Annotated in this window: 34 protein-coding genes and 3 tRNA genes (1 of these 37 only partly in view); 16 read left to right on the forward strand and 21 right to left on the reverse strand. The window is 39.1% G+C overall.

All coding sequences use genetic code 11. From position 1 onward, the window contains the following. Nucleotides 1–70, reverse strand: the 5' portion of a protein-coding gene (locus J663_RS04295; protein ID WP_033847964.1) for an MBL fold metallo-hydrolase. 893 nt of this gene lie to the left of the window's left edge; only the first 70 of its 963 coding nucleotides appear in the window; it begins with the start codon at nucleotides 68–70; its stop codon lies beyond the left edge, outside the window. Nucleotides 71–176: 106 nt separating this feature from the next. Here J663_RS04295 and J663_RS04300 point away from each other — a divergent pair, with 106 nt between their 5' ends. After that, entirely contained in the window at nucleotides 177–551 is a 375-nt protein-coding gene (locus tag J663_RS04300; protein ID WP_002118962.1) for a diacylglycerol kinase, read from the forward strand. Between the two features lie 174 nt (nucleotides 552–725). Here the strand turns inward: J663_RS04300 and groL are convergent, their stop codons facing one another. From groL to J663_RS04320, 4 genes are all read right to left on the reverse strand, one after another. Then, entirely contained in the window at nucleotides 726–2,360 is a 1,635-nt protein-coding gene (gene groL / locus J663_RS04305) for a chaperonin GroEL (protein ID WP_033847965.1), read from the reverse strand. A gap of 58 nt (nucleotides 2,361–2,418) precedes the next feature. After that, nucleotides 2,419–2,709, reverse strand: coding sequence for a co-chaperone GroES (locus tag J663_RS04310; protein WP_002120604.1), 291 nt, complete (start codon nucleotides 2,707–2,709; stop codon nucleotides 2,419–2,421). 185 nt (nucleotides 2,710–2,894) lie between these two features. Continuing rightward, nucleotides 2,895–3,653 (reverse strand): metallophosphoesterase family protein, encoded by a 759-nt coding sequence (locus J663_RS04315; protein ID WP_033847967.1) that lies wholly within the window; start codon nucleotides 3,651–3,653, stop codon nucleotides 2,895–2,897. Beyond that, the gene (locus J663_RS04320) at nucleotides 3,634–4,572 is read right to left on the reverse strand and encodes a diacylglycerol/lipid kinase family protein (protein ID WP_002115559.1); all 939 of its coding nucleotides are present in this window, start codon (nucleotides 4,570–4,572) and stop codon (nucleotides 3,634–3,636) included. Before J663_RS04320 ends, J663_RS04315 begins: the two co-directional genes overlap by 20 nt. Nucleotides 4,573–4,963: 391 nt before the next feature. Here J663_RS04320 and J663_RS04325 point away from each other — a divergent pair, with 391 nt between their 5' ends. Then, complete coding sequence (locus J663_RS04325) at nucleotides 4,964–6,796, forward strand: phosphoenolpyruvate carboxykinase (GTP) (protein WP_033847969.1); 1,833 nt, start codon at nucleotides 4,964–4,966, stop codon at nucleotides 6,794–6,796. A 41-nt stretch (nucleotides 6,797–6,837) separates the two neighbouring features. Here J663_RS04325 and glpD read toward each other — a convergent pair whose 3' ends face one another. Both glpD and glpK read right to left on the reverse strand, forming a co-directional pair. Beyond that, nucleotides 6,838–8,355: a glycerol-3-phosphate dehydrogenase gene (glpD, locus tag J663_RS04330; protein WP_033847971.1), complete on the reverse strand. Its 1,518-nt coding sequence runs from the start codon at nucleotides 8,353–8,355 to the stop codon at nucleotides 6,838–6,840. A gap of 154 nt (nucleotides 8,356–8,509) precedes the next feature. Then, the gene (gene glpK / locus J663_RS04335; RefSeq protein WP_033847974.1) at nucleotides 8,510–10,018 is read right to left on the reverse strand and encodes a glycerol kinase GlpK; all 1,509 of its coding nucleotides are present in this window, start codon (nucleotides 10,016–10,018) and stop codon (nucleotides 8,510–8,512) included. A gap of 373 nt (nucleotides 10,019–10,391) precedes the next feature. On the opposite strand from glpK, the gene J663_RS04340 reads away from it, so the two are divergent. Together J663_RS04340 and J663_RS04345 are read left to right on the forward strand one after the other, a co-directional pair. Continuing rightward, nucleotides 10,392–11,723, forward strand: a complete 1,332-nt coding sequence (locus J663_RS04340) for an MFS transporter (protein ID WP_081404581.1) — start codon at nucleotides 10,392–10,394, stop codon at nucleotides 11,721–11,723. A gap of 116 nt (nucleotides 11,724–11,839) precedes the next feature. Beyond that, on the forward strand, nucleotides 11,840–12,262 hold the full coding sequence (locus J663_RS04345) for a hypothetical protein (RefSeq protein WP_033847978.1): 423 nt from the start codon (nucleotides 11,840–11,842) through the stop codon (nucleotides 12,260–12,262). A 22-nt stretch (nucleotides 12,263–12,284) separates the two neighbouring features. Here the strand turns inward: J663_RS04345 and J663_RS04350 are convergent, their stop codons facing one another. Together J663_RS04350 and folD are read right to left on the reverse strand one after the other, a co-directional pair. Next, the gene (locus tag J663_RS04350; protein ID WP_033847979.1) at nucleotides 12,285–12,953 is read right to left on the reverse strand and encodes a class I SAM-dependent methyltransferase; all 669 of its coding nucleotides are present in this window, start codon (nucleotides 12,951–12,953) and stop codon (nucleotides 12,285–12,287) included. A gap of 240 nt (nucleotides 12,954–13,193) precedes the next feature. Then, nucleotides 13,194–14,042 (reverse strand): bifunctional methylenetetrahydrofolate dehydrogenase/methenyltetrahydrofolate cyclohydrolase FolD, encoded by an 849-nt coding sequence (folD, locus tag J663_RS04355; protein ID WP_002115552.1) that lies wholly within the window; start codon nucleotides 14,040–14,042, stop codon nucleotides 13,194–13,196. Between the two features lie 152 nt (nucleotides 14,043–14,194). Between folD and J663_RS04360 the strand changes: the two genes are divergently transcribed. Together J663_RS04360 and J663_RS04365 are read left to right on the forward strand one after the other, a co-directional pair. After that, nucleotides 14,195–14,268 (forward strand) — tRNA-Cys (locus J663_RS04360). Nucleotides 14,269–14,279: 11 nt separating this feature from the next. Next, nucleotides 14,280–14,365: transfer RNA gene (locus tag J663_RS04365), tRNA-Leu, on the forward strand. Between the two features lie 103 nt (nucleotides 14,366–14,468). Here J663_RS04365 and J663_RS04370 read toward each other — a convergent pair. After that, complete coding sequence (locus tag J663_RS04370) at nucleotides 14,469–16,256, reverse strand: alkaline phosphatase D family protein (RefSeq protein ID WP_033847983.1); 1,788 nt, start codon at nucleotides 16,254–16,256, stop codon at nucleotides 14,469–14,471. A 196-nt stretch (nucleotides 16,257–16,452) separates the two neighbouring features. Between J663_RS04370 and J663_RS04375 the strand changes: the two genes are divergently transcribed. Further along, nucleotides 16,453–16,538: transfer RNA gene (locus tag J663_RS04375), tRNA-Leu, on the forward strand. A 417-nt stretch (nucleotides 16,539–16,955) separates the two neighbouring features. Here the strand turns inward: J663_RS04375 and J663_RS04380 are convergent. The 4 genes from J663_RS04380 to rlmE form a co-directional block, all read right to left on the reverse strand. Next, a complete protein-coding gene (locus tag J663_RS04380) occupies nucleotides 16,956–17,270 on the reverse strand; it encodes a DUF5713 family protein (RefSeq protein ID WP_016140183.1) in 315 nt (104 codons plus the stop codon). 134 nt (nucleotides 17,271–17,404) lie between these two features. Beyond that, nucleotides 17,405–18,256, reverse strand: coding sequence for a dihydropteroate synthase (gene folP / locus J663_RS04385; RefSeq protein ID WP_033847985.1), 852 nt, complete (start codon nucleotides 18,254–18,256; stop codon nucleotides 17,405–17,407). 133 nt (nucleotides 18,257–18,389) lie between these two features. Then, the gene (ftsH, locus tag J663_RS04390; protein ID WP_033848050.1) at nucleotides 18,390–20,285 is read right to left on the reverse strand and encodes an ATP-dependent zinc metalloprotease FtsH; all 1,896 of its coding nucleotides are present in this window, start codon (nucleotides 20,283–20,285) and stop codon (nucleotides 18,390–18,392) included. Between the two features lie 133 nt (nucleotides 20,286–20,418). After that, nucleotides 20,419–21,069 carry a 23S rRNA (uridine(2552)-2'-O)-methyltransferase RlmE gene (rlmE, locus tag J663_RS04395; protein ID WP_000235573.1) on the reverse strand — a complete coding sequence of 217 codons (651 nt, stop codon included), beginning with the start codon at nucleotides 21,067–21,069 and terminating at the stop codon, nucleotides 20,419–20,421. A gap of 199 nt (nucleotides 21,070–21,268) precedes the next feature. Here rlmE and yhbY point away from each other — a divergent pair, with 199 nt between their 5' ends. Beyond that, nucleotides 21,269–21,592, forward strand: a complete 324-nt coding sequence (gene yhbY / locus J663_RS04400; RefSeq protein ID WP_002115576.1) for a ribosome assembly RNA-binding protein YhbY — start codon at nucleotides 21,269–21,271, stop codon at nucleotides 21,590–21,592. Between the two features lie 16 nt (nucleotides 21,593–21,608). Next, nucleotides 21,609–22,145 (forward strand): DOMON-like domain-containing protein, encoded by a 537-nt coding sequence (locus J663_RS04405; protein WP_033847988.1) that lies wholly within the window; start codon nucleotides 21,609–21,611, stop codon nucleotides 22,143–22,145. Between the two features lie 59 nt (nucleotides 22,146–22,204). Here the strand turns inward: J663_RS04405 and J663_RS04410 are convergent, their stop codons facing one another. Continuing rightward, nucleotides 22,205–22,792 (reverse strand): hypothetical protein, encoded by a 588-nt coding sequence (locus tag J663_RS04410; RefSeq protein ID WP_033847991.1) that lies wholly within the window; start codon nucleotides 22,790–22,792, stop codon nucleotides 22,205–22,207. Nucleotides 22,793–22,821: 29 nt separating this feature from the next. Further along, nucleotides 22,822–22,980, reverse strand: coding sequence for a hypothetical protein (locus tag J663_RS18765; RefSeq protein WP_002115567.1), 159 nt, complete (start codon nucleotides 22,978–22,980; stop codon nucleotides 22,822–22,824). Nucleotides 22,981–23,104: 124 nt separating this feature from the next. On the opposite strand from J663_RS18765, the gene carA reads away from it, so the two are divergent. From carA to greA, 3 genes are all read left to right on the forward strand, one after another. Then, nucleotides 23,105–24,244 (forward strand): glutamine-hydrolyzing carbamoyl-phosphate synthase small subunit, encoded by a 1,140-nt coding sequence (gene carA, locus J663_RS04415; RefSeq protein WP_005067597.1) that lies wholly within the window; start codon nucleotides 23,105–23,107, stop codon nucleotides 24,242–24,244. A gap of 14 nt (nucleotides 24,245–24,258) precedes the next feature. Beyond that, entirely contained in the window at nucleotides 24,259–27,489 is a 3,231-nt protein-coding gene (gene carB, locus J663_RS04420) for a carbamoyl-phosphate synthase large subunit (RefSeq protein ID WP_005067595.1), read from the forward strand. A gap of 88 nt (nucleotides 27,490–27,577) precedes the next feature. Then, on the forward strand, nucleotides 27,578–28,054 hold the full coding sequence (greA, locus tag J663_RS04425) for a transcription elongation factor GreA (RefSeq protein WP_033847992.1): 477 nt from the start codon (nucleotides 27,578–27,580) through the stop codon (nucleotides 28,052–28,054). A 78-nt stretch (nucleotides 28,055–28,132) separates the two neighbouring features. Here the strand turns inward: greA and J663_RS04430 are convergent, their stop codons facing one another. After that, entirely contained in the window at nucleotides 28,133–28,723 is a 591-nt protein-coding gene (locus J663_RS04430) for a TetR/AcrR family transcriptional regulator (protein ID WP_033847994.1), read from the reverse strand. Between the two features lie 139 nt (nucleotides 28,724–28,862). Here J663_RS04430 and J663_RS04435 point away from each other — a divergent pair, with 139 nt between their 5' ends. The 3 genes from J663_RS04435 to J663_RS04445 all read left to right on the forward strand — a co-directional run bounded on the left by J663_RS04435 (nucleotide 28,863) and on the right by J663_RS04445 (nucleotide 30,552). Further along, on the forward strand, nucleotides 28,863–29,255 hold the full coding sequence (locus J663_RS04435) for a RidA family protein (RefSeq protein ID WP_081404582.1): 393 nt from the start codon (nucleotides 28,863–28,865) through the stop codon (nucleotides 29,253–29,255). Between the two features lie 105 nt (nucleotides 29,256–29,360). Next, nucleotides 29,361–29,993, forward strand: a complete 633-nt coding sequence (locus tag J663_RS04440) for a CatB-related O-acetyltransferase (RefSeq protein WP_033847997.1) — start codon at nucleotides 29,361–29,363, stop codon at nucleotides 29,991–29,993. A gap of 121 nt (nucleotides 29,994–30,114) precedes the next feature. Beyond that, complete coding sequence (locus J663_RS04445) at nucleotides 30,115–30,552, forward strand: universal stress protein (RefSeq protein ID WP_033847999.1); 438 nt, start codon at nucleotides 30,115–30,117, stop codon at nucleotides 30,550–30,552. Nucleotides 30,553–30,626: 74 nt separating this feature from the next. Here J663_RS04445 and J663_RS04450 read toward each other — a convergent pair whose 3' ends face one another. After that, on the reverse strand, nucleotides 30,627–30,956 hold the full coding sequence (locus tag J663_RS04450) for an MGMT family protein (RefSeq protein WP_081404622.1): 330 nt from the start codon (nucleotides 30,954–30,956) through the stop codon (nucleotides 30,627–30,629). Nucleotides 30,957–31,038: 82 nt separating this feature from the next. Here J663_RS04450 and J663_RS04455 point away from each other — a divergent pair, with 82 nt between their 5' ends. Continuing rightward, nucleotides 31,039–31,755 (forward strand): metalloprotease, encoded by a 717-nt coding sequence (locus J663_RS04455; protein WP_033848001.1) that lies wholly within the window; start codon nucleotides 31,039–31,041, stop codon nucleotides 31,753–31,755. Here J663_RS04455 and J663_RS04460 read toward each other — a convergent pair. The 3 genes from J663_RS04460 to J663_RS04470 all read right to left on the reverse strand — a co-directional run. After that, nucleotides 31,752–33,482, reverse strand: coding sequence for a CapA family protein (locus J663_RS04460; RefSeq protein ID WP_033848002.1), 1,731 nt, complete (start codon nucleotides 33,480–33,482; stop codon nucleotides 31,752–31,754). The genes J663_RS04455 and J663_RS04460 overlap by 4 nt on opposite strands. Then, nucleotides 33,479–35,134: a poly alpha-glucosyltransferase gene (locus J663_RS04465; RefSeq protein WP_033848003.1), complete on the reverse strand. Its 1,656-nt coding sequence runs from the start codon at nucleotides 35,132–35,134 to the stop codon at nucleotides 33,479–33,481. The genes J663_RS04460 and J663_RS04465 overlap by 4 nt, the downstream gene beginning before the upstream one ends. Nucleotides 35,135–35,278: 144 nt before the next feature. Next, nucleotides 35,279–40,426: BapA/Bap/LapF family large adhesin (locus J663_RS04470; RefSeq protein WP_155762403.1), on the reverse strand; the 5,148-nt coding region annotated here is incomplete at its 5' end.

Genomic DNA, 40,426 nt, shown 5'->3' on the forward strand with positions numbered 1-40,426 from the left:
CTGTTGGCTCAGCATAACTTGCATGGATGCTTCCAATTGCAAGGCCCAACGCTACACATAATTTTTTCATCTTTTCTTCTCTATTGAGTTATAAAGTCGAAATCTTTAAAAAAGATTTAATAATTTTTTAAGACCCAAATTATATAATGCATGAAAAGTGTCAGAAATATAAGTATATGAATAGCTATTCTCCCTATAAGGGTAAAAGCGGTCTTAAGCGCATATTAAATGCAACGGGCTACTCTATTTCAGGATTTAAAGCAGCTTATAAAAATGAGGCAGCTTTTCGCCAAATTGTTTTGATTAATATTATTTTGATTCCGGTTAGTTTTTTTCTTGATGTGAGCCGTAGTGAACATGTATTACTGATTATTGTATGTCTTTTTGCAATGATCGTTGAGCTATTCAACTCTGCTATTGAGGCTGTGGTTGACCGAGTTTCTCTTGAAAAACATCAGCTTTCTAAAAATGCAAAAGATATGGGAAGTGCTGCCCAATTTGTTGCACTCTCTATCATTGCTATTACATGGTTAATTATTTTATTAGGCTAAAAAAAACCATGCCTACAAGTAAATAAGCATGGTTGTAACAAAAGAGGAACTTCTAGCTGCTGTTCCTGTTTTTAATATAAATAATGGAACTTAATTATTTCTTAAAATTACGTGAAAAATAAAAAAATCCCTGCATAAGCAGGGATTTTTTTTGGTTAAAGCGTTGATGCGTTATTACATCATTCCGCCCATACCACCCATGCCGCCCATATCTGGAACAGCTGGTTTATCTTCAGGAATATCAGTAATCATACATTCTGTAGTTAACATTAAGCCAGCAACAGAAGCAGCATGCTCAAGTGCAGAACGAGTTACTTTAGCCGGGTCAAGAATACCCATTTCTAACATATCGCCATATTCACCAGTTGCAGCGTTGTAACCAAAGTTACCTTCACCACCTTTAACTGCATTGATCACTACAGATGGCTCATCACCAGCGTTTGCAACGATTTGACGAAGTGGAGCTTCGATCGCACGGCGTAAAATGTTGATACCTGCTGTTTGATCTTCATTAGCGCCTTTTAAGCCATCTAATACATTAACCGCACGTACTAGAGCAACACCACCACCAGCAACAACACCTTCTTCAACCGCAGCACGAGTTGCATGAAGCGCGTCGTCTACACGGTCTTTCTTCTCTTTCATTTCAACTTCAGTCGCTGCACCGATTTTAATTACAGCAACACCGCCTGCTAATTTAGCAACGCGTTCTTGTAATTTTTCACGGTCATATTCTGAAGTAGATTCTTCAATTTGAGCACGGATTTGTTGAACGCGCTCAGCAATACCAGCAGCATCACCAGCACCATCAACAATAACAGTGTTTTCTTTAGACACAGTGATCTTGTGCGCAGTACCTAAATCTTGAAGAGTTGCTTGCTCTAAAGACATACCAACTTCTTCAGAAATAACAGTTGCACCAGTCAAGATTGCGATGTCTTGAAGCATTGCTTTACGGCGGTCACCGAAACCAGGAGCTTTAACAGCACATACTTTGATAATACCGCGCATGTTGTTTACTACAAGTGTAGCAAGCGCTTCACCTTCAACATCTTCAGCGATGATAAGAAGTGGTTTACCAGTTTTTGCAACTGCTTCTAAAACAGAAATCAATTCACGAATGTTGCTGATTTTCTTGTCTACAAGAAGAATGAACGGGTTTTCAAGTTCAGCAGTTAAAGTATCTTGTTTGTTTGCAAAGTATGGAGAGATATAACCACGATCAAACTGCATACCTTCCACAACGTCTAACGCGTCTTCGAAGCCAGAACCTTCTTCTACAGTAATTACGCCTTCTTTACCTACTTTTTCCATCGCTTGAGCGATAAGTTTACCAACAGTAGTATCAGAGTTAGCAGAGATAGAACCTACTTGCTCGATCGCTTTGAAATCGTCAGCTGGTTTTGCATTTGAACGGATATTTTCAACTACAGTTTTTACTGCGATATCGATACCACGTTTTAAATCCATTGGGTTCATACCTGCAGTTACAGATTTGATCCCTTCATTTAAAATTGCTTGAGCAAGTACAGTTGCAGTTGTCGTACCGTCACCAGCGATATCGTTAGTTTTGCTAGAAACTTCACGAACAAGTTGAGCACCCATGTTTTCAAACTTGTCTTTTAATGAAATTTCTTTGGCAACAGTTACGCCGTCTTTAGTGATGTGCGGAGCACCGAAAGAACGATCGATAACAACGTTACGTCCTTTAGGGCCTAAAGTCACTTTAACCGCATCTGCAAGTACGTTTACACCTGCAATCATTTTTGAGCGAGCTGAATCACCAAATTTTACGTCTTTAGCTGACATATTAAACTCCGAATCTTTTTAAATACTGAATCTGATAATGAATTGAGTTATGGATTGATTAGCCTTCCAACACAGCTAAAATGTCTGACTCTTTCATGATTAAGAGTTCTTCACCACTTACTTTCACTGTTGTACCTGCATAAGTACCAAACAATACTTTGTCACCAACTTTAACATCCAAAGCACGTACGCCATTCTCAGTGATTTGACCATTACCTACTGCAATTACTTCACCTTGAGATGGTTTTTCAGCAGCAGAACCTGGAAGTAAAATACCACCAGCAGTTTTGGTTTCTTCTTCTACGCGACGAATTACAACGCGATCATGTAATGGACGAATGTTGCTCATAATTAACTCCATCAGACTAAGTCTTTTTGATTAATCGTTATTGCTTTAATCCAGAGCAATAACAAAATATTTAGATGTCACTTTTGTGGGGATGAAAAAAAAGGCTTCAAGGGGAAATAAGAAAAATTTTTCTATTTTTTGAATATTTTTTAAACAATCAAATATTTAAACTCATCTAAACCAAATCAATCAGAAGTGAATTCAGCCAACTGTGCATTAAACCAATAATGATTAATTTTTCCTTCATTTGAAATGACATTAAAACTATTTGGAACATGATAATGCAAACGGCTAGAAGTTGCTGTTCCTGCATGAATATCATAAATAGGATGATCTATCTTTAATTGATAAATTTGCGTTAAATCATATACAGCAGTTTTATGTAAATGCCCGTGTAACATTCCAAATAGCCCCGTTGTACTCCATTTTTCGAGTGCCATTTTTCCTAATACAGGACAATCTTTAATACCATGCTCATCATCAGGTGGAGTATAAAAAGGTTGATGGAAAACAACTAATTTGATTTTATCCGCTGGCGCTTGCTGTAATCGCTCATATGTAGTTTGAATTTGCTCAATCGAAATATGTCCACGAGTATGATAACGACGGCGAATACTATTCACCCCAACAATATAAAAATGTTCAGTTTCTATAGTTGGTTCAAGCTGGCCAAAAAAATATTGGTAGCGAGTAAATGGTGAGAAAAAACGGTTCCAGATATGGTACAACGGAATATCGTGATTACCAGGCACAACAAGATAAGGAATATTAAGGCTATCTAAAAACTGACGGCATTTATAAAACTGTTGATATCGGGCACGTTGAGTAATATCACCACTCACCACAATGACTTCAGGTTTATGTTGAGTGCAAAAAAGTCGGATTGCATCTAAACATGCCTCAACTTCTGTTCCAAAATGCAGATCAGACAGATGTAACAACATTTGGCACCATAATATTTAAAGCATTCTTTTCTACAGAGAAATTTAAAGGTGCTTTCATCTCTAATATTTCACCATCTAAAGCTACTGTAAGTTTTGATCTTTTTGCACAATCTACCACCACATGATCTGCACAAAAACTATAAACATCTTGTGTCTCTTCTACTTTACCTTGAATCCACTGCCACAACATGTTTAATAAACTAAGCCTATCACTTTTCGTAATGACCACTCCAGCGACCCGACCTTGTGCAGCACATTCGGCAATTCTTAGTTTCATATCACACAACTGCAACTGATTATTACCAAAGAAAATTAGAGGGGTTTTGACTGGATATTTCTTCCCATCAACTGTGACGGAAAGTTTCATGGATTTATTTTCTCTTAATAAAACATCCAGCGCTGAGGTATAGGCATGTAAAGGTAAGCGTCCTAAATATTTATTATAAAGCTCACGTTTCTTTATAAATAATGGATAAAGTCCTAAACTCGCATTATTTAAATAAACATGGTCATTAATTGTCGCAATATGTACAGAGCGTGGTGTACCTGTAGCGATGACTTCAGCAGCTTCTAACAAATCCAAAGGAATATCTAAAACTTTAGCGACATAATTAAAAGTTCCCAAAGGTAATATTCCCATTGGAATATGAGTATGTCTAAGTTTTGATGCTACCGCATTTAACGTTCCATCCCCACCCGCTGCAACAACAACACCTAAATTTGCATTTTGACTATGCCGATGTATCACTTGACTCATCAAATCATCAAAAGAAACATCTTCCGCTAATTCAAAAACTTGTATTTCAAAACCAAATTCGGTGAACACAGTCATTAACTGTTCATACATATCTTCATGTTTTGATGCATGAAAACCCGACTTTTGGTTATAAATGATAGAGAGAGGTTTTAAAGTCCGCATTTTTATTATCTTAGGGGATTCGTCCTGAATATTGTATATAAAAACGCCTAATAAAAGTCTCTTTATGTAAATTTTGAATGAAGATCATTTGTTTAATCAATAATAATTCTCAAGAAAAAAAACAAGAATCAAGATATTGATTTTTAAGGAAATAAATAATATAAATAACACACATACAACATAAAAATATTGAGAATAAGATATTGTAAAAAACTACAAGTTAATGATTTAAATGAGAAAAATATAAAAAAGTAAAATATCTATTTCTTAGTCTTTAGTCTTATTTTTTTTATGATTTTGTGCTTTAATACAGCCACTTTTTTATTTGATCTTTCATTGTACCTCTCAATGAATGACTTGTACGTTGTACATATTTTGAATAGGCCTCACCATGACCACAGTGAACGCACCAGAATTCGTTCGTCATCCTAAGCTTATCGCATGGGTTGAAGAAATTGCAAACTTAACCAAACCAGCAAAAATCGAATGGTGTGACGGAAGCGAAGAAGAGTATCAACGTCTAATCGACTTGATGATCGCTAACGGCACCATGCAGAAATTAAACCAAGAAAAACATCCTGGTTCTTATCTTGCAAATTCTGACCCATCTGACGTTGCACGTGTTGAAGACCGTACTTACATCTGCTCTCAAAATAAAGAAGATGCTGGTGCGACAAACAACTGGGAAAACCCAGCTGTTATGCGTGAAAAATTAAATGGTTTATTTGAAGGCTCAATGGAAGGCCGTACCATGTACGTTGTTCCTTTCTCAATGGGTCCTTTAGGTAGCCATATTGCTCATATCGGTATTGAGTTAACTGACTCTCCTTACGTTGCTGTTAGCATGCGTAAAATGGCACGTATGGGTAAAGCAGTTTATGACGTATTAGGTACAGACGGCGAGTTTGTTCCTTGCGTACATACAGTAGGTGCTCCACTTACTGAAGGTCAACAAGATGTTGCTTGGCCATGTAACCCTGAAAAATATATCGTTCATTACCCAGAAACTCGTGAAATCTGGTCTTTCGGTTCTGGTTACGGCGGTAACGCATTACTTGGCAAAAAATGTTTAGCTCTTCGTATCGCTTCTGTCATGGGACGCGAACAAGGTTGGTTAGCTGAACACATGCTTATTCTTGGTGTAACTAACCCTCAAGGTGAAAAACACTACATCGCTGCAGCATTCCCGTCTGCATGTGGTAAAACAAACTTTGCAATGTTAATTCCACCAGCAGGTTATGAAGGTTGGAAAATCGAAACTGTAGGTGACGATATTGCTTGGATCAAACCAGGTGAAGATGGTCGTTTATATGCGATTAACCCTGAAGCTGGTTTCTTCGGTGTAGCTCCTGGTACAAACACCAAGACTAACCCGAACTGTATGGCAACTCTTCATAAAGATGTTATCTATACAAACGTAGCAGTAACTGAAGACGGTCAAGTATGGTGGGAAGGTCTTTCTAAAGAAGTTCCAACAAACTTAACTAACTGGAAAGGTCAACCTCACGTAAATGGTGAAAAAGCAGCCCATCCAAATGCTCGCTTCACTGTTGCAGCTGGTCAATGCCCTTCTATCGATGCTGACTGGGAAAATCCAGCAGGTGTTCCAATTTCTGCATTTATCTTTGGCGGTCGCCGTGCAGATACAGTTCCTTTAGTTTCTGAAGCTTTCGACTGGGTTGACGGTGTATATAAAGCGGCAACTATGGGTTCTGAAACTACTGCTGCTGCTGTTGGTCAACAAGGTATCGTTCGTCGTGACCCATTCGCGATGCTTCCATTTGCTGGCTATAACATGGCTGACTACTTTGATCACTGGTTAAACCTTGGTCAACAAGTAAGCACAAAAGCTGAAGCAGCTGGTAATAAATTACCAAAAATCTTCAATGTAAACTGGTTCCGTCGTGATGCTGAAGGCAACTTCGTATGGCCTGGTTTCGGTCAAAACATGCGTGTTCTTGAGTGGATCATTGATCGTTGTGAAGGTCGTGCAAACGCTGTTGAAACACCAATTGGTCTTGTTCCAACATATGACGACTTGAACTGGGAAGGTACTGAATTCTCTAAAGAAGAATTTGACCTAATCACAGCTCAAGATAAAGATCAGTGGATTACTGAAATTGAAAGCCACACTGATTTATTTAATAAACTCGGTGATCGCTTACCGAAAGCATTAAAAGAACGTCAAGCAGCTTTACTTGAAGCTGTAAAAACTGGCTTCTAATTGCTATATATAAAAAAGGTCGCTATATGCGACCTTTTTTATTATGCGGCATCATCTTTTTGTCGACGCTCAGATAAATAAACTTCTAATACTTTTATTTGTTTTTCATCAAATGCCAGACCTAGTTTTGTTCTACGCCACAATATATCCTCAGCAGTAGTTGCCCATTCATATTCACATAAGTATTTGACTTCGCATTCAAATAAATCATGTCCAAAATTCTGGCCTAATTGCTCTATTGCATTTCTCTCTTGGAGCATATTCCAGACTCTTGTGCCATATGCATGTGCCCAACGGTTAGCAAGTGATTCAGACACTCCACTTACACGTGAATAAATCTGATGCGTTAAATCATCTAGTGTTGTCCAGTTTTCAGCGCCAGGTAATGGCTCATCTGCAGTCCACTCCTCTGCCATATTACTAAAAAACGGGGATAGATCTTCTAAAGCAGTCTCTGCCAGTTTCCGATAAGTCGTGATCTTGCCGCCAAATATAGATAACAAAGGTGCTTTTTTATGTTCAGCCTGTAATGCCAAGGTATAGTCACGTGTAATCGCTGAAGGATTATCAGATTCATCATCACATAAAGCACGTACACCCGAGTACTGGCTTACAATATCAGCTCGAGTTAACTGCTTTTTAAAATGTGAATTGGCCACTGTTAAGAGGTAATCAATTTCTACCTCTGTGATCTCTACCTCTTGTGGATCACCTATATATTCCTGATCTGTCGTACCAATCAGTGTATATTTTTCTAAATAAGGAATGGCAAACACGATGCGTCGATCTTCGTTTTGCATAATGAAGGCTTTATGACAGTCATATAATTTTGGCACAACAATATGACTTCCTTGGATCAGCCGAATTCGATAGGGCGATTTTAGCTTCAGATTTTCACTAATAATTTCTTCAACCCAAGGACCAGCTGCATTCACTAAAGCTCTTGCACGTACCTGATAAAACTCTGCTCCGCTTTGTAACTCCAGATGCCACAGCTCTTGTTCCCGATAAGCTTTAATACAACGCGTACGCGTTACGACTTTGGCACCTTTCTCTTTGGCCTGTAATGCATTTAACACTACAAGACGTGCATCATCTACAGTACAGTCAGAATATTCAAAACCACGCGTTATAGCCGGTTTTAAAGGACTATCTTCTTTGAAATAAATAAGATTTGAGCCTAATAATTTTTCTCGTTTTCCCAAATGATCATAAAAAAACAAGCCCGCCCGAATTAACCATGCAGGACGTAAATGTGGTCGATGAGGCATAATAAAGCGCATTGGTTTAATAATATGTGGAGCTTTAGCCAACAACACTTCACGCTCTGCTAAAGCTTCTCTAACCAGTCGAAATTCTTTATGCTCTAAATAGCGCAGACCACCATGGATTAATTTGCTGCTAGCAGATGAGGTGTGACTAGCTAAATCATCTTTTTCACATAAAAATACCGATAGTCCACGGCCTGCAGCATCATTAGCAATACCAACACCATTAATACCGCCACCGATCATGGCAATGTCATATATTTTTGAATAATCATTAGGCTGTATTTTCATTTCTCATTTTCTTTTTATTGTTGATCTTATAAAAATTAAAACACCAAATGGAAGAAACAACAATCAAAAAAGTAGAATAATCAATTTTAAATAACTAAGTGTTTAACCGTTAATTGATTACCCTACTATTGAATTCAAACAATTAAAGAACGAATTAATCCTCAGCCCAACTTTGACTACGCTTAACTGCCTTGAGCCACCCCTTATAAATAATTTCTGATTGTTCAGAAGACATTTTTGGCTCAAATACCTTTTCTATGGCAGATTTATTTCTTAACTCATGTAGATCTTGCCAGAAACCCGTCGCCAGTCCAGCAAGGAAAGCTGCACCCAAAGCTGTGGTTTCTTTCATTATTGGACGTTCTACTGGTGTTGCTAAAATATCGGCCTGAAATTGCATTAAGAAATTATTTTCCGTCACTCCCCCATCAACACGGAGTGTACGGAGCTTTTCTTCTGCATCTTGCTGCATTGCATCCAAAACATCTCGGGTTTGAAAAGCAATAGACTCTAAAGTTGCACGAATAATATGTTCAATACTGGCTCCACGTGTGAGACCAAAAATTGCTCCTCGAGCAGTTGGGTCCCAATACGGTGCACCTAACCCTGTAAAAGCAGGTACAACATATACACCGTTACTGTCTTTCACACGTGTTGCATAAAGTTCAGAATCTTTAGCATTCTTAATGACTTTTAATTCATCGCGTAACCACTGCACGCAAGAACCCCCATTAAACACGGCACCCTCTAAGGCATAGTTCACCTCACCACTCGCACCACATGCAATAGTAGTTAGTAACCCATGTTCTGAACGGACAATCTTTTTACCTGTGTTCATTAATAGAAAACAGCCTGTGCCATAGGTATTTTTTGCCTGGCCAGACTCAACACACATTTGACCGAACAGTGCGGCTTGTTGATCACCTGCGATTCCTGCAATGGGGATACCAACTTCTTGCCCACTAATGGTATGTGTATATCCATAAACCTCAGATGAGCTACGTACTTCGGGTAACATTGCTCGAGGAATACCTAAAACTTGTAAAAGTTTTTCATCCCATTCTAGCTTTTCGATATCAAACAGCATAGTTCGTGAAGCATTGGTAAAATCAGTGACATGGACTGTACCATTGGTTAGTTTCCAGATTAACCAAGTATCCACCGTACCGAACAACAACTCTCCTCGCTCAGCACGTTCACGGCTTCCTTCAACATGGTCTAAAATCCATTTAATTTTTGTGGCCGAAAAATAGGGATCAATCACCAAACCCGTTGTTTTACGTATGTATTCTTGCCATCCTGCTTTATGCAATTGATTGCATATCTCAGTCGTTTGTCGACTTTGCCAAACAATCGCATTGTAAATAGGCTTGCCTGTTTTTTTATCCCAAACAATTGTGGTTTCACGTTGATTTGTAATCCCAATTGCTGCAACTTGCTCACTCTTAATGCCTGCTTGAGCTAGAGCCTCTACCCACACAGCACTTTGCGTAGCCCAAATTTCCATAGGGTCATGCTCGACCCAGCCAGGCTGCGGATAAATCTGGGTAAATTCTTTCTGAGCAATACTTACAACGTTAGCATCATGGTCTAAAACAATTGCTCTTGAACTCGTTGTTCCCTGATCAAAAGCAACAATATATTTTTTCAGGCAATTTGACATCTGAATGTCCCTTTCATTATCCACACACATCTAGTCCACAATGCCAAAACATCATGCCTAACTGTATTTATTTAAAATTTTCTTTGGAATATATCATTATTTTTAAGGCATATAGGTTTTCTTCGCCCAAACTCTACTCATTCTTTATTAGTTTTTACTATTTGGAAAAAAATAATAGGCTAAATAACCGAATAAGATCATAAAAATGGACTAATCGGCTAATTTGAAATCATATAAATATTCAACTTATTCCTTTGCTTAAATAATAAACATTGTTTTACAGACATAAAAAAAATAAAGTGAAATACTCCTCTAGAAAATATGTAAAAACGGAATAAATCTTCTCTTTTTTAGCATTCAACCCAAGCGAAACATGGAGCGACTCATGGTTGATCAACCTTCTACCGCAACAACTCCACATTCTAATTTAGATACAAAAACTCGTCTAAAATCCATTTTGGGCGGTTCTGCCGGTAACCTTGTTGAATGGTATGACTGGTATGTATATGCAGCATTTACGCTCTATTTTGCTCATGCTTTTTTCCCGAAAGGTAGCCAGACAGCTCAGCTCCTTCAAGCGGCCGCAATTTTTGCTGTAGGCTTTTTAATGCGCCCAATCGGTGCATGGATTATGGGAATCTATTCAGACCGTAAAGGTCGTAAAGCGGGTCTGACCCTTTCCGTCACTTTAATGTGTATAGGTTCGCTGCTTATTGCCGTGACACCAAGTTATGAAAGTATTGGTGTATTTGCCCCTCTTCTTTTAGTTATCGCTCGTTTAATTCAAGGCTTAAGTGTAGGCGGTGAATATGGTGCTAGTGCTACCTATTTAAGTGAAATGGCTGAAAGAAATCGACGTGGTTTTTTCTCTAGTTTCCAATATGTCACCTTGATTGCTGGGCAGCTCACAGCTCTATGCGTTCTATTAATATTACAAATGGTATTAAGCGAAGAACAACTACATGATTGGGGATGGCGTATCCCATTCTTTATCGGGGCTTTACTTGCGATTGTAGTTTTCCGTATTCGACGTGGCCTACTAGAAACTCAATCTTTTAAAAATGCTCAGGCAGAGACAGACCAGCCAAAATCAGGCATGTTTGCTTTATTTAAACATTACCCTAAAGAAGCTTTCACAGTATTGTTTTTAACAGCTGGCGGGACTTTAGCTTTTTATACTTATACGACTTATCTGCAAAAATATTTAGTCAATACTTCTGGATTTACCAAACCTGAAGCCACTCAAATTACAACTTTAGCGCTATTTATTTTTATGTGTCTACAGCCTGTAGCAGGTGCTTTATCAGATCGCATTGGTCGAAAACCGCTTATGATTTTCTTCGGAATAACAGGTGTTTTATTCACATACGTTTTATTTGATGCACTCGCAAATACACATAACTATTGGACAGCTTTCTGGTTATGTTTTGGAGGTCTCGTAATGGTGACTGGCTACACTTCAATTAATGCTGTAGTGAAAGCCGAACTTTTCCCTGCGCACATTCGCGCTTTAGGAGTTGCATTACCTTACGCGATTGCCAATACGTTATTTGGCGGAACAGCAGAGTTCTTTGCTTTAAGTTTTAAAGAAGCTGGGCATGAATCCTGGTACTTTATTTATGTAAGTATCATGATCTTCATTTCTCTCATTATTTATATTTTTATGAAAGACACCAAGCATCACTCAAAAATCAAAGAACATTAATACGTTACCAATAAGGGCTAATATCGTTCGCCGATGTTAGCTCAAATCATGAGATTAAGCCCAACAACCTTTGTATTTTATGAGATACTAGCTATAAGAAAATAAGGACGATACTGATGAATAGAAGTATTTTATGCTTGGCATTAAGTAGTATGTTTATTTTAACTGCTTGTCAGACTACCCCTCGACAATATAATGGTTCAACTGGATATCAGATTGAAAACCAAACAAAAACTTCAGCGACTTTAGCTTACACTTTAGCGGGTCGTAGTAACCAGCAACTCGATGAACGTAAATTACAACGTGCTTGTCAGAATGTACTAGGTGCTCAGAAAGTTTATAAATTATCAATTTTGAGTATCAACGAAATTCCTAATCCAGCGAAAGATGAGCATTATGGAATTCAACTCGGCGAAACTCGTGCTTCTTTTGGTTTATCAAACACACCTAGCTTAAATAATGGTGAAGACTATGCAACTCGCCAAGCGCTTGAAGCACGTCCAAGCACATTAAAAGTTGTTCGTTATACTTGTTCATAAAAGAAAAAAAGACGCTGTTCTTTTACAGCGTCTTATAAAAACTTACATTTCTAAACTCTTTAGCTTCATCCAGATCAGGCCATGTAGAAGCACTTCTTTCATCAATCTTTTGATATTTGGGATGACTAAAGTTCTTAACACGGCTATCTGCGACCCAAACCTCTGGCGCAAACTTTAAAAATTCATCTAAGAAAAAGCGGTTACATTGATCGTATAAAACATCAGCTGCCAATAAAATATCAACATGCTCAGCCTTATATAAATCATCTAAATATTCTAGCTCAACATTATTAAGTAAAGCATTTTCATGGCAAGCATTCAAACTAACTTGATCGATATCACAGCAGATGACTCGTTTCGCTCCTGCCATTTTTGCAGCAATTGCCACTACACCAGAACCAGCTCCGAAATCCAAAACAACTTTATCTTTAACATGTTGCGGCTCTGCAAGTAACCACTGTGCCATTGCTAAACCAGATGCCCAACAAAAAATCCAATACGGCGTATCATTCCAAATACGGCGAATAACTTCATCATCCAATCGATCAGTTGGAAAAACTGGTGGAATCAACCATAAAGAAATAGGCGTTTCAGGCAACTGTTGTACCATCAACTCACAATTGGGAATAACTTCATTTAGTGCTTGAAGTAAATGTTGAGGGGCTTTGGCAAATTGAAAGGTGCAGCTCATAAATAAGCTCAAAAATTTATAATTACTATTTGATCATCTACATCGCGAGCAAGACTAAAACAGCGGCTTATAACATGATAGCGTTTAGTTACTAAAAAATACGTTAGTTCAATTCCAATGTATTAATTACAGCAACCGTTTTGGTCTTGCGTAGCTTCGCTACTCATCCCGAAAGAAAAGTAACATACAAGCTCCTAACATTTGCGTTAAACGTTAGGACGCCGTCGTGAATAAATTAAATTAACCTAAAGCTTTTTCAGCAGCTTCTACAGTTTGACGAATCAAAGTTGTAATGGTCATTGGACCAACACCACCCGGTACTGGTGTGTAAGCAGAAGCAATTTCTTCAATACCCTGTAATTGAATATCACCTACGCCACCACCATCACGAGGATGGAAACCAGCATCTACAACCACTGCACCTTGTTTAATCCAATCTTTTTGGATAAGTTCAGCTTTACCAACTGCACCCACAATAATGTCAGCTTGCTTCACAAGCTCAGGTAAGTTTTGTGTGCGTGAATGGCAAATTGTTACTGTTGCATTCGCTTGCAAAAGCATCATTGCCATTGGTTTACCTAAAATTGCAGAACGACCGACTACAACCGCATGTTTACCAGCAATTTCGATATTGTTTTCTTTTAAAATAGTCATAATGCCCGCAGGAGTTGCTGAACCATATGCAGCTTCGCCCATAGCCATACGGCCAAAACCAAGACAAGTTACACCATCAACATCTTTAGCTAATGAGATTGCATCGAAACATGCGCGCTCATCAATTTGCTCAGGAACTGGATGTTGTAAAAGAATGCCATGTACATCTGGATTAGCATTAAGTTTTTCAATTTCAGCTAATAATTGTTCTGTTGTCGTTTCTTGTGGCAATTCAATTTTTAAAGAGTCCATGCCTACTCGACGGCAAGCATTTCCTTTCATGCGTACATAAGTTGCAGATGCGCCATCATCCCCAACTAAAATAGTCGCCAAAATTGGGGTACGACCTGTTTTAGCTTTTAAAGCTTCAACACGTACTGACAAATTTTCTTCAATTTGCTTTGCTAATGCGCGACCGTCTAAAACCAATGCCACAGCACATCTCCAAGGTAGACATGAATTTAATGTGCCAATAATACATGATTATTTGGACAAATTTATTCTAGATGTTGCTTTTATGTTCATCTTATCTCAAAACAGTATTGTTTTTTTTGTAAAGGTTGCTAATATGTGCATCACCAAATGTAGGCGGGGTGGCAGAGTGGTCATGCAGCGGACTGCAACTCCGTGGACGCCGGTTCGATTCCGACCTCCGCCTCCAAATTTGGTAAAGCCCGGGTGGTGAAATAGGTAGACACAGGGGATTTAAAATCCCCCGCCCACAAAGCGTGCCGGTTCGAGTCCGGCCCCGGGCACCATTTTCTAGTACAGAAATTGGTGTCATAAAGAATCCAGCGAAAGCTGGTTTTTTTATGTCTAAAAAAAAGGATGCTTATTAGCATCCTTTCTCGCCCCATATATTTAAGCAGTTTTTTGCTTGTCTTTTTCAGGTGTTAAACTCGCATCCAACACCAATTGATAGCTTCGGCTAGAAGCTACTTTATATTCTGGATTTTTAATTGAATCTACAAAAATCCAATCCGACTGCGCCTGCTTATCATCAAGTGTAACCATCAAATAACCACGCTGATTTAAATTACAATATGCCAATTCATCGATAAGCGTAGTAAAGGCAAATTCAAACTGTTGTAGCTGAGCTAGTGGAATACTTAAATATTTTTCAAGCCCCGGGGAAGAAACCGAACTTGTCGCCAGTTCAACACCAACATATTCGCCCTTTTGACTATATAAGTAAGATGTCCACGCATTGTGGGTGTCGCCTGCCAAAACAATAATTTTCTTATTAAACTCTGCCAATTTAGCGTACAAAAACTCTCGTTCAGCATGATAACCATCCCAAGCATCGAGGTTATAGGGAACTAATGTTGTGACTCGCGCTTTTTCTTGAACGGTTAAAGTTGGATCACCTTGCTCTAATCGTAATTTTAATGTGACTAATTCTGTAATTTGCGCATTCATTTTAGCTAACGTATCCGGCGAAGTTCCGCCTGAAGTAATTTGCCCTAACGATGCCAACAACTCAGCTGGAATCCACATTTTACTCATTAAGACTTGCTGCCCAATCACATTCCATGTTGCAGTTGAACTTTGTAAGACACCTACTATATTTTTCTCTTTACTACCCAATAACCACTCACGCTGAGTTTGCCCCATTAAGGTCCGCATTGGATTAGTTAAATCCGCTTGGAATTTTTCAATATCTAAGCCATTCGCTGTTATATATTTGCCATAATCCAACTGCTTGTCACGGGCAATAATACGAGTATCTAACATTATTAAATTAACAAGCCCCCCAAAATTAAACTGACGATAAATATTTAGATGATCTGTGTTAGAAACAGGGCGAATTGGCATCCATTCAAAATAAGCCTGTAGAGCAGCTAACTTACGATCAGAAAAAGATCCTTCATTATCTTGATGGTTTTCCGCACCATCACGCCAAGTATCATTTGCTAACTCATGGTCATCCCAAATTACAATGAAAGGATGACGTTGATGAACTGCCTGCAAGTCTTTATCCTGACGATATAGCGCATAACGTTTGCGATAATCATCTAATTTAATAATTTCTTTATTATTATCAGATGGCAAAGTACGACCCAATTTTTCTGCATCTTCTGTCGCATATCCATCAGAGCCATATTCATAAATGTAATCTCCCAAATGGATGACTACATCCACACTCTGTTTTGCTATTTCACGATAAACGTAGAAGTAACCCGCAGGATAGTTAGAACAAGAACATACCGCAAAGCTGACCTTATTGGTACTTACAGGCAAAGTTTTAGTTTGACCAACAGGTGAAGTTTTATTACCAAAATGGAAACGGTAATAATAAATGGTATCCGCCTGTAGACCTGTTGCATCTACTTTCACGGTGAAATCATCTGTCTTAGTCGTTTGAACCACACCAGTCTTTAAATTCAGCTTAAACTGGTCATCGGTAGCAACTTCCCAAGTAACCTTAAGGCGCGCACTAAGATCTACCGGTGTTAAACGCGTCCATAAAATTACTTTATCCTGCAAAGGGTCGCCGCTCGCAACTCCATGTAAAAAATCTGCTTGTGCCTCCGAACTTTCTTCATCGGAACCATCATTACAACCCGAAAAAGCTACCGGCAAAGATAGCGCCCCAAAACCGAACAGACTTTTTTGAATTAATTCTCGGCGTGAAATTTTCTCTGACATAAAATTACCTAAGTTTTAAGCAATGAGTGTCTTAAAGTTAAGTAGATAAGATGAACAACTGATCTCAGTTTAATGAACAAATCATGACATAAATTGGTTAATTTATATAAATACGAACAAGAACTGATTGAAAATAAAGCAAACTATCTGATTTTCTCTTGCCAATCGCGTACTTGTCCTCTATTATTGCGCACATGCCCGGGTGGTGAAATAGGTAGACACAGGGGATTTAAAATCCCCCGCCCACAAAGCGTGCCGGTTCGAGTCCGGCCCCGGGCACCATTTTCAAATATTGAATTTGGTGCTACAAAGAATCCAGCGTAAGCTGGTTTTTTTATGCCTAATTAAAATGAATTGTATGATAAGAATAGTATTACTTCTATTTAGCATCCTTCTCTTAACAAAGGTTCATGCTACAGATCTTTTCTCTAGCACTGTTTATTTCAGAGATAACCATTAGTATTTTTCAGGTTACTCTATCAACAAAGATAATTATTTAATTAAAGCATCCGAACAGATAATAGATAAATTCAAAGCATTAGAACGAAAAATAGAAACTTATTGGGTCAATTTATTAGCAGAGGCCGACTCTCAAAAGAATGGTGTTTGAGTTTTTAAATTAAGGAAATAGATGAAATTCATTTAAAAGCATCTTTTCATTTATTAGATGCATTTGAAGATATTGAGAATCGAGAGTAATCACCACTCTCGATTCATCACCAGCTCTTCCATTTCAAGGTCTAAATATCCTGCATCCTGTGCCACCATCATCATTGCTTCAGCAATATAGTCAGCTGCACTATCATCCAAGGAAGAATCTAGATCTTCGAACTGAGGTTTCATTTCATTGATTTCAATTACAGTTTGATGAGCATACCGATAGATATCCTGCTCAGCTAAAGCAGGCTTCTGAACTTTTTTAGCAAATTGTTCAATGAGCTGCTTGAGTTCAGCGACCAAAATATCTGGATAATATTCATCATCAAACATCGGGAGAAGTAAGTCTTCGAACATACAAAAGTTTACACAACAGCAAAAACTTGCCGCTTATAACACATTTTCAAAAGAATAACGATATTTTTCACTGACTCAATCATCTAGCCCATTAATTTAATGAGCCACGCTCTGATTTTATAAAGCCTACTTTGTTAAGCTTGTATCATCGCCTTCCAAACTAGAATTGCATCAGTCATTGCTTTTACGTCATGTGCTCTGACAATGGATGCTCCTTGCTGAATACTAAGTAAATGCCCCGCAACGCTTCCTACCGCACGCTGATCTGCAGTTACACCTTTTAATGCTTCACCAATAAAACGTTTACGAGAAAGGCCAGATAAAATTGGATAACCCATTTCACCGAGCTTCCAGAATTCATTTAACAGTCTTAAATTTTGCTGCGCATTTTTTGCAAAACCAAACCCAGGATCAATAATAATATTATGTTTTTTCACACCCGCATTTAAAGCTTCATTCACGCGCTGCTGGAGCTCCGCTATAACATCTAAGGTTACGTCCGTATATTGGTCTAACTGATTCATTGTAGTCGGCTCACCACGCATATGCATGATCACTACGGGTATATCCAGTTCTGCTGCCGTTTTTAAAGCATGGGGACGAGTAAGCGCACGTACATCATTCCAAATATGTGCTCCTGCTTCTTTCGCAGCACGAATAACATCAGGCTGACTCGTATCAATTGATAGAACAATATTATGTTTAGCTAAAGCCTCAACTACGGGCACAACTCTTCGTATTTCTTCTTCTATGCTTACTTCAGATGCCCCTGGACGGGTAGACTCTCCACCAATATCAATAATGGTGGCACCTTGCTCTATCATGGCTAGCGCATGAGCAATCGCTTGATCTATTTGATTATGCTTTCCGCCATCACTAAAAGAATCTGGTGTGACATTTAATATACCCATAACGTGAGGCTGTGATAGATCTAACTGAAGCTGTCCACACTGTAAAATTTGTTGAGGCAAAGGCATTAGTTGCATAAAAAGCTCCAGTTTAAAATCAGGCTGTATTTTAGCAATTATCATCTATGTATGGTGTTGATTTGTTTTCAGCTTTTAACAAAATCAAACCCATAAAAAAAGCCACATGACTGTGGCTTTTTTAATTAACTAATTAGTTCATTGCTGGCAATGGTGGCGGTGTAGATGGACCATCTTTTGGTGGTTCAAATGCAGCCACTGGGTTTTCAGCAACATATACTTTAGGTGGTTGTGGCTCACGACCTTCCATAATGTCACGGATTTGATCACGATCAATAGTTTCCCATTCCATCAAAGCTTTTACCATCGCGTGTGCAATATCTTTATTACTTTCCAAGATATTACGTGCAACTTTATATTGCTCATCAAGAATACGGCGTACTTCTTCATCTACTAACTGTTGAGTTGCTTCAGAAATCGTACGGCTTCCTACATTACCAAAGAAACCATTTTGGTTTTCATCTTCGTAAACCATTACACCCATTTTGTCAGACATACCGTACTTCGTAACCATTGCACGTGCCATTTTAGTAGCTCGCTCAAAGTCATTTGAAGCACCAGTAGATTGCTGTTGGATAAATACTTCTTCAGCAATACGACCACCAAACAAAATTGCAATTTCGTTTAGCATCTTGTCTTTATAGTGGCTAATTTGGTCTTGTTCAGGTAACTGCCAAGTTACACCTAAAGCCCAACCACGCGGCATAATCGTTACTTTATGAACAGGATCTGTACCCGGTAAAATCTCGGCAACAATCGCATGACCAGCTTCATGATAAGCAGTTGCACGACGTTCTTCTTCACGTAAAACCATCGATTTACGCTCTGGTCCCATGTAGATTTTGTCTTTTGCATCTTCAAAGTCATGCATGTCAACAGTGTTCTTATTACGGCGTGCAGCAAATAATGCAGCTTCGTTAACGAGGTTTGCCAACTGTGCACCAGAGAAACCTGGAGTACCACGAGATAGAACTTTAACATCCACACCCGTAACTGAAGGTAATTTTTTCAAATGTACATTCAGAATCTGCTCACGACCACGAATGTCAGGTAAACCTACCATTACTTGACGGTCAAAACGACCTGGACGTAATAATGCTTTATCCAAGACATCAACACGGTTCGTCGCAGCAATTACGATCACACCTTCATTACCTTCAAAACCATCCATCTCTACAAGCATTTGGTTTAAGGTTTGTTCACGCTCATCATGACCACCACCTGTACCTGAACCACGATGACGTCCTACTGCATCAATCTCGTCAATAAAGATAATACAAGGCGCATGACGTTTAGCTTGCTCGAACATATCACGGACACGGGACGCACCCACACCCACGAACATTTCGACAAAGTCAGAACCTGAAATGCTGAAGAAAGGAACTTTAGCTTCACCAGCAATTGCTTTGGCTAATAACGTTTTACCAGTACCCGGAGGACCAACCATAAGTACGCCACGAGGAATAGTAGCGCCCAAACGTTTGAATTTTGCAGGGTCTTTTAAGAAATCTACAATTTCAACAACTTCTTGTTTTGCTTCATCACAACCAGCAACGTCAGAAAAATTGACTTTGATTTGATCTTCAGAAAGCATTTTTGCTTTCGACTTACCAAAACTCATCGGCCCATTTTTTCCGCCTGCACCACCACCCATGTTACGCATAAAGAACATGAATAACAGAATGATTAACAGTACAGGGAAACTAGCAATGAGAAGTTGCATCAAAATGCCTTGACGTTGAGGAGCTGTTCCCTCTACAACAACATTTTGCTTATTTAAGCTCGGCATAAGCTCAGTGTCTTCAACTTGCGGACGAACAGTTTCAAACTGTGATCCGTTAGTTTTTTCACCATTAATATTTAAACCGTCAATTGTGACTTGCTTAATTTGGCCAGCATTCACCGCTGCAACGAAATCTGAGTATTTCATCGCAGTAGGCTTATTGCGGTCACTGATATTACTGAAAATTAAAATCAGAACACCAAGTATTATTAGCCACAATACGGCATTCTTGAAGTAATCGCTCAAAGCTTTATTCCCATATCGATCTAATTTGATCATGCCCAATCTTGGCTGATCGTCATAAAAACAGCAACTGTATTGCTTGCGGATAACCTAAAAGTACAAAATGCACAATTTTTAGGAGCTTGGCAAGTAAACTTTATTGCAATGCTTTCTTACGCCCTTGTCCAACCAAAAAAACTTCTTTAGAGCGCGCCCGAGAAGCTGCTGGTTTTGCTGTCTTTAACACATCAAAACTATCAACCACTTGTTTACGAAACTCATCAAATCCTGCGCCTTGGAACACTTTAACCACAAACTGTCCATTAGGACCAAGAACCTTTTGAGCAAAATCTAAAGCCAGTTCACATAAGTAAATCTGTCTAGGTTGATCAACAGCCCTATTACCTGATGTATTGGGGGCCATATCAGAAATTACAATGTCTACTTGTCGTCCATTTAAAATATTTAACAATTTTTCAAATACAGCTTCTTCTCTAAAGTCGCCTTGTAAGAAAGTGACATCAGGCAAAGCATCCATGGGCAAAATATCGGAAGCAATCACTAAACCTTTGCTACCCACAAGTTTTCCAGCAATTTGAGACCAGCTACCAGGAGCTGCACCCAAATCGACTACCGTCATGCCTGGCTTGATCAACTTATATTTTTCTTGGATTTCAAGAAGTTTATATGCTGCTCGCGCACGATACCCTTCCTTTTGTGCTTTTTTTACAAAAGGATCGTCTAGATGTTCCCTCATCCACGCACGACTACTTTTCGACAATTTCTGGTTTGTAATGCGTGTTGCCATAACTCACTAAATATCAAAAAAACTTCTGATCGTTCATTGTACGTGAAAATTACTCTCATTACAGTACGGATGTAGCGTAATCTCACCAAGTTTTACAGTTTTTTTCCAATAATGTTGATCGATTATTTATACAGTTTTTCGTACATCTGAATTTAAGTTTTTTGCTATACTAAGTCGTTTTTAAAATCAGGTATTTTTAATGGCCGCTTTATCTATCCATGAACGTAAACGTTTACGTCAAATTGGTCATGTGCTTAATCCGGTTGTCATGATTGGTGGACAAGGCTTAACAGATGCTGTTATCGAAGAAACTCTTCGTGCTTTAAACGACCACGAACTTATCAAAGTTAAAGTTGCTGGTGAAGACCGTGAAGCACGTACTGCTGTAATTGATGCAATTGTAGAAGCGACTGGCGCAGAAGCTGTGCAAAAGATTGGTAAAATTGTTTTACTTTACAAAAAAGCAGCTAAGCAAAACCAGCATTTGTCTAATCTTGTTCGCCACGCTCATTTAGCAAACTAATTTGATTTGACAAACTATGGCAAGTTACGAACTTTCAGCTTTTGATCGTTTTCATGCTGTTTCTGTTGTTGGCGCAATTGAACAGCAAGCACCGCACACCTTAAATGTCGGTTTTTGGATTCGTGATCCAAATCAATTCATTGTCTGGCCCCAAGAAGTCACGGCTAATCCTCGTCAGGATTTTTTGTGGGAAGAAACTTGTTTCGAAATTTTTGTTGGCGTGCATGATGAAGATTATTATCGGGAAATTAACCTTTCCCCTTCTCAAGCATGGCAGTCTTATCAGTTTGAAGAATATCGCTATCCAGAAAGTATGCCTCCCCTTGCTGCTTACGATATCGAACTGAACCATCTCAAGCGTACTCATTATGGCTTAAATGTTAGTCTTGATTTGGGACAATTTATGCAACAGCATCGCTTGAAATGGGCAAACCTTTATTTAGGTTTAACTGCAGTTTTAAAAACCAAAGAAGGTATGCAGTACTATGCAATGCAGCATAGTGGAAAAAGTGCAGATTTCCATAATAAGCGTGACTGGTTACATCAGTTTTAAAAATAAAAAAGCGAGAAATTAATTCTCGCTTTTTTATAGCTGGGTAAAAGCTAAGATCATTAGTTATCTCGTGCTTTATTCCATGCTTCGACTGCATTGTTTTTAGTACGTTTAATGCTTTCACTTAAAGAATCTTTGTGCTTCAAAGAAATCTGGCTAATATCACCTTTAAGTTCTTTACTGACTTTCGTCAAATCTTCAATAAGTGCATTAATTTCTGCTTTCAAAGCATTTTTAAGTTCAGATAGTCCTTCTTGTGAAGTGCTAAACTGAGCTTTAATCACATCAAGACGTTGTAAAATATCTTGTTTAATTTGAATAAATTGATTTTGAATATTCTTGTTTAACTCATGAGTTTCAGCTTCAATTTTTTCTTGAGTTTCACTTAAAACTTCTTTGACCTGCTCTTGAGTTTCAGTGATAGCTTCTTTCACCTGAGTTTTCGCTTCTGTAGCAACTTCTTTAATCTGCTCAGTTTTCTCGGCAACACTTTCTTTTACTTGCGCAGTTTTAGCAGTTACTGTTCTTTTCGCTTTAGTTGTAGTAGCAGCTACGGTTTCTTTCACTTCATTCACCTCAGCTTTTACTGAATCAACTACTGCTTGAGCTTTCTCGCTCACATCTTTTGAAACTTGATCATTACTCATGCTATTTCCTCATATTGTTTATTTTTTAACTAGCAATACAATAAATCCAGTTCTAAAAATTCAGCCAGCAAATTGTTAGACAATTTATCAAAAGTAACTGATTCGGATGAGCGGATAATTTTTTTGTAAAAATCAAGCAATGAATTATGTTTTTTAGCAGAAAATAAATAGACTTTTTGAGGTTCCATGCGTATAATGCGCTGTTAAGTTACAAGCGAGCAGACCGATAGGGAGGGGCATGTTTTATCACAACATCGCCTATCTTTTTTGGGTCTACTCGCTTTTTTACAGCCGAAATTCAGGAGCTTTGGTTTGAGCACCCCCGCCATTTTAGCCCTCGCAGATGGAACGATCTTTAAAGGAACGTCAATCGGCGCAACGGGAAGTACGACTGGAGAAGTCGTTTTTAACACAGCCATGACAGGCTATCAAGAAATTTTGACTGACCCAAGTTATGCACAACAAATTGTGACATTAACTTACCCACATATCGGAAACACTGGCTGCAACGCGGAAGACGTTGAATCTGGTCGTATCCATAAAGTATGGGCGAATGGTTTAATTATTCGTGACCTTCCACTACTACACAGCAACTTCCGTGCTGAACAGTCATTGAGTGAATATTTGCAAGAACACAATGTTGTTGCAATCGCGGATATTGATACACGTAAATTAACACGTATTTTGCGTGACAAAGGTGCACAAAATGGTTGCATCCTTGCTGGCGAAAATATTACTGAAGAAGAAGCTATAGCCAAAGCTCGTGCTTTTGGTGGCTTAAACGGTTTAGACCTTGCAAAAGAATGTTGCGATCCAACTGGTTTTGAATGGTCTGAAGGTTCATGGACTCTAGGCCAAGGCTTCTCTCAACCTGAATTAAAATATCATGTAGTTGCATACGATTACGGTGTCAAAACCAACATCTTGCGTATGCTTGCAGACCGCGGTTGCAAATTAACCGTTGTACCTGCAGAAACTCCGGCTGAAAAAGTATTGGCACTTAATCCGGATGGCGTATTCCTTTCAAATGGCCCTGGCGATCCAGCTGCTTGTGATTATGCAATCGAAGCTGTAAAAACTATTGTTGAAACCACAACATTACCTGTATTTGGTATCTGCTTAGGCCACCAAATCTTGGCACTCGCTTCTGGTGCAAAAACTGTAAAAATGAACCATGGTCACCACGGTGCTAACCACCCTGTACAAAATCTTGAAGATGGTACAGTGATGATTACTTCACAAAACCATGGTTTCGCTGTAGATGCTGAAACTTTACCGGCTAACTTAAAAGCAACGCATAAATCATTGTTCGATGGCACCTTACAAGGGATTCACCGTACAGACAAACCAGCTTTCAGCTTCCAAGGTCACCCTGAAGCAAGCCCAGGCCCGCATGATTGTGCCCCATTGTTCGATCACTTCATCGAACTTATCGAAGCATCTAAACAGTAATTAAGGAGCGAATAATGCCTAAACGTACGGATATTAAAAGCATCTTAATTATTGGTGCTGGCCCGATTGTGATTGGTCAGGCATGTGAGTTTGACTACTCAGGTGCTCAAGCGTGTAAAGCGCTTCGTGAAGAAGGCTACCGTGTTATTTTGGTTAACTCTAACCCAGCAACCATTATGACAGACCCTTCAATGGCTGATGCAACTTATATTGAGCCAATTACTTGGCAAACAGTTGCACAGATTATTGAAAAAGAACGTCCAGATGCAGTATTGCCAACTATGGGTGGCCAAACTGCGTTGAACTGTGCTCTTGCACTTGATGAGCACGGCGTTCTTGAAAAATATAATGTTGAATTAATTGGTGCAACTAAAGACGCAATTGAGAAAGCCGAAGACCGTAAACTCTTCGATATCGCTATGCGTAAAATTGGCTTGGAATGTCCAAAAGCTGCCATTGCCGAAACGATGGAAGAAGCTTTAGAAATCCAGTCACGCTTTGGTTTCCCGGTAATTATCCGTCCATCATTCACAATGGGTGGTTCGGGTGGTGGTATCGCATATAACCGCGAAGAATTCCTTGAGATTTGTGAACGTGGTTTTGACCTCTCTCCTACTCACCAGTTATTGATTGATGAATCTTTAATTGGTTGGAAAGAATACGAAATGGAAGTTGTTCGTGACAAAAACGACAACTGTATTATCGTATGTGCGATCGAAAACTTTGACCCAATGGGCGTACACACTGGTGACTCAATCACTGTAGCACCAGCTCAGACATTAACTGACAAAGAATACCAATTGATGCGTAACGCTTCGGTTGCGGTTCTTCGTGAAATTGGTGTTGAGACAGGCGGTTCTAACGTTCAGTTCGGTATTAACCCGAAAGACGGCCGTATGGTTGTTATCGAGATGAACCCTCGTGTATCTCGTTCATCTGCGCTTGCTTCTAAGGCAACAGGTTTCCCGATTGCTAAAATCGCAGCAAAACTTGCTGTTGGTTATACCCTTGATGAATTGAAAAATGACATCACTGGTGGCGTAACTCCTGCAAGCTTCGAACCATCAATTGACTATGTTGTAACGAAGATTCCTCGTTTTAACTTCGAGAAATTCCCGCAAGCTGAACCAGTTCTTACTACTCAGATGAAATCTGTTGGTGAAGTGATGGCTATTGGCCGTAACTTCCAAGAATCTGTACAAAAAGCATTACGTGGTCTTGAGGTTGGTGTAAGCGGTTTTGATGAAAAAATCGAAGCTGGTGCAACAAATGCAAAAGAAATTATTCTAAAAGAACTTAAAGTTCCAGGTCCTGAGCGTATCTGGTATGTAGCGGACGCTTTCCGTCATGGTTTCTCTTTAGATGAAGTTTTTGAAGCGACTAAGATTGACCGCTGGTTCCTTATCCAAATTCAAGATATCGTTAAAACTGAAGCTCAAGTGAAAACTTTAGGTTTTGGTGACTTAAACGCTGACAATATCCGTTCGTTCAAGCGTAAAGGTTTATCTGACCTTCGTATTGCTCACCTTATGGGCATTTCACAAAAGCAATTCCGTAAGCAACGTTGGAATTTGGGTGTTTATCCAGTTTACAAACGCGTTGATACATGTGCAGCAGAGTTTGAATCTGGTACTGCATACATGTATTCAACTTACGATGAAGAATGTGAAGCAAATCCATCAAACCGTGACAAGATCATGGTGATTGGTGGTGGTCCAAACCGTATTGGTCAAGGTATCGAATTTGACTACTGCTGTGTACACGCTGCATTAGCTATGCGTGAAGACGGTTACGAAACAATCATGGTGAACTGTAACCCTGAAACTGTTTCTACCGACTATGACACGTCTGACCGTCTATACTTCGAGCCTGTAACACTTGAAGATGTACTTGAAATCGTACGTACAGAGAAGCCTAAAGGCGTAATCGTACAGTATGGTGGCCAGACTCCACTTAAATTGGCACGTGCTTTAGAAGAAGCAGGTACTCCAATTATCGGTACATCACCAGATGCGATTGACCGTGCTGAAGACCGTGAACGTTTCCAACAAATGATCCAACGTTTACAGCTTCGTCAACCAAACAACAGCATTGTAAAATCTGCTGAAGAAGGTATCTCTGAAGCTGCAAAAGTAGGTTATCCGCTTGTTGTTCGCCCATCTTATGTATTAGGTGGTCGTGCAATGGAAATCGTATATAACGAAGAAGAACTTAAACGTTACCTTCGTGAAGCAGTTCAGGCATCTAATGAAGCCCCTGTTCTTCTTGACCGTTTCCTAGATGACGCAACTGAAGTTGATGTTGACTGTGTATCTGACGGTAAAGACGTTGTGATCGGCGGTATCATGCAGCATATTGAACAAGCTGGTATTCACTCAGGTGACTCTGCATGTTCGATTCCTCCTTATTCTTTATCTAAAGAAATTCAGGATGAAATGCGTCGTCAAACGATTGCGATGGCAAAAGAACTTGGCGTTGTTGGCTTGATGAACGTTCAGTTCGCTGTAAAAGGTGACGATATTTACGTTCTAGAAGTTAACCCACGTGCTTCACGTACAGTTCCATTCGTATCGAAGTGTATTGGTGATTCTTTAGCGAAAGTTGCTGCGCGCTGTATGGCAGGTCAATCTCTTGAGTCTCAAGGATTTACTAAAGAAATCATTCCAACGCATTTTGCTGTGAAGGAAGCCGTTTTCCCATTCGCTAAATTCCAAGGTGTAGACCCTATGCTTGGACCTGAGATGAAATCTACAGGTGAAGTGATGGGCGTAGGTAAAACATTTGGTGAAGCATTCTATAAAGCTGTTTTAGGCTCGAATGAACGCTTACCTGGTTTACCAACTGAAGGCGAAGTAAAACATGCTTTCTTATCAGTACGTGAATCTGACAAGAAATACATCGCTGATATCGCTAAGAAATTAGTTGAATATGGCTTCAAGCTTGTTGCAACAGGTGGTACTTACCAAGTGCTTAAAGAAGCAGGTTTAGAATGCGAATCTGTAAATAAAGTTACTGAAGGTCGTCCACATATTGTTGACCGCTTGAAAAATGGTGAAATACACCTTATTGTCAATACCACTGAAGGTAAACAGGCTCAATATGACTCTGCAATGATTCGTCGTGCTGCCCTACAAGGCAAAGTGTATTACACAACGACTATCAATGGTGCAGAAGCTGTTTGCCAAGCCTTTGCTGTGAAATTGCCAATGGATGTATACCGCTTGCAAGATTTAACTGTAGGTTAATTTTTTTACCGATAAGTCCCGTCACCTTATCGGTGGCGGGATTTTTTCATTTTTTTAACTGTGTTTTCTCAACTTAAGAGGGACCGAAATGCAACGTTATCCAATGACCCCTGAAGGTAAAATCGCCTTAGAGAAAGAATTACAACATCTGAAATCTGTTGAACGTCCACGTATTACTCAAGCAATTGCTGAAGCACGTGAACATGGGGACTTAAAAGAAAATGCAGAATACCATGCTGCTCGTGAACAGCAAGGTTTCTGTGAAGGACGCATCCAAGATATCGAAGGAAAATTGGGTGCTTCACAAGTCATCGATGTTAAGGACTTAGAACAAAACGGTCGTGTTGTATTCGGTGTTACGGTAACGATTGAAAACCTTGATACTGAAGAACGCAAGACTTATAAAATTGTTGGTGATGATGAAGCTGATTTTAAAATCAATAAAATCTCAGTGAACTCACCAATCGCACGTGGCCTTTTGAGCAAGAGTGAAGGTGATGAAGTAAAAATCATTACTCCTCAAGGCGAAGTGGAATATGAAATCGTAAGTGTAGAATATCTTTAATTTTAAATAGATATGCTTTGTCTATAAGACCCCTCAATTGAGGGGTTTTTTATATTTCATACAATTACTAAAAATAATTTAATATAGTTTTTTAAAAAAACCTGATGCAAAGATTTGAAAAGCATTTAATGCTTCAGGGAGTACCTGTTCAGGATATTCACTAGAGGCTACCCATAATGCGGCATTCATGGCGGCGCCATTTAAAAGCACTGCCGCCGCTTCTGGGTCTACAATTTTAATTCGATCCGTTGCTAATAGTTGTTCAACGCACCTACGGGTAGACTGCAAGCATCTGTTTTGACTAGGCCAATGCGCTGGATCACCTAGCACTGCAGGTCCGTCACGCAACACAATACGCTGAAACTCAGGATTCAAAGCATTTTGAATATAGGTCTGCCCTTCAAGTAACAATCCTTCCCAAAGATCATCAGGCTGCTCTAAATGCTGCTGGGCATATTCTGCCATTTGTGAATCAATTTGATCGACCACTGCAGCAAATAAACCACGCTTATCACCAAAATGATGGTAAAGCGCCCCACGAGTCAACCCTGCTTCTGCCGTGAGTTTATCCATTGAAGTATCTGCATAACCATATTCAGCAAATGCACGACGTGCTACTTCAATCAGTTTCTTGCGGGTTTCCGCCATCTTTTGTTCACGAACAGACATGTCTTTTACCACCTAATCATCACAAAAAATTTTAATTGACATACGGCTCCTATGTCAATTATGTTTACATACGAACCGTATGTGAAATCTGAGCGACATTTACTGATTGGTATTTAAATACTGATGGAGAACAAAACTGATGAGAACTGCAATATTTCCTAAAGACCGCCATGCCTTATATGAACAGCATGGTTATTCAGCCGCAATTCAATCGAAAGATTTACTCTTTGTTTCAGGGCAGGTTGGTAGCCTTGAAGATGGCTCACCTGTATCTGATTTTGAAAAACAGGTAATCCAAGCTTTTAAAAACTTAGCAGAGACACTGAAAGCAGCTGGTTGCACTTTCGATGATATTATTGATGTCACCACCTTTCATACTGATCCTGAACGGCAGTTTGAAAGCATTATGAAAGTTAAAAATCAAATCTTTACACAAAATCCTTATCCCAACTGGACCGCTGTGGGCGTAACTTGGTTAGCTGGTTTTGATTTTGAGATTAAAGTTATTGCACGTATTCCTCATAATAATTAATTCAAATTAGCACGTACTTTAGATTCATTGGCTGAGCTGAGATTATTGGTTTAGCTTGAATCGCAATTCGGTATAATGGTGTATTCCCTTTTTTATATCTCCCTTATGGCTGAAAAGTTAATTAACTCCCCTGTTCGTCATTGGTGCGAATTTGAGTTTATTTCCAAAACTGTGAAAAATCCAAATATCCATGTTAAAGGAAATTATTCTTATTATTCAGCTTATTGGGATCAAGGCTTTGAACGTTGTGTAGTACGTTATTTACATGACAAAGCTTCAACGCCAGAGAAACCGATTGATCAACTTTATATTGGCAATTTTGTTTGTTTTGGCGCTGAGTGTGTGATCATGATGGGTGGCAATCAACTTCATAGGCCAGATTGGATTTCGACTTTCCCTTTTGATACCCGAAGTTTTTTAGCGGCTGGGGACACTATAATTGCAGATGGTTGCTGGATTGGAAGCCGTGCAATGATTATGCAAGGTGTAAAACTTGGTGAAGGCGCAGTGGTCGCAACCGGAGCTGTAGTCACTAAAGATGTGCCCCCCTATGCAATTGTAGGTGGAGTACCTGCGAAAATTATTAAATATCGCTTTCCTCAAGAACAAATTGACAAACTACTTGCTTTAAAACTTTATGATTTAGATGAGAAGCAAATTTTGAAAATACGTGAATATCTTCAAACTGACGATATTGATGCTTTATCTACACATATAGAAAATTTGCGCAATTTATAAAAATTTATCTCCAAAATTTGTCGTTATAAAATCACAAATGATTACGTGCTTGAATTTAAATCGTCAAAAAATAGGTATAAAGTATTAATAAATAAGCATCATTACAATAAGGAAAATACTCATGTTATATCAACATATTCTAGTACCAATTGATGGTTCTGAAACTTCTATGGTCGCCATGAAAGAGGCCATTAAACTGGGAAAAGCATTAAATAGCAAAATTACAGTTGTACAAGTGATGGCACTTGATCCTTTTATTGCTGATGTCTACGTAAAAACTGGTCAAACTAATGATTTGATTGAACGCACAAGAACTTATTTACTCGATATTTTAGAACACGCAAAACAAGAGTTTGCCAATGAAGGCATTACCGTTGAGACTAAACTGCTGGAAGGTTTTGTCGTTCATGAGGAAATCATTCAGGCTGCCCAAGACTTAAATACAGATCTGATTATCATGGGCTCTCATGGACGCACGGGGGTACGAAAACTCGTTTTAGGAAGTGTGGCACAAAAAGTTTTAGGGGAAAGCCATATTCCCGTGTTAATTGTTCGATAATTTTCAATATTGCCTATCTTGTTAATCTTAATAATTTAGGCAATTTTTTGAGAAATAAACTTTTTTCAATAGATTTAAGGCTGCCAAGCAAACTGCTTTAAGTCAACTTTACCATTTAACAAATAAACACCTTCAGCTTCCAATTTTAATTGCTGAATATTTTCACCTTTTTCATTAAATTTACTTAGGCTAATTTTGCCTTGAGAATTAATCACACGATACCAAGGAACTTGATGATCAGCTTCAAGATGTTTCAAAACATAGCCCACTAATCTCGCATGTTTTGGTAACCCTGCCATACGAGCCACTTGTCCATACGTTGCAACTTTTCCGTAAGGAATCAAAGCAATGACTTCTAAAATTTGCCGATGTAGTTCATACTGAGTTGTCAAAGTGGACTCCATAAAAATTGACATAATTCATATCATATAAAAATTTTTTGAATAAAACTAAATGCAATCCAAGGTGGGCTTGAGGGAAATCTGCATGAAAAAAACATTACTGGTAGTTACTGGGACTTTACTTTGCGTGTCCTGTACAACACGTCCCCCTCTTCCTTTAGGAGAAGCACCTAAAGTCTCCACAGATGGCCGCCCTATTATTCCAGTCACTTTTGTTTTTACAACTAATTCTCCAGAAGCAACAAAGTTTGATAATTATCAACAGATGCGTAAGGAAATTAAGATATTAAATAGATACTATGTGGATGATAAAAATAATAAAATTTTTAAATTTAAATTACATCGTTATATTCCTTATGAAGAGTTTTCAAAATTACATTGTGATTTAAAACAACAGATTAATCAGCCCTACCCAATTACGATTGAAACTATTCCTGCCAGTGTAAATACGTGTTTTCCAAAACGAACTGCAAGTAAAGAAGTGATTGTTTTTATTTATGATGCCTATTCAACGAAATGGAAATTTGAAGATGTAACGAGTAGAGCCTTTCGTAATAATGGCAAACCCTTTATTTTATTAGACTGGAACCGCCTCAATTATAATATTCAGGCTGGTAGCGTGCATGAAATGGGACATGTGTTTGGTCTAAAACATGTTTGTGCACCAAAAGCTACAAAACGTACTCCAACTAACATCATGGCAAGCGCCGAATGTAAATTAGGCAGTGGTGGCTTAAGAAATTTAGGATTTACGCCAGTACAACTTCAAACGATTTTATCAACGTACAAACAATATCCCTAAAATTTAATTTCAATATATGCTCCTAAGTTATCTTGGGTAGCGATGTAATTTTCAGGGGTCAGTAAAGATGTCATGTAAGTACTCGCCTTTAAGAAATCTTCAGCATCGACTGGATACGGCTGCCAAAATGTTTTCAAATTATTGGTGTAAATTGGATAAAGGCAAAGTAAGTCTTTTGATAAATCTAACCTTGCTATACAGCCAAATGGTAAAGCATTGTGTTTTTCATATTCGCCATTGCTATTAAACACAGCATTGCCAATACCAAATACGACTGGCTTTTGGTTGATAATCTGGACAGGTTGAATAGTATGGGCACCATGACCAATGATCAGGTCAGCGCCAGCTTGGATTAGAATGGTAGCAAGCTTAGTCTGTTCTTTTGTAATTGGCTTAAAGTCGACACCCCAATGGCAAATAACAATAATTTTATGTTCAGGATGAATCAGTCTATAGCGACCTATTTGTTCAAGCAAAACACCATTTAAACACGCGACCCCACTCTTATGACCTAAAGCATAAAAATCATAATCGAGATAGGCAGTGTCTCTGTGCCAGTATCCGTTAAAAATAGCATAACGCTTATTTTCAAAAGAGAGTTGAAAGTAGTTATGAGCATCTTTTTGGTTTACACCTGCCCCGATATAAGAAATGTTAGCTTGATCCAACTGTTGTAATGTATAGGTCAGCCCACGATCCCCATAGTCTTTTAGATGGTTATTTGCCAACACAACATGATTAAGGTGAATATTTTTGAATTCTGCTAATGTTTTTTCAGCATCAGCTTTAAGAATAAAAGGCTTTTTATGACCTAAAGGAGATTGGTTTTCTAAAGAAAATACCGCTTCAAAGTTAGCAATATTTAAGTCATGTTCACCTAAAAAAGTTTTTATTTTTTCAAATGAATAGTCATATCCATATTGTTGTAGAGCATCTTTTTGACCCTTTGACTTGCGCTTTTCTGTATAGATCTCCCCAAAATAAGTATCTCCCAAAATGTTGATAATGCCACTTGGGGCTGAGCAAACTCTAGGTTGTACCTTCTGTGCTTGAAAACAATGATAATAAGGAATCAAGTGCTCAGCGCGATGAATATCATCTAAAAATAAAAAGAAACCAATCGTTTGGTTTTCTTCAAAGAAAGTAAGATAAATTTTTCTAAATGAGTTTGTAAGATATAAGACCTCTACTACGTTCTGTGCCATTAATGAGGTCTGAGGAAGATAAGACTTTCCTTTAAAAATAAGTTCCTTAATAAAAAAAAGTTTTTTTATTTCAACGGGGTAACTAAAAATTTTTCTAAGCAATAAAAACAAATGCTTTAACTGATTTTGGACACCTGCATTTTTTAGGGTTAAGTTATAGGTAGCAGCTCTTTTAGAGAAAATTAAAGATGCTTGCTCATTTGTACCGCAGAGCATCTTACTTAAAGCATCTTTTACATCTACTGCTTGAGTAAAAATTAAGAACTGCAATAGCTCGGTAAATGTATAACTTTCAGATGCTTTTAAACCTAAATTTTGCTGTCCAATTTGCTCACTCATTTTTTGTGGCACAACATAGACGTCTTGAGCCTTTACTTTTTTTTGTTGAAATTGTTCTAGTGCATAGTCGATGAGTAAGAGCGTTGAAACATCCTCATCAAATTCGAATTGCCATATAGCTTCATCAAAATTTGTAGTGTCGATATGTGCTAATAACTTGATTTCAACGGGTTGATACTTCATAGCTCATCACCTTTGTAATCTTTAACGTAAGCGATGTAACCCGATAAGTTATGCTCTTGGTCATCAATCCTTACTCGAAAACGGTCATGACGAATATAAAATGCATGTAAAATTTTATCTGGTCGTGCCATATACATAGCCACTTCCGGATAAAAAAATCCTGTTGTTTGAAAATCAGTTCTAAACTCAATTAATTTTTGAAGCTCTGGCATGTAAGCCTGTTCAAAAAGTGCTGTACGTCCCTGCTCTTTTAAGCGGCTAACCATTTTATAAGCAGCCATTAACATTTCTAATAAGGTCGCATACGTTGTTTTTCGGTTACGAATAAAAATAAAATGTTTTAAATAATTATTTAAACCAAAAATAAAATATTTATCTTCAGGGCATATTTTTGTAAGCTCATTGGTACAATAACTTAACCAATGGTCATGATATTTTTCGTATCTATTTTCAATAAAATATTCAAACATTAATTTAACAGTTTCTAATAATTTTTTATCCTGATTAATTTGATATAACCTTAATAAAGCTAAAGCAGCTTCACCATCATAATAAATAATTCTGAATTTTTCTTTTAAATCATAATCTGGATAATTTAATACGTGAGTTGTTGAGCCATTTGAATTTACTAATTTTAAAATACCATTTGATAATTTCTCTGCATATTTTTGATAATCAGTTTTTTGAGTAATTTCCTGATATTTAGTAAACATTAAAATAGCAGCCGCATTGGCTCCTAATTTAATTTCAAACTCCCCTTCTTTACCATCAATCATAAAAGCAGTTTCTGAATCTTTTTCTTTATAAAAGTTGGTCAGTGCATATTGGATAGCAGCATGTATTTTGGGCCAATATTCTGGCTTACTCTGCACTTCAAATGTTTCTAGCAATGCATACACTGAAGTACAGTGGCGTACCGTATTGTAGTTACGAATATTGCGATCATAGGCAGAAAAATAGCCATAGATAAATTTGCCATTTTCTTGAATTTGATCATGCAAAAATGCCGAATTTTTTTCAATTAACGACTGAAAATGCTGTTTCTTATTGCTCGAAATCGCCCTAATACCATTCGCATCATAACCGCTCGCTAAATTAATCAATTTCCCATTTTCATAAAATGCTGCGTAGGTATCAAAAGTCCAAATGTCTTGTAGCTCTTGTAGTTTAATCTGTGGTTTAGTAGCGTTATATTTTTGCTTAATTGCATAATTCAGATTTGTTTCATCAAAAAAGTTGGGTTTGTCATAGCTCAAACCTCGTATAATTGCCTTTCCATAAATCTCTTGCTCAAGAAAAGCAACTGAACATTGTTCATCAAACCCAATACCTTTACGGTAGTGGTTGTTGTGAAATTGATGATGGACCTGTTGCTCTACTACTTTCCAAGCTTGCTTCATTAAATTATATGCAACATCAATTTTTATATAATCAACAAGTGACTCATGTGCAAACTGGTCATTAATGAAGGCTAAGAATTGTATTTTTGCTTGAGAAAAGTTTGTTTTCTCACTATGCCATACGTTACATCTTTGGTCTTTAGGCCCATAAGATATAAATAAAATTGTTTCATCCTGAAAAGCGGAAGCATGTGGAGCGATATGTTCTAACCAAAGGTTCAGTTGTCTTTGGAAGTTTAAAAAAGCCGTCACTCGAAATCAGTCCCTATCCGTTATTTGTTGTTCTATAAAGTTTTCAATACATCATAACATGAACATGTGAAACGCTAAGTTAACGTATTGTTTAAACATAGAAAAAGAGCCCGAAGGCTCTTTTTCTATAAGTCGATTGTTAGATTAGAAAATGATTTGACCATTGTTGATCAAGTCATTCAATGTGACTGGACCAGTAAGGTTAGTCAATTGAAGCAATGGCGTTTCAGTGTAAGTACCTTCGATGAGTAATCCGCCATCACGGTCTACGCTGATTGTCGCAGTTTGAGTACCAGCATCATAACTTACTGTCACATATTGACCGATTGTTAAGTTAGTTTGAGAACCAATTAACAAGTTACTTAAGTCAATCTTATCAGCTTGATCATCTGTTGCAGTATCACCTACATGGAAGTCAGTCCATACATCTACACCACCACCTGTTGTATTACCACCAGTTGCGTCAGTGACACTTGCAGCTGTTAATGTGTTGTAGATCAAGGTATCAGAGCCATTACCGAGAGCAAATGTATCATTTGCCGCAGTACTTATCGCAAGGCTATTCAACTCTTGACTCAAGTTAATCGTCAATGTAGAGGCATATTCACTACCATCGATCACTGAAACCAACTTGTAATCAATCACATCAACAGTCGCATTTGCCGCACTATCTAATGGTTTATAGAAGTAAGAACCATCATTGTATAGATACAATGTGCCTTCACCTGTATTCACTCCTTGACCAGCAGCTAGCTCATAAGTGCCAGTTGTTGAGTTCATTACATAGAGCTGAGTACCTTCTACCACATCATTAGTAAGAACGTTGCCAGTAATCCAGTCTGTTTGACCATCTGGTGTGTATTGATCTAGATGAGTCGCTGTAGTTGTTACTACAGAATCTAGAGTTACTACACCTAATGAAAGCACACTTGATAAACTGAATACAACTCGATAAGTACCTGCTGTTAAATGAGGAACATCTGCCGAGAATGCCGGAGCACCCAAAACACCTGCTAATGCTGTTGCAGAACCAGAGTATGCTGTATCTACCCATGTTCCACCAACGAACTGCTGAATTGTATATCCAGTTGTTGGGAAAGCAGAAAGACTCAACGTTGCAGTGTAATTTAACTGTACATGTACATCGCTTACTGTATTAGCAGCAATCACAAACTGGTCTGAGGTTACAGTACTACTGAGCACAGGAAGTGGAATTGGGAAACCGACTAAGTTACCAATGGTCACATTACCACTTAACACGTCTACAGCAGGATCTACCACTGGTTCCATACTGATTGTTGCATCATCTGTATCAGGTGTTACTGATGGCGTTGGAAGAGTAGCATCTGCCGAAGGATCTGCTGTATTCCAAGTGACATCAACATCTGGCGAACCAACTTGAACATGTAATGTCGCGGTATCAGTTCTGCCAGTCACTGGATCTGTCACTGTGTAAGTGAAGCTATCAACTTTACCTACATTCGCCATATCCGCAGTTGCCTGATAACTATAAGTACCATCTGCATTAATAGTCAGAGTTCCGTATACCCCAATAACCGTTGCTGGAGTACCCGCTACAACTGTAGTTGTATTACCATTTTCAGCTGTAACAGCAGTTACTACTGAAGTTGTCGTAATGTAGTCCGGCACATAGTTTGTACCGTAAACCGCAGAGTTATCATCAGCAAGTACATTACCAGTTACAGGGTCAACAACCAGTACAGGCGGTTGAGTGATATCACCGTGATTCAGTGTGATATCCGCAGTAACACTACCTAGAGCTGTAAGTAATGTGTTGCTTTCCATGAACAACTCATAAGTACCGGCACTTAAGTTATCAATCTTGAATTGAACTTCGGAACCAAAGATACCTAACAAGTCAATTACGCCAGTATCAGAACTATCCGCAACTACAGTACGAGTGCCATCTGGATTTACTCGTGTTAATACCACATGTAAACCGTCGACAACCGTAGCAACCGAACCAAAGTTCACTGCAATGATGGCGTCAGTCAGATTACCTGGATCAACTGTAAATGTCGCTGTACCTTCTCTAGAACCGATAACAATTCCACCTACACCGAGTAACCAGTTATAGCTGATCGCATTATCAAGTACCTCAGTTGTTACAGGATAAACCATGTCTATTTCAGCCGAAGCAACGTTATCCATTGCATCTACTGGAAGCGGGCTAGTAATTACAGCTGGTTGAGATGGATCTGCATCGTTCCAAGTCATATCTACACTGTTACTATCGAGACGAACGTAAAGTGTTGCCTCAGAAGTGTTACCTGTTACAGGATCAAGCAAGGTGTAGGTAAATTGATCTACCTGACCTAGGTTTGCTCCGTCTACAGTTGGAGTATAGGTGTAGTTACCATCTTGGTCGATCACCAATGTACCGTATGTACCGGTGATTGTTGCACCAGCAACTGGATCAACCGCAACACCATTCACTTGAGAAATCACAGCACTGCTGCTTGCTGCATCAACTTCACCAGTGAGACTTGCATCTTTGATGACATTACCAGAGATCGGTTCAACAGAGTAACCTGCCACGATGTATGGATTATAGACATCCATCGTACCAGTTAATGTTCCGCCTAAACCTACACCGACTAAACCTTCATATCCAATGAATGCACGGTACTGACCAGCATCCAATCCTTCAAGAACAGCTGTTGGCGTACCACCGATAAGTGATAGATCAATGAGTGATGCTTCTGGGTTAGTACCACCAATCGATACCCATTCACCTGTTACTTCATCAAATTTCTGAACAACAATCGCATAATCGCTGAGTAAATCTGCTGTGATTATGGCATCGAATGTGAACGTTGCTGTACCTTCACGGTTCGGATCAACAGTAAATTCAATTGCTTCATCAGCGAGTAATTGTAAATCCAGACCAGCTAACGATACAGCTACAAGATAATTCGCACTACCTAACGCTACATCATCAGCAACAAGCAATGGCTCTGGATTAATTTCTGCGGTTACAACATTATCCACCGCGTTCACAGAGCTCAATTGAATATTGAGATTTGCTTGAGCCGTATCACCAGTTACAGGATCAGTTAATGTGTAGACAAATACATCTGTTTGACCTACGCCTGCTGCACTTGCAGTAGGAGTATAAGTGTATGTACCGTCTGGATCGATTACCAAAGTACCATACAACCCGTTGATCACAGTATCTACCGCTGTAACAGGCTGACCATTTACCGCTGTAACTACAGTCGTAGGAGTTACGATGTCTATTTCACCACTGGTATTGATATCAGTAATAACATTACCATCGGCAACTTCGGTGTAGTATCCACCTACTTGTGTTGTGTCATAAACATCCATTGTGCCTGTTAAGGTGCCAAGTAAACCAATACCTAGAAGACCGTTATAAGTCATAAATGCACGGTATTGACCTTCTTCTAACCCATCAATCACTACACCAGGTGTTGAACCTAGTAAAGTAAGATCAAGAATATCCGCTTGGCCACCACCATAAATCGCAGTCCATTGACCTGTTGCTGTATCAAATTTCTGAACAACTAGAGAGTAATCAGATAATGCATCCACTCCAATTAAAGCACTATAAGTAAAGGTCGCATTGCCTTCTTGACCAGCACCCACTGTAAAGCCAATTGACTCTGATCCTAACTGCAAATCAAGTCCAGCAAGCGATACAAGTGCTAGATAAGTGTTGCTTCCTAGTGCTGCATCATCTTGTACAAGCAATGGTTGAGGAGCAAGTACAGCTGTATCAGTGTTATCAAAGGCCAAGATACTGGAAGAACTAATCGTTACCGTACCATTTGCCGGATTCGATATATTACCTGCCACATCTGTTGCGGTTACGCTCACTGTGTGTGGACCATCTGCGAGTGTTGGCAAAGTATTGTCTGCAAGCGTCCAAGTACCATCGCCATTGTTAGTCGCTGGATAATCCACACCATCCACAGTCACGACAACTGTTGCAGTAGGATCATCGATCGTACCGGTCAATGGAGGCGTATCATCATTAGTAGTTACATCTGTGAAACCAACCACTGGTGCAACAAGATCAACGATAAAGCCATCTGTACCATCAAGTACATCGCCTGTACCCAAGTTACCAGCAAGGTCTGTATATGTACTATCAGCAACACTAATGCTTGGTGCTGTGCCTGTGCCGTCCGGTGTAAACACCGCTGTCCAGGTGATATTGTCAGTTGTAACCAACGCACTCAATGTACCACCAATAAGTGTGATATCACTTGCATCAAAGCCTGTTACTGCCTCACTGAACGTGAAGCTAATGTTCGCTGTTTCACCTGCCGCAAGAGCTAGATCATCAGTAGTAATTGCAAGTGTTGGTGGAACAATGTCTACAACAAAACCGTCTGTACCATCAAGTACATCACCTGTACCCAAGTTACCTGCAAGGTCTGTGTAAGTATTATCAGCAACACTAATGCTTGGTGCTGTGCCTGTGCCGTCCGGTGTGAACACCGCTGTCCAGGTGATGTTGTCAGTCGTAGTCAGGCCAGTCAATGTACCGCCTACAACCGTGATGTCGCTTGCATCAAAGCCTGCTACTGCCTCACTGAACGTGAAGCTAATGTTCGCTGTTTCACCTGCCGCAAGAGCTAGATCATCAGTAGTAATTGCAAGTGTTGGTGGAACAATGTCTACAACGAAACCATCCGTAGCATCCAATACATCGCCTGTACCCAAGTTGCCCAAGACATCTGTGTAACTACCATCAGTCACCGCAATGCTTGGTGCTGTGCCTGTGCCATCTGGTGTGAACACCGCTGTCCAGGTGATGTTGTCAGTCGTAGTCAGGCCAGTCAATGTACCGCCTACAACCGTGATGTCGCTTGCATCAAAGCCTGCTACCGCCTCACTGAACGTGAAGCTAATGTTCGCTGTTTCACCTGCCGCAAGTGCAAAGTCATCTGTGCTAATCGCAAGGCTTGGTGCTGTCGCATCAACAGTCACTGTACCGGTTACTGGTGTTGAAACGTTGCCTGCCACATCTGTTGCAGTCACGCTCACTGTATGTGGACCGTCTGCCAACACTGGAAGTGTATTGTCTGCAAGCGTCCAGGTACCGTCACCATTGTTAGTCGCTGGATAATCCACACCATCCACAGTCACCACCACAGTCGCAGTAGGATCATCGATCGTACCGGTCAATGCAGGCGTTGTATCGTTCGTCGATACATCTGGGAAAGTCACCACCGGTGCAACAAGGTCAACGATAAAGCCGTCTGTACCGTCAAGTACATCGCCTGTACCCAAGTTGCCCAA

It is taken from the genome of Acinetobacter sp. 826659 (genome assembly GCF_000588515.1).
Taxonomy (GTDB): domain Bacteria; phylum Pseudomonadota; class Gammaproteobacteria; order Pseudomonadales; family Moraxellaceae; genus Acinetobacter; species Acinetobacter pittii.

Coding starts and splice junctions, on each gene's coding strand:
- J663_RS04300 (WP_002118962.1), top strand. CDS start 177: ATGAATAGCTATTCTCCCTATAAGGGTAAAAGCGGTCTTAAGCGCATA.
- groL (WP_033847965.1), bottom strand. CDS start 2,360: ATGTCAGCTAAAGACGTAAAATTTGGTGATTCAGCTCGCTCAAAAATG.
- J663_RS04310 (WP_002120604.1), bottom strand. CDS start 2,709: ATGAGCAACATTCGTCCATTACATGATCGCGTTGTAATTCGTCGCGTA.
- J663_RS04315 (WP_033847967.1), bottom strand. CDS start 3,653: ATGTTGTTACATCTGTCTGATCTGCATTTTGGAACAGAAGTTGAGGCA.
- J663_RS04320 (WP_002115559.1), bottom strand. CDS start 4,572: ATGCGGACTTTAAAACCTCTCTCTATCATTTATAACCAAAAGTCGGGT.
- J663_RS04325 (WP_033847969.1), top strand. CDS start 4,964: ATGACCACAGTGAACGCACCAGAATTCGTTCGTCATCCTAAGCTTATC.
- glpD (WP_033847971.1), bottom strand. CDS start 8,355: ATGAAAATACAGCCTAATGATTATTCAAAAATATATGACATTGCCATG.
- glpK (WP_033847974.1), bottom strand. CDS start 10,018: ATGTCAAATTGCCTGAAAAAATATATTGTTGCTTTTGATCAGGGAACA.
- J663_RS04340 (WP_081404581.1), top strand. CDS start 10,392: ATGGAGCGACTCATGGTTGATCAACCTTCTACCGCAACAACTCCACAT.
- J663_RS04345 (WP_033847978.1), top strand. CDS start 11,840: ATGAATAGAAGTATTTTATGCTTGGCATTAAGTAGTATGTTTATTTTA.
- J663_RS04350 (WP_033847979.1), bottom strand. CDS start 12,953: ATGAGCTGCACCTTTCAATTTGCCAAAGCCCCTCAACATTTACTTCAA.
- J663_RS04370 (WP_033847983.1), bottom strand. CDS start 16,256: ATGTCAGAGAAAATTTCACGCCGAGAATTAATTCAAAAAAGTCTGTTC.
- J663_RS04380 (WP_016140183.1), bottom strand. CDS start 17,270: ATGTTCGAAGACTTACTTCTCCCGATGTTTGATGATGAATATTATCCA.
- folP (WP_033847985.1), bottom strand. CDS start 18,256: ATGCAACTAATGCCTTTGCCTCAACAAATTTTACAGTGTGGACAGCTT.
- rlmE (WP_000235573.1), bottom strand. CDS start 21,069: ATGGCAACACGCATTACAAACCAGAAATTGTCGAAAAGTAGTCGTGCG.
- yhbY (WP_002115576.1), top strand. CDS start 21,269: ATGGCCGCTTTATCTATCCATGAACGTAAACGTTTACGTCAAATTGGT.
- J663_RS04405 (WP_033847988.1), top strand. CDS start 21,609: ATGGCAAGTTACGAACTTTCAGCTTTTGATCGTTTTCATGCTGTTTCT.
- J663_RS04410 (WP_033847991.1), bottom strand. CDS start 22,792: ATGAGTAATGATCAAGTTTCAAAAGATGTGAGCGAGAAAGCTCAAGCA.
- J663_RS18765 (WP_002115567.1), bottom strand. CDS start 22,980: ATGGAACCTCAAAAAGTCTATTTATTTTCTGCTAAAAAACATAATTCA.
- carB (WP_005067595.1), top strand. CDS start 24,259: ATGCCTAAACGTACGGATATTAAAAGCATCTTAATTATTGGTGCTGGC.
- greA (WP_033847992.1), top strand. CDS start 27,578: ATGCAACGTTATCCAATGACCCCTGAAGGTAAAATCGCCTTAGAGAAA.
- J663_RS04430 (WP_033847994.1), bottom strand. CDS start 28,723: ATGTCTGTTCGTGAACAAAAGATGGCGGAAACCCGCAAGAAACTGATT.
- J663_RS04435 (WP_081404582.1), top strand. CDS start 28,863: ATGAGAACTGCAATATTTCCTAAAGACCGCCATGCCTTATATGAACAG.
- J663_RS04440 (WP_033847997.1), top strand. CDS start 29,361: ATGGCTGAAAAGTTAATTAACTCCCCTGTTCGTCATTGGTGCGAATTT.
- J663_RS04445 (WP_033847999.1), top strand. CDS start 30,115: ATGTTATATCAACATATTCTAGTACCAATTGATGGTTCTGAAACTTCT.
- J663_RS04450 (WP_081404622.1), bottom strand. CDS start 30,956: ATGGAGTCCACTTTGACAACTCAGTATGAACTACATCGGCAAATTTTA.
- J663_RS04455 (WP_033848001.1), top strand. CDS start 31,039: ATGAAAAAAACATTACTGGTAGTTACTGGGACTTTACTTTGCGTGTCC.
- J663_RS04460 (WP_033848002.1), bottom strand. CDS start 33,482: ATGAAGTATCAACCCGTTGAAATCAAGTTATTAGCACATATCGACACT.